Origin of the sequence: Mesobacillus jeotgali, from assembly GCF_900166585.1 — a bacterium.
Lineage (GTDB): Bacteria > Bacillota > Bacilli > Bacillales > Cytobacillaceae > Mesobacillus > Mesobacillus jeotgali_A.
The window spans coordinates 1,090,467-1,147,594 of the sequence record NZ_FVZC01000009.1 but is presented as its reverse complement, the minus strand read 5'-3'; the positions used below and the strand labels follow the sequence as shown (position 1 = coordinate 1,147,594).

Here is a 57,128-nt window from a genome sequence, read left to right as displayed (position 1 = left end):
CTTAAATTGCCATCACTATTCTGGATTTTATCTAATAGCTCTTCTTTTGACAGTTTCAAATTCGTCATAATTATCACCCCTTTAAAGGATTATATGTTTTATACCCGATTATTTTAAAAATGAATCATACTAAAAATAATAATGATAGGAAAGACCATATAATTAGCAATTACAAATCATCAGGACATTGCCATCTGGATCTTGGAAATTAAAATAAGCAAAATCCCCAATACGCTCAATTTCTTTCACTATCGGAATTCCCTTTAGTTTTATAAAATCATAGGCTTTATCTACATCGTCGACCAGGAAGTTAAATAACACGTGGCCAGAAGGATTTAACATAAATCCCGGGTCGAAGGTGTGGTCATCAAGGGTTAGTCCTGTTTCAGATGCTACCGGAATGTTATGGACTGGAGATTCAACCTTTTCATTGTCGAATGGAATTCCCAGCAAAGCGTAATACCATTCGGTGGATTTTTTTAAATTGCTAACATGGATGAATACATTATTTACTCTATTGAAAAGTGGTGACTTCAAAGATTTTCTCCCCTTAAATTCATTTTAATACTCCAACGGTTGATCCCCGTATCTTGACCACAAAGCAGGGAACTTTTGTTTCAAGCCTTCTTCATCATCTTCCTCCCAGTCAAATTCAATCTCAGGAGGGATATGCTGATCTCCGGTAAGTTGTACATAAAGATCGTAATAATCATCGTAATCCAAGCCTGTTTTCTCTTCGTATGCGATACTGGCAACACTTAACAGGTCTTCAAGCTGTGGTACTTCCTCCTCTTCCTCGAGCATTTTTAAATGAGGAATGATTCTTTCAGGATCCTGGATGGCTGATTCATATGCGTCCTTCCCCTGGTAAAGCAGCCAGGCCCTAAAATAGTCAAAGGAATCATCAGAAGCACCGCCCATGATGATATACGCAGCTGCCCAAAGATCCGATGTGTAGGACTTATAATAATTCTGATTGAAATAATAATCGAACAAGACAATTTCTTTTACAGGTCTCTTTGATAAGTGATTGACCAGCCACTCCACCTGTTCGTCAGGGTCTTCGCCCTTTTGTTTTGCAGTTTCAAGAAGTTCCCAAAATACTGATTCGGACATCGTGTTTTCCTTTATGACCTGATCAGAAGGATTTGCTGGGGTATAACCCTTTTTCATCTTAGATTTAATAAGTTTATCAGCATCTTTTTTGCATGCTTCTTCAGTATCAAAGGTCTTAACTTTGACCGCTCCCACAGTTCCAACCTTTCCGTACGTTACCGTATGGCTTTTTCCTCCTACATGGATTTTCCAAAACTTGTTGGAAGAACCATCTCTGTAAATTAGGATTGTTTCCATCACTCATTCTCCTTTATTTCCTTTAGTGCTTTCACGATTTTTCGGAAACTGCTTTAATCCTTTTTGGCGAATAAACTTTCTACTTCGCTATTCAGTTCTTCCAATAACGGAAATTTAGTAGCAAATCCCAGACTTATAATTACATTTCGGTAATACCATTCCTGCTGCTCTTTGCCACGGTTGAATCTGTTCCACACTTGTTCTCCAGAGCGCTCCTTATCACTACGAATCGTGCGGACATTGTGCAGCTTGTCTGCACACGCAATAACTCTGATCTTTTCCTGTGCATTTTTTAAAAAGTCAATCGTATGCTGCTTACGCTCTTCCCAGGATAGTGATTTGTCAGGTTCTGAACAACCTGCTACTAGCTGTGCAACTTCCTTTCCAAATTCCCGTTCCACATCATCCAATGTCAAATCAGTATCTTCGACTGTGTCATGCAGTATGGCAGCAGCTACCATTTCGTCGCTATAGCCTGCTTTTTGGATAATCATCCCCACTGCAACAGGATGAGAGATATAAGGAATGATAGTGTTTTTTCGGTATTGGCCTTCATGGGCCTCTGAAGCAATTTGAAGTGCTTTATCAATAAGATTCATTTTGTTCTGCCTCCAAATTTTTAAGATACCTACATTACTTCTTTGTTAGTAAGATAAATCCTTCTTTTCACGAGAGCTGATTATTCTTTCCATTTTTTTCTGATATATTAAGGATATACACAACTATTGGAGGCGCCCATGAACAAACTCACAGACCATTTAATTGTCATCTCATTTGATTGCCTTTCTGAGCATGATGTGCCACAGCTCAGGGAGCTGCCCAATTTTAAAGCTTTCATAGAAAATAGTTCCTATTGCACGAATGTGGAGACAATCTACCCTTCTGTTACCTATCCATGCCATGCGACAATCGTAACGGGAAATTTCCCAAATCGCCATGGAATTGTTAATAATACATTTACCCAGCCAGGGAGAAATTCACCGGATTGGTATTGGCATCGTCATCACATTAAAGGGACAACACTGTACGATGAGGCCAAAAAAGCTGGCATGAAAACAGCGGCTTTACTTTGGCCTGTCACCGCCAAAGCTGATATCGATTACAACATGCCTGAAATATTCGCCAACAGGCCCTGGCATCATCAAATTCCTGTTTCCCTGCTTAATGGCAGTCCAAGGTATCAGCTTGAAATGAATTCTAAATTTGGCCATGTACGAAATGGACTTAACCAGCCGGAGCTCGATGATTTCGTGCTTGAATCAACGGTTGAAACGATTAAAACGAGAAAGCCTGATTTAATGCTGATCCATTTTGTCGATCTTGATTCCCAGCGCCATATGTATGGCTTTTCATCAAATGAATCAAAAGCTGCTCTGCAGCGCCATGATGCGAGATTGGGCAGAATCATTGAAGCAATCAAAGAAGCCGGTATCCTGGATGACTCTACTATTATCCTTCTTGGTGACCACAGTGCTCTCGACGAGTCTAAAGTAGTGAAATTAAACGTATTATTTAAAGAACGAGGACTTATTCAGGTGAATGCTTCCGGCAAAGTTACAGACTGGAAAGCCTATTGTAAAAGCTGCGACGGATCAGCGTACGTATATGTGAAAGAAGGAGAGGATTTCCAAACAAAGAATATTGTCACAGAGCTTTTAGCAGAGCTGCTTCACCACCCCTCCAACGGAATCGAAAAAATCATCACAGGTAAAGAGGCGAACGCTATTGGTGCAGATGGCAAAGCCTTTAGAATGCTGGAAGCAGCCAATGGCTTTTACTTTAGCGAAGCAATCGATGGAGAATTCGTCGAAGAAGTTACCCAACAGGACGCAAAATCCAAAAAATACACCCTTGCCTGCCATGGTTATTCTCCTGAAAAAGAAGGCTACCACACAGTATTCTTTGCAGCAGGAAAAGGGATCTGTCCCGGAATATCGATTCGTTCGATGCATCTGGTTGATGAAGGCCCCACCTTTGCCCGCCTTTTGGGGTTAGATCTTGGCGAAACAGACGGACGTGTCATCGAAGGTATTTTGGATATTTAAACCATGCAATTGAAGGTTTTTCAAGGTTCTGAAGCGAAATGTTAAAAGGCAGGAACTAACTATGCAGATTAAGCAGGATGGTACGGATGGTGATTGATTTAATGAGCCTGTTTAACTGGTTCGGCTGCAAGAGTTAATTTCCGGTAAGGTATTCCTGGGCGTACCATTCATGCCGAATTGGCGCTTTTCAATACCAGTTACAAGAGATTTGGACATTTCTTACACTTATACGATTATTTTGAACACCGGGTTCCTTATATGCAAGCTAATATAAAAATACAAATCTACTGGGGGCAAAAATGATGAAAGGTTTTACGAAGGAAGAGAGCAGCTGGATTCGGTACGACTGGGCTAGCTCGGCATACTCGATTATTATTTCGACGGCTGTTTTTCCGCTCTTTTACAAAGCTTCTGCTACCGAAGCCGGCGTGAGCCTGTCAAATTCGACCGCTTATCTTGGTTACACAATTGCCATCGCCACCTTCATCCTCGCCTTGATTGGACCGATCCTAGGAACAATCGCAGACTACCAGGGAATGAAAAAACGATTTTTCACAATTTTCTTCACCCTAGGTATCACTTTTACCGCGGGACTCGCTTTAGTGCCTAGCGGAAACTGGATGATGCTGCTTGTTATTTACACCCTGGCCGTCCTTGGTTCTACCGGTTCCAATGTTTTTTACGATGCCTTCATCGTTGACGTAACGACTGATGAACGCATGGACAGAGTGTCAGCGCGCGGCTATGGAATGGGGTATATCGGAAGTACGATTCCGTTTATCATCAGCATAGCGATTATCATTCTGGCACAGACCAAGGTATTGCCAGTTTCAATAACACTGGCAAGCCAGGCTGCTTTCATCATCACGGCGCTGTGGTGGGCACTTTTCTCAATTCCTATGTTCAAAAATGTCCACCAGAAGCATTATATTGAGCGTGAACCTCAACTCGTTTTGCAAAGCTTTAGACGGTTAGGGAAAACCTTCAAAGAAATCCGCAAATACAGGGCATTATTTTTATTCTTACTAGCATACTTCTTTTATATTGATGGCGTCGGGACAATCATCACCATGTCCACCGCTTATGGAACAGACCTTGGCATCAGTTCTACGAGTCTATTAATCATTCTTTTTGCAACCCAGGTTGTTGCCTGGCCGTTCGCCATTTTATTTGGAAGATTATCAGAACGCTTTACCGGTAAAAAGATGCTTTATGTTGGAATTATCATTTATATTTTTGTCTGTATATACGCCTACTTCCTCGAGACTACAACAGACTTCTGGATCCTTGCTATGCTTGTAGCGACATCACAGGGTGGTATCCAGGCATTAAGCCGGTCTTATTTTGCCAAATTGGTCCCTAAAGCGAATGCAAATGAATTCTTCGGCTTCTATAATATATTTGGAAAGTTTGCATCAATCATGGGTCCGCTGATGGTCGGACTTACAGCACAGCTAACAGGTAAATCAAGTATGGGTGTTTTCAGCCTGGTCATCCTCTTTATCATTGGCATGGTCATACTTGCTTTCGTACCTGAACCAGAAACACAGCCACAAGCACCTGAAATTGCCTAATTATCAGCCTCTGGGAAACCGGGGGCTTTTTTTAAAACATTGGAGGTGGACTAGTAATCTATGAAAAAGCTTAAGTTACCGTTGATAATTATCGGGGCCTTGTTCCTATTACTGTTGATTCTCACCATGTTTAACACCATTAGCTTGAAATCGAGGCAGCCTCAACCAGTTCCTTTCACTGGAACAATACAAGAAGAACAAGCGATTGATAAGCTGTCAAAGGCCATTCAATTTCAGACAATATCCTTTCAAGACCGCAGCAGGATGAAAATGGCGGAGTTCGATCGCTTCATTTCCTTTTTGGAACAAAGCTTCCCTAAAGTTCATCAAAATCTTGAGCTAGAAAAAGTAAATGGCTATGCTCTTATATTCAGATGGGAAGGCTCTGATCCAGCAAAGTCCCCTATCGGATTGACCAGTCACTATGATGTGGTACCGGTACTTGAAGGGACGGAAAGTAACTGGGATCACCCTCCTTTCAGCGGCACCCTCGCAGACGGTAAGATATGGGGGCGGGGAACTCTGGATGACAAAATCGGGGTAATTGGCATACTCCAAGCTGTCGAGCAGTTACTATCAAAAGGATATCAGCCTAAGCGTGATATGTACTTTATGTTTGGATTTGATGAAGAAATTGGCGGTGCTGAAGGCGCTAATATGATTGTCCGCAAATTAAATGAAAAAGGCATCAAGTTTGATTTTGTTCTGGATGAAGGCGGTGCGATCGTTGAAAACATGGTTCCAGGAGTGGATGTTCCAGTCGGCGTGGTTGGCGTCTCAGAGAAAGGGTCAGCCACAGCTCAACTCACGATTGAAGGCAGCGGCGGGCATTCTTCACAACCGAAAAACAGGACCAATTTAGGCAGGATTGCAAGTGCAATTGCAAAACTGGAAGAAACCCAATTCCCTGAAGATCTCCAGGGACCAGGCGAAGACTTATTTGAATTTGTTGCTCCGGAGATGAGTTTTGGGATGAAATATGTCTTTGCAAATAAGTTTATTTTCGAACCGGTTATTGAAAAAATACTGCTGCAACAGCCAGCCTCTGCAGCTCTGATCAGAACGACCATTTCACCGACGATTTTTCAGGCTGGTGAACAATATAATGCTCTTCCTGAAAAAGCTTCAGCCTTCGTCAATCTCCGTCTAATGCCCGGGGAATCCTTAGATGATGTGAAAAACTTTATAGAAAAGACTATTGACGATGAGCAAATCAAAATATCGATTGAAGGCACTGAAGCTTCTGGTGTATCTTCTGTTGACAGCTGGCATTTCAAAGTCATCCAGCAAGGCGCACGTAATGTATACGGTGACACAGTCATAGCCCCCTATCTAATGTTCGCTGGTTCAGACGCTAAGCATTATGACAGCATCTCGGAAAATACTTATCGATTCCTTCCCGTCCATTTGACATCCGAAGACCTGAACAGGATGCATGGAACAAATGAGCATATCAGTATTGAAAACTATTTAAACGCCGTCCGATTTTATATGGAAATTATCCGCGAGAGTAACGAACAATAAGAGGGTGAAGATGTGATAGCTTATATAATTTTCATTTCTATATTTTTATTATTTTGGATCATAGTCTCTACACTTTATTCTGATCCTGTCTGGTGGTCAATTTTTTCATCAAATCGGATGACACATACTCTCTTACTTGATCATATCTCCATTGTAAAAGTAACTTTTACTATATTGTTCCTATTGTGCCTTAGGGCAGTTATGATGAGGTTCCAGAAAAAATAACAGACAAATCCTATTAAAACATTGAAAAATTTGTCGAAATAATTAAGTGGAGATTGAAAGTTTTGTAGTGCGAAAGGGTTTATTTTTTATGAAAATCAATATTCGAGCCTATATGGCTCTATTTTTTGCGGTCATCATCATCACGCTGACAATGCTCTTGAGTATAACAATCAGCAAGCATTCAGGTGCAACCATTAAAAGAGAGATTGGGAACAGTCTTTCAACTACTGCCTATCATATGGCAAATAAGCTGGATTCTTTTATGTGGTCGAGGATTGGGGAAGTTGAAGTCCTAAGCCAGATAGAGGATATTAAATCTCCTGAAGATTTCAAATCAGCCCAAACTTTACTGGACCAGTTAAAGACCAGTATTCCCGTATTTTCATGGATAGGTCTTACAGACTCTGCTGGGAATGTAGTTGCGGCAACAGACCAAATCCTGTTAGGTGCTGATATATCGAAGCGCCCTGTTTATCAGGAAGGACAAAAAGGAACTTTTATTGGCGATGTCCATAAAGCCGTCCTCCTTGCAAACCTGCTGCCAAACCCGTCTGGAGAGCCTTTGCAATTTGTTGACATCAGCCAGCCTGTAACAGATGCAAATGGAAATTTCACTGGAGTGCTGGCTGCCCACCTCAGTTGGGAATGGTCCAGGCAGGTTAAAGATAACATTGTCGAACCCTTAAAGGATGAATTAAGTGGTGCAGAAGTTTTTGTCGTGAGTGGTATTGACGATACTGTCATCCTTGGACCAAAGGGGTTGACGGGAAAATCTCTGGATCTTGAAAGTGTTCACAATGCGAGAAAAGGTGTTAACAGCTGGCTCGTGGAAAAATGGCCAGATGGTAAAGAGTATCTTACAGGGTTTGCAGTCGGTGATGGCCACCATGATTATTCAGGCCTAGGATGGACAGTCATAGTCCGCATCCCCGCAGAAGATGCTTTTGCCCCTGTTAATGAATTAAAATCCTATATCATCAAACTTGGTACAATCATAGCTGTTGTCTTCGCATTGATAGGCTGGCTTGTTGCCGGATTCATTACTAATCCTTTGCGGAAAATATCAAGAGCTGCTCATAGCTTAAGATTGGGTCATGAAACGACAATTCCTTATATCAAAGGAATTAAAGACCTTGAACTGTTATCCGGTTCACTTAGGGATTTAGTCGATTCTTTAATACAGACTGAATCCAATTTGGGAAAAATGGAAACCCTCGCACATCAGGATCTTTTAACAGGCCTTGGCAATCGAGTAGCATTGGATGAGTTTATGAAACAGGCGAAGAATGCAGGTCACTCCCTATCCTTTCTATATTTGGATTTAGATGGCTTTAAAAGAATAAATGATACTCATGGGCATCATACCGGAGACTTGCTGCTCCAGAAAGTGGCAAGCAGGCTCAAGGAAAGCACCCGTAAGGAGGATGAAATATTCAGGCTCGGCGGTGATGAGTTCCTTGTGGTGCTGGCCACGCCAGAACAATCGGTAGAACCTGTGTTTGAATCTATTGCTGACAAGCTGATCACCAACATAAATTTGCCTTATAAAATCGAGGAGTTACAGCTAAGCGTTGGATGCAGTGTTGGTGGAGCCGTATGGCCACAGCATGATATCGACCCATTTACCGTCATCAGTTACGCTGACGAAGCTCTATACGCTTCAAAACGGGCCGGTAAAAATACATTCACCTTCCATAAAAAATAACACCATAAAACAATTGCCAGGAGAATAAACTCCTGGCAATCTTTGTTTCTAATCCAGTTACCGCTTGTCATAAACCAACAACTTCCCTAGTACCGCACCATAAAGACCATGGCCAGCCATCCAGAAAAGCAAAGAAAAGGAACTGGTGATTTCCGGTGTCTTGTCAGAAAGAAGCGTCGTTGGGTATAGAAGCAACCCAACAACCAGTCCAATTTTAATTACAAAACCAGGGATTTTTTCTTTCTGCAGCTCCTCCTTGAATATGTAAAGGTTTACTCCGAAAGCAAGAATTACTGATATCACAAGATGCAAACCAAACTCAACTATTTCGGGCAAATGCATATCTTTAAGAATTGGCACGTAATCAACATTGAGCAACAAGGTATACACTTTTAGGTTTGTTATAGATTGAATGATTCTTAGAAACATGCCAAGCACGATACCTGATGTCAGGCCACCGATAATTGGTTTTAATGTTGCTTTGATAATCCTTCCTCCTTTTCATAACCGTTCCAAACAGACCTCGCCAACTCAAATATGTGTATGGTCTACAATATTCCCTCCTTACCTATTCGAGAATATTAACTTTATTCCTGTTACGCTAACTATAGGTATTTTCGGTATAAAAAAGCAGATCTGGGTAACAGGGTTACCTGTCACAAAATTACGGTATTTCAGAAAAATTAGTCATCAAAATGCGGATGAAAATGATTGCCCATTTTTATTGATATACAGATATTTATACTAATAAACTCTATTTAGGGTTAAAATAATCTTTTGACATTGCACTCCCGAAAGACTTTTTCAGTTTTTCAATTTGGTTAAGGTGTCCTCGTATATGTTGGATACGGTATTCCAATAATTCTTTGAATGTGAATCGTCCAGCATCTGCATACACTCCACCTCTCTCAAGTTGTTCTGTTGTTAAATTTAGGAGAATAGGAAGCATACTGGTGCGAAGTAATTTAAAAAGGAGGAAGTATTGCTCACGATCCAATTGCTCATAATTCAATGAATTTGCCCAGGCATCCTGATCAGTCGAGGTTAAAAGTGGTTCAGGTTCGGACAAAACTTTTTTAAGTCTATAAGTAGACACCAATTCAGAATCTGTAATATGTATAATTACCTGATGTATACTCCATTTATCCTTTCCTGGTTTGAACCTAATCTCTTCCTCAGATAATCCTTTAATGGATTCCCTTAACATTTCATAGCCTCGACTGTACTCTTCAATCAATAATTGCATTTGATTCCTCCCGAAAATATATCATTGAGTTATAGCTTCTATTTTAATCGTAATATTGCTTCATTATAGGAATGCTGCTTCGCATATAAAATAAGGTTTCAGCAAAATAGGCGGTTAATCCTTCTAAAATCAACGCAAAAGTTAGTAGAAGAAAAAGTATAAAAATGTTCAAAAACCTATACATTAAATCCTACTTTATCTAAATCAAAACAATAGTATTTTAATTAACTATTTTCATACCATCCTTTTTAATTCTCGTTGCCGCCTATCCAGTAGAGAACAAATCCTAAAATGAAAAGGATTGGAAACAGGATGATTAAAACCCCTATCATCGCAAATCCACTTCCTTCAATCACACCATAAAGACTGCCGACTAACCAAGAAAGTATAGGTGCAAATAAGAGCATTGTAGCTGATCCCCATACCCTAAACTTTGTTTCCTTAGATTTATTATAACTTCGCAAAATGGCAATTATGGATCCAATAACTAAAATGATTACTGCATATATCTCATATTTCATTTCTTCCCCCTGTGTAACCGGATATATCCATTATTTATAATATTTAACAATCCCTCATCTTTTTCAAAATGGGTTGATTCTTCCTGAATCAACACACTCCTTAATGTTATTTATCACAAGTTTAATTATTTCCTTCTTATTTTTAATAGACCCCAAGAATGAATGCCTCTATCGTTCAGAATCAAATTCATTCATACTTACAGTAAAAAATTCAGATGTGCTAAAGGTCCAAAAAGACAAATTATCCCTAAACTAACGAGAACAGTTAACTGAAGTAGATTTACTGGGTGAACTTTTTTGAGAGTGCAGCCATCTTTTTGAAATTTTCATCATAATTTTGGCGTTGAAGCAGATGAGCCAGCCAATATTCTGCCTTTTGATGTTCTCCATTTTTGATAAAGGTTTGAATTATCTTCTTAAAGTTTCCGCTGTAATTAAAGTTTTGGTTTTTCACTAATTCTAAAGCTTTATTAAAACAGTCTGATGCCTCTCGATATTCTTTAGACGAGGAATATAAAAGCCCCAGATAAATTAGACCACTTGATATTTCTTCCTTGCTAAAATTTTGCTCTGTGGCAAGCCTCATCACTTGTATAGCTTTTTTCTTTAAAAACCAGCTTTCATATGTTCCAGCTCTATACACATAATCCTCATACTTAGTTAATGGCTTTATTAGAGAGAAGATTCCCATAAACTATCCTCCCATGGTGAGCTTTCTGTATTAAGCTTACCGGCTTCTTTCGTTCCATAAGAAATTCCACAAAAAGTTTCGAAATTCCTTCTATTTATAAATGGTTTGTACATGTACAGGCAAAACAAAAGGACCAATCGCCGACATAGCAAATTGGTCTACCATTAAAAATATAACATTCCACAATGTTTGCTTTTACATTGCCATTTAACCATTTGGGAAAAGTCTTACCTTTTAATAAAAAGAGCTGCTTTTCAATGATACAGTGACTTTACCCGTTCTAGATCTGTAAGCAAGTGATTGATTTCCGCTTGGGTCAGCCTTACAGGCATCTGATCATAAAGTGTGATGATTTGTCCGTCGGGGTCTTTTTCGTGTTTTTTTAAATAATTATAAACGGATTCCATCTGGCATTCTTTAAAAATGGATTGTGTTTCAAAGGTTTTTACACGCTGCAGAGAAAATTCGTTTATAGATTGATCAAAGGTACCGGAGATGATTTTCCCCTCGATAAACATTCTCTCACTCCTTTGTATGTTTTAGATATTCTTCCCCATACGAAGGAACATAACACTTTAATTTAACCGAAATATTTCCTGTATTCCATCTCAACTAAATGTGGATTTAATTCTTCGTATGCCAACTCATCGGATGTAATACACAGTCCTGCACAAATTGTTCCCAGCTTAAGAGACTCCTCTGTTGATTTTCCCTTTAAATATCCAAACAAGAAACCAGAAAAAAAGCTGTCACCTGCTCCATTTGCATCTTTGTACTGATACTGGCCAATAATCGGGGTTTCTATCCATTTTTGATTTTTTTTCAAAGCCGTCGATCCTTTTTTTCCATGAGTGCAAACTACTAATTCTTTGCCCATGGCAATCCACTTTTCCATTGTTCCTTTATAATCCGGCATATTGTCAGAGCTGACAAAAATATAGTCTGCAATGTCGATAAATTCATCGTGATAAGGATTGCCGGGGTTATAGTCGTGTAAATCGGTCCATACAGGTTTATTGTATTTTTTTATCAAAGGAATCAACTGCTTTGTATAAGCGATGATGTTCAGAACAACTAAATCAGCGTCTTTTATTAACTGCTCTAGTCTGTGTAAGTTAAGATGCAAGTCCGCCGAGGATTGAGTCAGAAAGATTGAAATCCGCTCACCTTCTTCACTCATCAAGTTAACGTGCCTTTCCGTTCCTTTCGGGTCGTGGTCGTATACAAAATCTACTTCATTTTCATCTAGTTTCTTTCGAATCTTTGCACCATATTCATCATTTCCGATTATGGAATGAAGCGTCGTTGGTACTTTAAGCTTTGAAAGGTTCAAGGCCTTTCCAGCCCCAGTAGAACCCAAAGTCTCAGTAAAAGCTGCATAGTGAATCGTTTGGGGCTCCGGATTTGGCAGTTTTTCCAGATGGATGACAGTATCGAATGTAGTACCCCCAATTACAAGAACTTTTTTCATGTTATTTTCCTCCTAATTTTTCAGTTCTGAACTGCCTGACCAACGATTTTATTTAGGATTGAAAGAAGCGCAATCGGTTGCGCAATAAAAAAATGACATACAAGTTACCAAATGGAACTTAACATTTGTTTCACTATGAATAGCTAAAAAATATGATTAAAAACGAAAAAATACCTTATAATTTTCTAACCGTACTTTTTAAAATTCAATATCCTCCCTTACTCATGATTTTAACAGTACGGTCCAAAAATTGGTATATTTACAAATGAAAAAAGCAGTTATTTTATGTATATAGCATAGAAAAAGATAGTATTCTATATGACTTTTGACTATTCAGCTTAAAAAAATTTCAGTACTTACTAAATTTTTATTTCGCTTATCGAAAAAGAACGCTACAATACTATTTAAATAATTTAAAAGAATGAAGGGAATTCAATGAACAAAAAATTATGGCTTACATATGGAATGTTGACCTTTGCCACATCAACTTGGGGGAGTGCGTTTATCGCCGGTAAATATGCGGTCCAAAGCTTCGAACCTGCAACTGTTGCTTTTTTTTCGTTTTTTCGGTGCAGCCATCCTCCTATTTCCGTTAATGTACTTAATGGAGAAAAATCTCCAGAAACCAACCATGAAGGATTACGCCTTATTTGCTGTCCTGGGCCTGACAGGAATCGCCTTCTACAATATCTTCTTTTTCCTGGCAAGCAAGCATGCACCAGTTATTAAAAGCTCTCTGTTCATCGCCTCTAATCCGGTGTTGATCGTACTTTTATCAGCGTTATTTTTAAAAGAAACCATTACACGCAACAACTTGATTGGAATGGCGATCGCCCTTTCAGGTGCCTTTTATGTAATAACCGATGGGAACCTGATGAACTTATTCCAATTAGGGTTTGAGCCGATTGATTTCGTCCTGATGGGCGCGGTCGTGAGCTGGGCGCTTTACAGTGTGGTCGGAAAAATCGTCCTGAAAAAGTTCAGTTCTGTTGAGTCGACTACATATGCAGTGGCGTTCGGGACTCTCTTCTTGCTTCCGTTCGCATTTGCAGAAACGTCCTGGCAGGATGTTCAGCACGCACCTGGCACTACATGGCTTGCCATAATCCATATGAGTGTATTGGTAACAGTTGTTTCTTTCGTAATGTATTATAACGGGATTAAAGAAGTCGGTGCCGCGAAAGCTTCTATCTTCATCAATGTGATGCCGGTATCTGCAGTATTTATGGCCACATTGTTTTTAGGTGAGACATTCACGGCCGGACATGCAATCGGTGCCACCCTTGTTTTAACTGGAGTATATATCGGAACGAATCCGAAGCTATTTAAAAGAAAGCCAAAACTCGCAAAAAATAAAATTGCTTAAGGAGTTTTAAACATGATCCACACACTCGAATTAAAAACGGAAAACCTTCATGGTTCTTTTAACAATGAATATAAGCCAGTACTCACAGTCAGTTCCGGTGACTCAATCCGATTGCAGACACCAGATATTGAATGGGGTTATTCACCATCCAAAGGAATTGATAGAGAGTTTTTTAAGTCTGCTGTTAATGAAGATACTCCCCTTCATCCGATGATTGGACCGATTGAAGTTAAAGGGGCGAAGCCGGGGACGGTGCTTGAGGTAAAACTGAATGATGTTGTCCCAGGCTGGTATGGAACGAACTGGGCCGGGGGCAAAAAGAGCTGGCAAAATGACACACTCGGCCTTACGGGATCAGAGAGAATCCGCCTTGACTGGGAGCTTAATCATGATACGATGACCGCTAGAACTGAGGTAGGAAAACGTCCAGTACATGTCCCGCTAAATCCGTTTGTCGGCCTAATGGGTGTCGCTCCTGAAGAACCTGGCGTGCACCACACCTCTCCTCCCCGATATTGTGGAGGCAACATTGATTGCAAAGAGTTAAAAAGAGGCAGCACATTATATCTGCCGATTTCTGTAGAGGGAGCTTTATTCTCAATCGGAGACGGTCATGCAGCACAGGGTGACGGTGAAGTTTCCGGCACAGCAATTGAGTGCCCGATGGATTTGATCGATATTACGTTAACTGTAAGAGAAGATATGCAGCTGACTATGCCCAGGGCTAAGACACCGGATGGATGGATTACATTCGGTTTTAATGAAGATTTAAATCAAGCAGCTGCTCAAGCACTTGACGAAATGGTTGAATTAATCAGCGTGCTTCATCAAACCAAACGAACGGAAGCCCTCGCATTGGCCAGTGTCACAGTGGATCTCAGAGTGACACAAGTAGTAAACGGTATTAAAGGTGTTCACGCTGTATTACCGCATGGCTGCATAGCCTTCTGAGTCACAATTATTATCTGTTACCTCTTAAAAAAATCAGCGGACTGCCCGCTGATTTTTTTACTTATTCTTATAAAATCGATCCCTTACCCTTTTCAGGCGGGCATGATAATTCAAAATATCCAGCCTTGCTTTTTCTGCTTCGGGCGCGATCGGCCTTAAATTTTCAATATCCCAGTAATCGATGATCACATCCAGTACCTGATCGAAATATTCAAGTGGTCCATAGTTTGCCTCTTTTGCGATAATGGACATTCGATTTTCGAAATCGGGCATTACGGCTCCCGGCATCTGGAAATTCATGATGACATTCCCCAGATAGTAGCAATAATTAGGCTCAAGCTCAAGATGATATTTAATTACTTCGCGGTAGAAAGCATAGTGCAGGGTTTCATCCTTGGCAAGTCTCCTCAGCAATGTTGCTAATTCCTTGTCATGTGCTCCCGCCACTTTTGCGACGTTATTATAAAACACCATAGTCGCCAGCTCCTGCATCGATGTATAAACCATCGTTTCAAAGGGAGTATGAAAATCAGGATCCCAGCCATTCTCAAGAGTCATTTTATGTAACTGATGCAGCCTCATCGGCTCAACATTCCTGGTAATCAATAGATAGGTCTCCAGCAAATTTGAATGCTGATCCTCTTCCGCCGTCCAGGTATGCACAAAATCCTTGATGACAGATAATGAGCCTTTAAAAGTCTGATCAAGATACGATGTAAACCATGGCAAATTGACCTCGGTCAATAGAGCAGTCTCAATCGCTGTAATAACCGGTGCCGGGAGCGTAACCTGGCTTTCATCCCACGGGACGCGTTTAAAGTCCATAGCCTTGTCCCACGGTAAAAATTCATGATACCCCCAATCTATTTTTTCCGCCCTCATTTTGTGCTCTTCATAGAGTTCCCTAATCCTTGGTTCGAGTCTAAAATCCAAATGATTTGTTAACATTTAGCCCCTCCGTTATTCTTCGAAAACTATTTAGTTAATTACTAGATATTATGACCTGTTACTAATTTAAATCTTAACATAGATTTCTGAATTTTACCCAAATAGAAGTTTTATATATTAATAAATAGTTCCTTTGCAGTATAAGTACCATTATTTTTTAAAAACTTCCACCAATATGGGTCTTGTTTTTTACTTTCTAGAACTCTGGCAATATAGAAATTTAAATTAACTCAAGCCTCTCTTTCATTTCTCATTATGCTTTCAAGTTCTTTCCTGGTATCAGGATGAAGGATGATCTTTTGACCAGGGTCAATGACTCCTGGCCTAACTTTCCTTCCCCACTTTCTTGAAAAAGAACGCCAATCACACACCATCTCAATCAAGTATTTCCGCGGCATTGGCAATGCTAGTTTTTTATTCGGATCCACAACCCAATACTCCCAATGGTGCTTATTCTTATGTTGGTGATTCAACCAAGCATATTTCCACCATAATTCATCTTCTTCACTAAGTTCTTTTCTCAAGAAAAACTTTCTGGCATAGGGAGTAAACTCTTTAGGAGAAAATTTCGAAAGGTCATGGGTAAGCCCCTGTATGTATAAGCCCTCCTTCCAACATTCAACGAGGACATTAATTTTATGTTCTAAAATGTATAGACCGTAATTGTAATAGGCTTTCAGCATATAACTTCCTTCCAATCAAATATTCTAAATAATATTGTTTTGACTTGCCATACGGCTGTCTATGCAGAATGAAAGTCAGTACATACAAAGAAGCAACCCCTTTATTTTTAACAAGGTTGCTGAAAAACAATTTATGTATTTTTATTTCTGCGTGTTATTTTTTAAGATTCCTAAATAACTTTTCCAAGGACCTACTGCCATTTCATATCTCTTTGCCATCACTCTGGTAATTTGTGAAATATGAGTTAAATCATGAACCATCCAGGTAGAAATCAGTTCTCTTGCTTTCACTTCCCCATACACAGGATGGATTCCCGACAATTCAAGCTGACTTTCATGCTTAATCAACTGTTTCATTTTTTCAATACTATCCGTCCTTAAAGAACCAAATTCACTGATCATTTCACTGATAGAATATTCCTTGTACAGTTGCAAGTGTGAAAATCGGTCAAAGACTAAGAATCTCTTATCCTTTTTATCGCTCAGGATTAACTCCAATCTTGGTATCCAATTATACTTCTCGCCATAAATAAGATGGCCAATCACCTGAGATGGATTCCAGGTTCCTTCCCCTTCATCGGCTTTAAGCCAGTCATCGGAAAGGCCTACTAGGTATTGTTCTAATACTTTAGGTGTCCGTTCCAACATTTCAATTACTTCCTCCATATGGAATGCCAATTCATCTCCAACTCCTTTTCGAGAATATCTATATGTAACACATTGTCATACTCCTGTTCTTTTTCTGAAAAATATCAATGGTATGATGGATTTGTCTGATTATTTTTAAGATAAGAGAAGTGAAATAGATGCTGACAATCAAAGAAGCTGCTGAACAATTTTCCTTATTGGGAATAGAAACTACCGATGATGATATTTTAATATTGATTCGGGAAGGACAGTTAAATGCCGAGAAGTCCCACAGAAGAAATAAATCATATTTAATCCACCAAAAAGACGTGATTAAATATATTGTCAAGAAACAACAGCATGAATTTAATGAGAAACTGGAAAAAACCAAACAAAAGAACCAAAAGCTTAAGGAAGAACTTGAAATGTTAACTACTCGTCTGCATATTGAAAAGTCAAAGGTACGGACATTGAAAAAAATGCTTAATTTACAGATTGAAGCATCCGCTGCTCCACCTTCTGAATTGGAAGAATTTCTGGGATTAAAAAGGAATAGCAGCAATCAGGTGATTAAAAAAGAATTCAAAAAAATACTCAAGGCTCTCCATCCTGACCGTGGCGGTGATGAAAGGCTTTTTAAAGTGTTCAGGCAGCATTATGAGAAATTGTAATCAGTTGAATTAGTTCATCGTTGCTAAATAATATGTACTGACTCCCATCATGAGACCACCGAATACACCAAGAACCGCTCCTCGAGCAACATATATAGTTGATAAGTAAATACCAGCCAGATAAAAGAACAGCCCGATCATAAACAGAAATTTACCCTTTTCCATGGTTTCTCCTTTTGGTTTTTTTTTACATAATGAATTCTATAAATAAAAGCTGATTCCTTTTATTTTAGAGACTGGCTTTCTGTTAACCCCCAATCTTAAAGTAAGAACGAACAAAAAATGGCCCTCTAAATCAAATTGATTTAGAGGGTTGATGTACAATTATTCTTTCGGCTCAATCGGTCCTTCAAATACTTGGGCTTGTTTGGCAAAGCTGAATTCATTCTTGGCTAGGCCACCGAGTGAGAGGTCGAAATACATGTTTACATGGTCGCCTGTTTTGTGTGCTTTCTTATTTTCAATCTCTTTTGCACGCATGATTGCTTCTTCAAATAGAGTCGCATGGGCAGCTTCTCTGTCAATCAGGAATTGGAACATTTCTCTTGCACCTGGGTCGTCTACATGTCGGTAAAGTTCTTCATATACCTTCTTGGCACGAAGTTCTGCCGCGAGATCTGATTGCAGGTTAGCAACAAGATCGCCCACATTATTAATGAAATTTCCTGTAAAAGGTGTACCTGATGAATCTACAAAATCAAGTCCGTGTCCATCTAGTATCATGCTCTTCTGCACAGTGGAATTAAAATTGAACTGCATCATGCTGTTAATCTGGTTCTTGGCATCCGATAGAATGTTTCCTTCCCCGGACATTTTTCTTTCATCTACACCCATCTCTTCCATCTTCTGCTCTTTATCAGGACCACCCATCAACTGTGTAATACATTCACCCACCATTTCCAGATGGGATATTTCTTCTGTCGAAATATCCATCAGCAAATCTCGAATCGCAGGGTCAGGGGTGCTAAAACTCTGGGCGAAATATTGGAGACAGGCTTTCAATTCACCATTTGCACCGCCAAACTGCTCTAATACTGCGGCGGCATGGGCTGGATTGGGGCTTTTGACTTGGACTGGAAACAATAGTTCTTTTTTGTGGATATACATTTTTCAGCCTCCATCAACTTATTTTTACATTTAGACTCATTCCCGAGTCAATAAAGGCTAAACATACTATCCTGATTTTTCACCCAATTGAAACAATTGCAGACTTCTAAATTTTAATTGTTATTACTAGTCATCCGCAGAAAACGATATACTTTATAAGGTACTTAAGGAGGTGCATCATGCGAAAATCAATTTACATAATAATGTTGTTAATAATTGCTGCTGCTATCATTAGTGGATGTTCGGGAGATAAATCGGAGTCTAAATCTTTTTCCCTCCCAGACGAAAAAGGCAAAAATGTCTCTTTTGAAAATATGGAAAAGCCTGCACTAGTATTCTTTTTTACAGGGATTGGCTGAGACTTCTGTAAATCGCAGCTGGTCGAGCTGCAGAACCGAAAAGCTTCATTCAGCCAGTTCCCTGGCAATGTATACGCCGTAAGTGCATCTTCCGTTGAAGAGCATAAATCAATGAAGGAAGAACTGGGTCTTGAATATCCAATCATTTCTGATAAAAATCTGAAATTGATCAAAAAGGCTAATCTTCTGGATCCAGAGAGTCCGATTGCCGTTCGAGGCTTCGCTGTTCTTGATAAAGACGGCACTGTCCTCCACTCCCAGCAAATAGATACTTTCGGTATCGAAGCAGATGGCATTATCCCATATGCTGCGGATATAGCAAAAGGTGAGAAACCATCAGAATAAGCAATCAGAACCACCCGTGAGAACGGGTGGTTCTTCTTTTACACACTATTTAGGATGGCAGCCTGTTTCCAATGCATTTTCAAGACTTTTAAGAACCCGTGACCAGTTAACTCATGCCACTGAATCCCTTCTTTCCAGGCATCTCCTTACTGTAGCCTTTATGGTTTACCGTTACTTTTGTTTCATTCATTTTTACCTTCTCGAAACTAACCGATACGGGTGAACTGATCTTCTTAATTCATCAGTGTGCTGAATTGATCAGGTCCCTTCCACTCAAAAATGAGCTCCTTGAAAGGTGCCGCCATGATTACCTTGCATCCTCTAGTATTCATTTCTGTTTTATTGCCTGGCTGAAAATAACCTTCATATGCTACGCCGACAGGGACTTCAATATTTGTTTGGGGTGCAAACCACTGTGCTGCACGATCGGATATCGTCCAGGCAAGACAGACTATCTCAATTGGGACATTAACTATTATTTCTTCTTTTCCAAAAACCTATATATGCTCCTTCTAACTCATTAATCACATGAAATTAGAAAACTCTATAAGTTCAAGTTGATTGCCGAATGGATCCTCTATCACGTTATACTTGCCTGGCGGACATGGCCTTGACTCATTAAATAATACTTTAGCGCCCTTCTGGCGAAGCCGAAGGACATCTGCTTCGATATCTTCCGATAAAATGCCAAGCAGCACCTTTTGGGCTGTTATCGTTCCTTCTTGATCACACTTCTCTAAAACAATCGGAACTTCATTATGCACCAGAGAAACAATATTTTCCCCGTAATGTTTTGAGACTTCGAAATCAAGGACCTCAGTATAAAACTCAAGAGCTTCTTCGTCAACCTTAATCGTTAAAACACATACTTTGTTTAACAAATTTATCACTCCTTTATTTAATAAAACTATCACAAGATAAGAGATTATTTTTCTTCTAGATTGCTTTCTTTTTCAAATAGCAGTTTCGGTAAGCTGATGAGAATAGGGGGATCATAAGGCAACGGTTCCCTGAGTTTAATAAGTATGTCTCTCGTGGTGTCAGATAAAATTTCAATTGGACATTCAACCTTTCCCCTGAGATTTTTTGAGAGCAGAAAATAATCCCGGGGATTCAGGCTCCATGGAATCGCAGCAGCAAGAGCGTAATAGGTACCAGATGGAACCCTTTTTAAAGTAACCTCACAGACTGAATGCCTTAATGCAGTACCTATAATAGGCCTCTGATCAGGAATCGGCCGGGGAAACAACCCTACAAAAATCAGTCCTTTGAAATTTTCCGGAGCTTCTATTTTGCAACGGACAGAGGGAAAATCTGTGTCGGTGGGAAGCACATCCTCGTGCTCCTCCAGATTATTCATAAATTGATGGAGCTTATCGGCATTCTTCTGAAATTGCCTGGGTGATTGACCAACATACTGTTTGAATTTTGAACTGAATGTCCCCAGACTCTGAAAACCAATTTTTAGCAGGGTTTTAAGAATGGAATGAGTGGATGATCTTATTAGCAACTCCTTCCCAGCCTCGATTCTTAGTGCGGATAGATAATGTCTTGGAGATACACCTGTTACCTCTTTGAATAAACGCGAAAAGTGAAAAGGGCTGTATCCCGCGATTGATGCCAGGTTTTCCGAGGTCAGTTCTTCGTGGATGTGTTCTTTCATATATTCTATTGTTTTGATAATGGCTTTATAATGTTCAGGTTGCTGGTCCATTATTAACACCCTAATTCGTACTTAAAAATGATAACCTTTTTATTCAATTCGCTTATAAAACGTAAAATCCTTTTATTCACCCACTAAAAAATCCCAACTCTTTTTCAGTAGTAATTATCTAATCTTCTTCCTTTCTTACCCAGTCACCTTGCTCATTTTTTTCATAATCATTTTTCACTGCACTCCATGCCACTTTAAAGGCAGTCTCTTCATCTTTATATTGTTCAGATGCTGAATTGAATGCCTCTTTGAAAATTTCCTGGGCATGATGGGGCAGGTTATCTTTTACTGCGTCTGGTAAGTCTTTTAAAGTATCGTAAGGCATGTTGGAAACCTCCTTAAGTTAATAGATCTATCTATCTTTTCCCCCACTGTAAAAAATGAAACAAACCAAACTAAGTACCCAACATAAACATAAAGCAGGTAAACCATTCCACACTCTTGCTGGTTTCCTTTTTGCCCAAAGCGGGAACATTTTAATAGGTCAGAGAATAATAGAGGAAGTGTTTGATATGAATTCACCTTCAACAGCAGAAGTTAGAAATAAAATGAGAGACATGAAACCGTGGGTTCGCCGTTTTGGCCGCTTTGGCTATGTTGCCAAAGGACTGGTCTATGGAATGGTGGGAGTGCTTGCTGCTTTAGCCGCATTCGGGCCTAAAGGCGATACTACTGGGACGTCAGGGGCGCTTCAATCAATAGCCAACTTGCCCTTTGGTGAAGTTGCTTTATGGTTTATTGGGATTGGCCTAATTGGGTACATTTTATGGGATTTTATCAAAGCAATAAAGGATCCTGAAAATGAAGGAACTGATGCAAAAGGTTTGGTAAAAAGGACTGGTTATTTTATTAGCGGGCTGATATATGCGAATTTAGCTTTTGGGGCAATTAAATTGGCCAGCAACACCGGTTCTGCAGGTGGCGGGAATTCGGAAAAAACGATATCCGCCAAGTTAATGGAACAGCCGTTTGGCGTCTGGCTGGTTGGCATAGTAGGAGCAATTATTATTGGATATGGTCTATACGAGCTTTATAGTGGCGCAAAAGAAAAGTTCATGTCAAAATTTAAAACCTATGAAATGAATGCTAAAGAGCGTAAAATCGCCCGTCTTTCTGGCAAGGCAGGTTTGATTGCCAGGGGGATTGTCCTGAGCATGGTTGGTTTTTTCTTCATCCGAACAGCATATACCCATAATCCAGATGAATCTAAAGGGCTTGGCGGCGCTTTGACAGAATTGGCAAATCAGCCGTTCGGACAAGTTCTGCTAGCTATCGTCGCAGGTGGACTGATTTTATATGGTATCTATCAAATCATTCGCGGGCGCTATCAGCATATGAATTACGGGTAAGAAAGTATTCTTAATAAGAACACACAATTTGGATGACATGGAGAAAACGCTTAAACAAAAGGTGAATTAACTTACTAAATAAATGTATGGCAGTACGATAAGCAATAGGAATAGCAAGCAGAGAACGCCTGGATTTTAACCAGGCGTTCTCTTATTCAGGAAATGTTCACTGGGATTTTTCTGATCTTTTAACAGAGTGTGTTTGTTAAATTTCGCAAAGTCAGAGATTCCTATAATTCTTCGGCAATAGCCCTGCCTGCTACACGTCCTGTAAAAAGGCAGCCCCCCACAAAAGTCCCCTCAAGTGAGCGATATCCATGAATTCCTCCGCCGCCAAAACCGGAAACTTCACCGGCAGCATATAATCCAGGAATAGGATTCCCTGACGAATTCAATACTTTTCCTGATAAATCAGTTTGTAGCCCCCCAAGGGTTTTCCTGCTAAGGATATTCAACCGAACTGCGATTAAAGGACCATTTTTGGGGTCCAGGATTTTATGCGGTGTTGCAGCACGAATTAATTTATCACCAAGATAATTGCGTGCTCCGCGCATAGCAGTAATTTGCAGGTCTTTCGTAAAATTATTATCAATTTCCCGGTCTCTTGCTTCTATTTGTCGTTTAATATTTTCCATGTTCAATAAGTTTTCGCCTGTTAGTTTATTCATGCCGGAAACAAGGTCTGATAAGTTATCAGCAACTATAAAATCCTCACCTTTTTCCATAAAGGCCCTTACAGGATCCGGAACACTTTGTAGTGCCCTTCCAATTACTTTTCGAATACTTTTTCCAGTTAGATCTGGATTTTGTTCTGAACCGGAAAGAGCAAATTCTTTTTCAATAATCTTGTGTGTCAAAATAAACCATGAATAATCAAATCCCGTCTTTTTAATTGCATCAAGGGTTCCCAGTGTGTCAAAGCCAGGAAAATTCGGAGCCTGAAATCTCTTTCCTGTCGCATCCAGCCAGATGGACGATGGACCAGGAAGGATTCGAATCCCGTGATTTGTCCATATAGGATTCCAATTCTTAAGACCCTCTGTGTAGTGCCACATACGATCTCGATTTACGATGCGTCCTCCTGCCTCCTCAGTTATGGCAAGCATCCTGCCGTCCACGTGGGCAGGCACACCCGTAACCATCTCTTTAGGAGGCTGGCCAAGACGGCTTGGCCAATTTTTTCGAACCAGATCAAGGTTCCCGCCAATCCCGCCGCTCGATATCAGTACCGCCTGTGAACGAAATTCGAAGCTGCCGACGACTTCACGGCTGCTATCCTCCCCGCGAGCTGCTGTACTTGGCACCAGAACAGATCCGCTAACCCCAACAACAGCACCATTATCAGTTATAAGTTGATCAACACGATGCCTGGGAAGAAACTTAACCAAACCGTTTTTCATGTGTTCGCGAACACGATGTTCGAATGGGGCAACCAGGCCGGGACCAGTTCCCCAGACAATATGGAAGCGAGGCACGGAATTTCCATGCCCATCGGCAAGATACCCTCCTCGTTCCGCCCATCCAACAACCGGGAAGAAGCGGACACCCATATCTTGTAACCATGCTCGTTTCTCTCCTGCCGCAAAATCAACGTAGGCTTCGGCCCATTTTTTACCCCAATAATCCTCATTTTCTTCCCTGTCAAAACCGGCAGTCCCCAGCCAATCCTGCCATGCCAGTTCCTTAGAATCCTTGATCCCCATCCGTCTCTGTTCGGGTGAATCAACCAGGAACAAACCGCCGAACGACCAAAATGCCTGCCCGCCCATTGAGGCTTCTGGCTCCTGGTCCAAAAGTAAAACCTTTTTACCTTTATCAGCTATTTCTGCTGTTGCTACTAAGCCGGCGAGCCCTGCTCCGACAACAATAACATCGAAATCCACCATACATTTCCCCAATCTATCACTTTGAATTTTCAGATAATTGAAATATACCATATTTATTTAGAAATAGTATAAAAAAAGAAAGTTCTATTTGCACAAGATGGTTTTTTTCAAATTATCGTGGAGAATTGGAATTTCTATTTAATAACCAAAATACCTTTTTAATATATCCTTTTAGTGACTCCAACTATATAAGCCCTTGGAAAAAACGATATCAACAATTTTCTCATTTAGGCTTCTCCATGTTTTTAGCAATCTGTAAAATTTTCTCTATGACAGTTTGTGTTTCACTGCTTTCATTAATGACAAATAAAAAGTCCGCTTCCTCCTCAGCAGGAGCAACCACATCCTCTAGTAAAGAATCTGCTTGCTGCTTACGTAGGACCTCCATGAAATTAGAATAAGCACCACGAAATATATTCGTATTACGCTTGGTTGACACTATACGATTTTCAAGAATATGATCCGGTATATCAAAGTGAATCAGGATCCGGATGAAAAAACTGCTCGGAAACAATTCCTCAAGCAAGTATGTACGCCCTTTTCGGCTTCGATTTGAATTGCATATAATAAGATGACAATCTGTATTTTCGGCTGTATATCGAACTAACAGCTTTGAAATAGCATGTTTTAGGGTATTGGGACCCTCTGCAGGCTGAAGTTTTTTGTAATAGGTATTGAGGAATTCAGCGTGAAGATCCTGATCCATAACAATAGAGTTGTCCAGTTGTTTCTCCAACTCCCGGGCAAAGGTTGTTTTTCCGCTATGTGTTTTTCCAATCGTCATAATAGCTAATCTTTCCATCGAATCATCCTCTTTTTCAAAATTATGAAACTTTTCATCTGGTAAAACGTACCCTAAATAAAGGGGGAAATGACAATCGGTAAATTGATAAGTTTTATAGTAACTTTATCATTCATTGGATTATTGAATTATGGGCTGACGTTATTAAGTGATTTTAGTTTTATTGAAATCTCTTTATTCGTGGCTTTGGTGTGTGTTTTCATCATCTATTTTTTCAGTTCATCGGGTGGATACACAAGTCGGAGTCTGGATATGCAAGTTCAAGCTGCTACCGGTATGAAACTAAATGAGACACAGGGAAAATTCTCTCCATCATATGCATTTTACGCTTCTGTTTTTTATTTAATCCTTTCGTTAATCGCAACTTTTTTTACTTATCGGGAATATTTCTCTATATAAATGGGCCTGGTCATCCAGGCGTTTTTATTTTTCCATAATAAGTATAGTTATTACCCCTCCTGTAGTATCACAGCCCTCGATAAAATACTCCATTTCTTGTCCAAGCTCCTTTTCTGCCAGCCTTTCACATGTGGTACTTTCAATAGTTCCCTGTCCATATTCATCCCTGGTAGTATCATAGATTGATTGGATTTTTTCGCCATCAAAAACTACATCATGCAGTAAAGGGTCTCCCTCTTTGGTATAAGTTACAACCTTGATTTTATGTTTCTGACCTCGTCTGACACTTTCCAAAAACGAATAAAATGTTTCCCGATTAGTAATCACACCTTGATGATCCACTACAGCATAAGCTGGTGGAATATAATCAGGCTTTTCAGTTTCTGCAGGATGAGTTTGTTCCACCGAATGGCAGCCTGAACCGACTAAAAGAATAAAAGCCATTGCAATCACATTTCTCATTGGTTCCCCTTTTTAATATTTCAAAGAAATTTATAGTTAAATTTTACCACCACAATTCCATCGTGAACATCTTAACCTAAAAGATATGTGTTCATATGCTGGCGATTGGGTAATCTGAATGTATGATTATTTAGCGAAGGTGTGTTAAATGATGAAAAAAATATATTATTCAGAAATCGCGGTCCCAATTGAACCTCCTTTTGGTTTCATGCCAGGGAAAGAATCAGCACGGGACTATACTTTTGATAAGGAAGATCGATTTAGGGATTACCTTCTAAAAAAAGACGGACAAATTTGTGATGTCAGCCTGGATGACAAGGGACAATGGTACTTTTTCGCATCCATGGAGTGTGAATCCATGGATGACTTGAAGCTTTCAAGGCAGATATTCCGGCCAGCATACTTAAAAGGGAAAAATCTCAGACTTGTTGATTTAATGGACAACCTCGAGATAAAGCCATTTTATGAGGGCCATGACAAAGCCTATGGCCATGTCCTTTCCCTTGTAAAAGACCTTGATGCTGTATCTGCTTTTAACCAGGCTCGACTGGCTAATTACGATGGAACCGACGATCCGACGATCATCAAAAAGATCCATTTTATCGAGAACGAATATAAAGGGGAACGAACACGTTTCATCTCGGGTTTTGAAACACGCTCATTCGCTACAGTTACAGAAAACGAATATTACGGAAAAGAAATTCATCTTCCAGGCAATGCACGGAACTATTTGAAACTATTCATTTATTTCACAAGATATGGCGTACTGCCATCACAGCAAATGATGCCAAGGTTCCTCGGCAATCTTTGGGCTTCAACCCAAAGCTTAAATACGTCTGCAAACCCGGCATTATATAAGGATGAAGGGATTGAATAAAAAGTTACTTATGTCTCTTCATTTCTAACGTTCACTCTTGTGTGCAGTAACTCAAGGACCTGCCCCGTTCATCTCTATGTTTTTCTGTACTTAGAAATCGGTCACTGATTAGTCAGCATGACCGTTTTTCTTTTTTCTCTAGTACAACTGATTCTCCATTCGCCAAAGAGCTGATCACTCATTTTACTCTCGATAAATTGAACACGGTAACATTATGACAGGCTGTTTCTAATACAATTCTTGTAGAGGTGATAAAAATGCCAAGAGTAAAATACACGGACAGTGATGTTGCATTGGTGGCGAGAATGATAAGGGCGGAAGCTGAGGGTGAAGGTCCTACTGGGATGTTGATGGTTGGCAATGTTATTGTCAATCGGCTGACTGCCAATTGTCTTGATTTTAAGGATTTACGGACAATACGGGATGTGATTTTTCAGGTGCAAGGTGGGAATTACTCGTTCGAGGCTGTTCAAAAGGGAAATGTCTTTTATAACCGGGCGAGGGGTGTAGAAAAAAGACTGGCAAAGCAGACGCTGGATTATTGGAGACAGCACCCCTCCAAGTTTGCTCTCTGGTATTTTAATCCGTATGCACCGTGTCCGCCTACATGGTATGACCAGCCACATTCAGGACAATTTAAGCAACATTGTTATTATGAACCTAAAGCAAACACTTGTGAAGGCGTTTATACGGGATAAGAATGCCCCCACATTTTTGTGGGGGGTATCTAAAATATCTATCAATACCTTAAAGTCTACATAAAAAAACCAGGGACGTTAATTTTGCCCTGGCTTTACATTGATTTATGATTACTTCGTATTCGTAAATCCTCCATCAATCCGGACAACTTCCCCATTGATGTACTCTGCCTTTGAGGTCAGAAGGAATGTGACTAATTCAGCCACTTCTTCCGGTTTCCCAAGCCGTCGTTGAGGGATTCCCTTTGTTGCGTTTTCCTTCATTTCTGGATTTGCTTCGTAAAATGATTTCACCATTGGTGTTTCCGTAGGCCCCGGAGCGATGGCATTCACACGCAATCCATCTTTTCCGTACTCCGCGACCATGCTTTTGGTCAAACCAACAATTCCATGCTTAGTTGCAGAATAGGTGACAACAGAGTCCTGGCCGATCACACCTGCACTTGAAGCAGTATTAACGATGGAACCTCCGCCATTTTTCAGCATAACCTCTCCAACATAACGAACACCATAAAGTGCTCCCAAAAGGTTGATCCCGACTATCTTCTCGATTTCTTCAATAGAAGAATCCAGGAAGTACGAACCGCTTCCTGATATCCCAGCATTATTGAAGAAGTAATCGATTTTGCCAAAATGCTTAACGGTTTGATCGACATAATTTTGTACATCTTCTTTTTTTGAGACATCAGCTTTAATGAAAATAGCCTCTACCCCGATATTTTTCAGCTTTTCGACGGTTTCGTTTCCGCCTTTTTCACTAATGTCAACAACTGCGATATTCACTTTTTCTTCCGCTAACCGAAGCGCCGTTGCTTGTCCCAAACCACTGCCGCCACCAGTAATGATAGCCACTTTATTTTCGTTTGCCATATACAAAACCACTCCTCAATAAATGAATCCTTGGACTTGTTTATTTTTTTCCTTATGACTACAAATAACTCTGTTATTGGCTTTTCTTTTTTAGTGCCTTTACCAGCTCTTCTCCCATCAATTCCGATGAGAATGGGTCCCGGCTAGTGACCAGCTGCTCGTCAGCCCAAACAGCATGCCCTGTTTTTTCGAGGTCACCCTGATCATATTCACTGATTTTTCTCATCTCCTGCTCGAGGCTGAATGGCAGAATATCCAACAGGCCTTCTGGCTCCATTTCATCCGGATAACCGGTCACTTTCTTGCCAGCAATAAAGCTATCGCCATTTGGACGCTTTGCATACACAAGCGGTGCTGGACCATGGCATTCTGCTGCAACAATCCCGCCTCCGTCATAAACTTTGTTCATGATTGTATGAAGATCCTCATTTTTGGCGAGATCATACATCGCTCCATGGCCACCCACTATAAGAACGACATCATAGTCCTCGGGATCAACTTCCGAAAGTTTCATTGTCTCATCCGCTTTGCCAGACTCATAAAGCTCTTTATAAGTACCCTTTGGGTCGTATTCTTTACTAATACTCATTTGATCTATATCCGGCTTGCCTCCCAGCGGTGACGCAAGGTCAACCTGATGCCCCGCTTCTTCAAGCATCTGCATTGGAGCGAATAATTCTTCTCCCCACCAGCCAGTTTCATATTCGTTTTTCTCGTCCTTGTATCCACTTGATAGAACTGCCAATACTTTTGCCATAGTAAAACCTCCTATATATGTTTCCAGAGTTTATTTTCCCTAAAAGACCCACCTTTACTCTTTTAAAAATTTCCAAACATACGAGAAAACGCCCGGTAGCCCGAGCGCTTCATTTATACTAATCCATTTTAAAGAATGAGTTCGGTAAAAGTTTCTCTAACTCGGGGGTCATAGAATAATCAGTACTTTGCTTTACTGAGGAAATAAATAATTTCGTTATTTTTTCCGAAGATGATCGGATATTTTCAATAGTAGGTTCACTAGTGAAGGTAGATAGATAACGCTCGACAAAAGAAGGATTCAAGCTTCCGTATGCTTTAAACTGATGAAGTTTCTTTTCCTCATTCAGTGCCTGAACGATTAAAGTATAGTCTCTCATTTCCTCAAGCATTTTTAATGCATAAATTAAATTTTTCCGTTTAAGCTCTTTTTCTAATGAACGAGCGCAATAAACGAATTCAAAAGCAAGATCAATTCCGACATTATATTTCAACGGCCTGCTCAAAAAACGTTCATTTTCGGTATGCATTGTTTCGGAAACCAACCCTGTTTTATCCACTATCACTTTCCACAATGGAGATTTCACTGATAGAAAGTCTGTTGGAACAATAGAGATGTTAAATTCCAATCCATTCTGTAAAAAGGCGATCACCAGGAAAATATCTTTGGTAAATTGCTTTTCTTTTATATAACTAGGATTAAAACCGCGAATTATTTCGACAACATAGTTTCTGGTTATTTCCGCATTTTTAATATTAAACACAGCAACCATTAGATCTATATCAGAGTATTCATCGTTATAGCCATTAACCCCTGAACCGATTTGGACAATCCCTTCAACAAGTTTGAAATGCTCTACTTCTTTGATAGTACGGGAAAAATAATCTCTTCTATCTTTGATACTAAACAAACTAACATACCTCATTTCTTTTGGAAAGTTTATACAATATTAACATATTTCTGAGAACTACAATTAAAATTCAGATATACAAAAAAGAAGCACAGGGTACGTCCCTGTACTTCCACCTAATCCGCTAATACCTTTATCTCGACAAATTGATCAAAAAATTCAAGGATTGTCTGGTTAACCAGAATCTCATTTTCTTTTTTCGAGAACCCATGTCCTTCATCTTCAAGAACGAGATATTTAACATCCCGGCCTTTTTCTTGCAGAGCTTTGACAATCTGGTCAGATTCCTGTTTTACCACTCGTGGATCGTTTGCGCCTTGTATGATCAGCATCGGCTTTGTCATTGTATCCAGATAAGTAATCGGGGAATACTCTGTCAGTTTATCAAAGTCCTTGATTGGATCGCCCACCCACTGGTTCATGATGGGTTTCCAGTGTTCAGGAACAGACTCAATGAACGAAAACAGGTTGGATGGCCCGAAGATATCAACGACTGCTTTGAAATATTCCGGATGGCGTCCGTGCAGAAGTAGGGCCATATATCCGCCGAAACTTCCACCCATCAACAACGTCTTATTTCTGTCAGCCAATCCTTTTTCATAGAGGAATTCAAGACCGGCGATATTATCCAGGCGAGGCCCTTCTCCCCAATTCCCTTCGACCATTTTAGTGAACGCAAGTCCATAGCCGGTTGATCCACGGAAATTAGGTGCAAAGATGCTGTAGCCACGGTTGGCGAGGAACTGGAACATCCCCCTGAAAAATTTCCGTTCCGCAGCCTGGGGCCCGCCATGAGGCCATAGGATGACATGTCCATTGCTGACGTCTTCCTTAGCTCTGAAAAATAATGCTTCCATTGCGAGTCCGTCATAGGAAGGGTAGGTAATGACATCCGGGTTCACAAGCTCTTGTTCGTTTACACCCGGAACGGCCAGGTTGGTGAGCTGCATCCACTCACCACTATGGGCATCCATTTTAAAAATATTATTCGGTTTTGTCGCGGAACCGGCTAAAACGTATACATTGCCGCTCTTTGCAACCGTCCCGCCCTGGATAATAGAAGCAGGAAGATTCAAATTATTGTATGATCCACTAGTAAGATTGTATTTGTATAGGTGATCTTCCACACCCCTGGACGTTACAAAATAGAGGCAATTTGAACTTTTATCAAATCTGATTGCGCTAAATTCTTCTTTATCAATCGAAAGTACCTTCGTAAATTCATGAGTATCAAGATTGTATTTTGCAAGATAATCAAAGTCTTCCCCAAATGTTGTCACAAAGTAGTACTCGTTCCCTACGAATACACCCTCCCCCACTGTAAATTGCTCATTCGTTTCGGGAGTCAGTGAATAGGATCGGCCGTTTTGAAAAATAAAGCCTGGAGCATATGTATTTGCATATTGCTTGATATAAGCAAAATGATTCTCATCTTCATCAACAGCCACCAGGAAACAGGCCGCACCTTCCCCTTCGACCACGATATTTTCCACATCATTTTCAATATCATAACGGTAAATATTAAGGAAGGTAGGATTGCCTTTCGTGGAAGTATAATAAAGTCGCTTGTCATCCTTTGACAGTAACGGATGCATATGGCGCTCCTTCTCAGCGAAGCGAAGTGGTTCGAGCTTGCCGCCCTTAGGCAGGAGCGCATATAACTGGCCGTTTTCATCTCCATCTTGATCAAAACCGACAACCAAAAACTTGCCTTCATTGGAATAGCGTAAAGCCTGGCATGTCTGATCAATGAACGTCAGAGGATATGGATACTGGTTAGGCAGGTCCATTGCCCACAGATTATACTTACCTGATAAATTCGTACTAAACACCAATTGATTTTCATCAGGGCTTACTGTAAAAGTTTGAATATTAAAAGTACGGTAAAAATTCTCGACATCTGGCTTTTTAAATTGAATCAAGTCTCAAACCCCTATTCTTTTCGGAAATATCTTTCTATACTGAAAATTTAATCAGTAATTCTGCCTTCTGTCTAGGAAAATACTCATATTTCAATCGACATAAACAGCCAAATTCCTAACTTTCGAGAGAGTAAATCAGCTCCCAGTAGTCCTTCGTTATTCTTTTATTTATGATAAAGGCACTTGTTCCCTTGTTTTAAACCTGAACCAGTTCAATATAGCACTTGCTTCGTTATAATTCATATGTAAATGAACTAAGAGATTTCATTGACATTAAACTTAAAAACACCAAAACTCGACAAAGGCAGAAAATAAAGTCAAATCCTGCGCTTTCCCGAGAAATAATTCTGTTCTTATTTCAGCAAATATTTTAAGATGCCTTCACTTTTTATCATGTTTTAAACAAAATGGATTATCGAATTGAGATAAATGACCACGTTAATAATTCACAACTGTTCTGATCAAGCATTAAACAGTTATTTTAAATACATAAACTTTTCTTATACTGAAAAAAATACACATATAACTGTTAGAGGAGTATAAGAAATGTCCATTCATTCAGGAACCGCACAGACTGAAAAAGTTTACAACCAATTAACTGATATTAGTTCTGTATTAGCAAAAATCGTGAAAGAAGAATTTTTATTCACTTGGCAGTGGTGGTTTGGTATTGCTCTCTTTGTACTCCCCTGGATCATATGGTTTATTTTTAGAAATAAAGAAAGCACAGGTCGACTGCTCCTGGGAGGATTATTAACAATTATACTATCCCTGACGATTGACCTTGCTGCTTTAACCACAGGCCATTGGTCCTACCCTTTCGTCATCATTCCATTAGCTCCCTTTTTATTTTTACCATATCACTTTTCACTAGCACCAGTAGGGATAATGTTTATATTACAATTTAAACCTGAAGCGAATCCTTTATTAAAAGGTGTCCTTTTCTCTGCAATTTCCGCCTTTGTAGGGATGAACTTCTTTAAGGCAATTCACTTTTATAATCCAAAAAATTGGTCTTCATTTAATGATTTCTTTATTTTCCTCTTCCTTTACTATTCCGCATATACCATAGTGAAGATGGAAAGCTTTAAAAGTTTAAAAAACTAATTCGATTGAAAGGAAGCTAGTATTTTCTCCATCCCTTTCGTTTCAAGCCATAAGATAAAGATCTAATTAAGAAGGTCTTATTTTTTGGATTATTAATCCGTGCCGGTAATTAAATGAAAAAGGAGCCTCCTTTAATAAGAAGGCTCCCATTGTATTAATGTACACGGATGATCTCATATATATCTACATCGTGATGAACTCTAGTATGCTTAGATTCGACTCTGTCAAATTCTTCATGCCCGACCTTTGGTATTTCCCCCACCCACCAGTTCTTGAATTCATAAATAAGGTCAGCTAACATCGTAATTCCTCCCGGAAATTGAATAATGTTTTATTTACACTCTGATTATAATTGTGAATAGTTTCACATGTAAAGCCCTTTCACTATATCCGGAATAGCAAAATAATAGCGAATTATGAGAAATTTCCATAACCATTCTAAAGCCCATGGGAAGGAAATACAGAATAATCCGCCAAGTATTGAACAAAATACTGATGTTTAAAGGAGGTGCTGGCATGCCGAATCAAAATGATAACAAGTTCCGTAAGATCCAGTCAGAAAGTTTTAAGCAAGGCAAAACTCAAGAGGAATATGCTGCAGAGCTTGAAATGAACAAATTGAAAGCCCAAAAAAGGAAGTAAAACCTAAACAAAAAATTCCTTGGCGTAAACCACGGCTTTTGATAATTTTTTATTCACCATCTAATAATGGAATCTCAATCTCAACACCTAACCTGGTAAGGATCTTACCAAGTGTCTCTAGCCCGGACTTTGGATTGATTTTCGTCTCCAAATAATAGACCTCTCCTGTTAAAGTTGAAACATAAGTATGCTGCTGTGTAAACGGGCGCTTGTCAGGATGAATAGGCTCCAATGCTACTGCATAGCGCTTGCCGTTATCTGTCGAACCTAGAATGATTCCCTGTTTAACCATGTCATGCAGTGGAAGATGGTTGTTTTCCATCCAATTTAAAGCATCCTTCCAAATAGACGGTACACTATTACCCTCAATCCTGGACGCCTTGCCGCCAAGCATCACATTCACAAATAATGTCTCCCACTTCTTATATGCCTTCCGCTCAGGGTAAAAGTCATCTTCATGTTGTTGCCCGGCTGTTTCCACCGCTTTTGTTTTTAACTGCTCAAACAGTTTCTCTACAGTGCCAGTCCCGACATTAGCATATTTAGCCAAAATGACTAGTTCCATTGGAAGCTGGCCGACGTTATATATCTGATCTTCATTTAACTGCCTTATCAAACTTGGGATTCCGGTGAATTCTTCTGCAATCAACGGGACTTTTTTTAATTCATTAGTAACGACAATATGATTTGCCTTGTAAAAGAAAAACAGTTCACCCGGGCGCTTTATTGTCAAATTCCTCCGCGCTTTTTCTTCTTCGATAAATATCGCAAGCTCTTCAAAAAACTGCTCATCATTTTTTTCGCTGTATCGCTTTACATTTTTATGAAGACCTTCAAGATTGCTTGGCAGCTCGCTCATGATGCGAGCTTCCTGCTCTGCGCCCAGCCGAATCAAAAAAGTTTCGGATTTATCGAAACGCTGAGGCAACAGGAACGCATCTCGCAGAAAATAAGGAATATCAAGCGATCGTCCTTTATAAGCGATCGTCCTTATTGGAGTAAAGCCCGGTGTCTCTTGTGCCTCGACAGTGACTGGCGCGGCAATAGCAGCTGCTGATTCCTCTCTTGCTTGATTGACAACTTGTTGTGCTGGTGGATTTTTCAACAACTCCTCTAATCCTTTTAACCTGATTTCAAGCTCTGTCATATCATAAACCTTTTCTGACTGTGGGGTTGGATCCTGATATTCAGGCACCGCCGCTTCAACAGGACCGTAAACCTCAACATACCATTTGACGATGCTATACAATGACTCCCAGGATAAAAGAGCCTCAGAGTAGCGGAACATCCTCGCATCATGCGCAGCCTGGTTTCCCAATCTGCGAACTAAATGCAGCGCATCACGTGTCTCAGGAATCAAATAACCTTGATCATTAAGCAAGTCGAGTCTTTCTTTAAGTCCTGTTCGAGAATCCTCCGGCATTCCCTCATGTTTAGCGACCTGCTGCAAAATGTTTTCAATGAACACTCTCGAATGAGTAAGCATCGTTCTTGGGCTCGAAAAAATACTATGCTCCAATTCCTTGGCAAGCAATGCAAGCTCCCTCGAAAAAGGCTCTAAAAATTGATAGAAATATGTATTGTGATTCATTTCATGGTCCCCCGATTTTAGTCTCATTTGATTCTATCATATTCAGCATTTTTTAATAGACTTGACCTTAAATTTCAAACCGGCTGATTGCCATACAAAATGAGAAAATACGTCGTAAAATTTCATTTCTTTGCGAATCCTATAAATAATAATTTAACTACGGAGGTTCAACATGAAAAAAGTCATTTGCATCAACAACGAAGGATTAGAGCTAGAGTTCAACAAAGGAGAGGAATATGAGGTTGATAAAGAACTTGAAACAACCTATATCATAACCAACAGGCTCGGAAAAAAGCATACTGTTTTTAAAACAAACTTTGAACCTGCAGAAAATGCGGAGGACAAAAATTAAATACTTTGACCTTTACGGAAGGATGGTATATCGATATCATATCTATCGTTAAGCAATTACTTACATAACAATATCCGTGCCTTCCTAAATGAAAAAAATCCCTCGACATGTCGAGAGATTTTCCTGTTATGCATAATGGATTCCTGCAGCCTTAACCTTGTTGATGTCACCTGAACTGCAGGGCGTAACTCCATAGGTCATTCCACAGCTTGGGCAGTTTGTGATCACGGTTTCCATCGTGAACATTACCCCGCACTCGCATGCTATCTGGTGTGCTACACGCGGCTTGATTTTTTCTTTCCCTTTGCTTTTCACATGATCGACAATGGCCTTGCCATCTTCCAATCTAGAACATCCACAACTCATATTAGATAACTCCTTTATGCTTGATTAACACTATAACCGTAGCACAAAGGATTCTCTAGGTGGTATAGCAAAAGTCACACCTGGCGATCCACTTTCGCAAGAAAATCACCATTCACCTGCAAATATTCTGCCGGCTCTTCCATGTACGGCATATGGGCACTTTTTTCAAAAACATGAAACTCTGATGATGGCGTCAACTGCGCATAATACTCGGTTGATTCCGGAGTCGCCTCGTCAAAACGGCCGCATGTATAAAGAGTAGGACAATCGATTTCTCCCAATTGCCGTGTGCAATCAAACGTCTTAAGGTTTCCCTTTACCGTAAACTCAGAGGGTCCCCACATCGTTTCATACACAACCGGATTTTTCATGCCTGTGCCAGCCTTAAGCCACTCCAAGTCAGGCTCACCCCGAAAAACGAATTCTTTGTTGAACTCCTTGATCGCTGCCTTAAACTCTTCCGAATCGGTCTCACCACTTTCTTCGCAGCGCAAAATGGTTTCCTGCACCTCAGCTGGCAGCTTGGCGATATTTCGCTTTTGATCCTCTTCCCACATCGGGGCACTCAAGCACGGACTAGAGAAAATAACGCTTTTCACTCCGCTTGGCTTTGTAAGAACATAAGCAGCGGCTAGAGTTGTTCCCCAAGAATGACCAAGTATCTGTAATTCAACGAGTTCCAATGCCTTTCGAACCTGCCCCAACTCTTCAACGAACCGTTCAATCGTCCATAACGAAACATCATCTGGCCGGTCAGATTTTCCGCAGCCAAGCTGATCATACATGACAACCGGGCGGCCATTGGCAAGAGCCTTCAAACCCTTCAATGAATATGTCGAAGACCCCGGCCCTCCATGTAAAATTACAACTGGTGTGCCTTTCGCATCCTTATTATAAATCTCATACCAGACTCTCCCGCCGGTAACTTCAATAAAACCTTCTTGATACATATCGTTTGCCCCCTCTATGCTTCCTCTGCTATCTGCACTGATTTCTTTTTCGAAAAAGAAGTGATGAATACCCCGATAAATACAAGGCATCCACCAATAACCTGAGGAACTGTAATGACCTCACCCAGAATAAAGAAAGCAAAAACTGTCCCGAAAACTGGTATCAGATTCAGGGATATCGACGCCTTTGATGGCCCAATCATCGCAACCCCGCGATTCCATAATAAAAAAGAACAGATGGAGGGGAAGATCCCTATGTAAAATAACGCACTCCACTCAGCAAGATTCACTGAACCCACGGAAAACACCGATAGCTCTATGGCGGCCGCTGGAATCATCAAAAGAAAACCAAGCGCCAGTGTAAAACCGAATATCGCCAGAGAAGGCAGTTTCCCAGAAATTTTTTTAATATAAATAGAGTATAAAGCCCATGAAATCACTGCTAGCACCATAATAAGGTCGCCAATATTAAAGTGCAAGCCCAGCATTCTTTCAAAAGAACCATGAGTGATTACAACAAGCACCCCAAGCAATGAAATCGCCATCGACACCCAATATTTCAACTCCATTTTCTCACCAAGCAAAAGTGCAGAAAGCAGAAAAATGAACAATGGGCTCGTGCTATTCAACAAAGTTGCATTAATTGCAGTCGTATAATTGACTGCCCAGTAGATTAAAAGATTAAAACTAATAACTCCTGTTATCGCCAGGAATAGAAGCAACCGAAAATGCTCTCGCAAAGCATCTCTTTCATGCTTGAAAAGCCTGATGATTACCGGAGACATAATCAGAACACCAATCGCCAAACGTGTAAACGAAATGGTCACCGGCGGGAGCGAACCAGCAAGAAATTTGCCAGCGACCGCATTGCCGCCCCAGAAAAAAGCAGCTCCAGCCAAAAGTAAGTACGGTGCATTCCCCAGTCTTTGGAGCATCTCTTTCTCCCTCCTTTATTTCATTTTCATTGATATTCTTTATTAATTCTACAAAGTCCATAGATTACCTTCCTACACAAAAAGGAAATGCTAGAGACCTGCATTTCCTTTTTTTCTATATTGAAAATTAGAAGTAAATGGAAGGAAAGTTAATACCATGCTTTTTTCTATAATATGTTGAATAGATTCGAAGGTATTTATCACATTAGAATTCACTACTATTTTTCAAATGATAGCATAACTGAATTACACCTGAGGAAAACCTTTTCGTATCAACCAGTTCTAATTCCACCCTATTTTTGATATCAATAAAAAGAGGTTTCCCTGCTCCCAAAACAATAGGATGGACAGACAATCTAAATTCATCAACAAGCCCCAAATTTACAAAGGTTGTAATGAGACTTGCCCCACCGTATAGCCAAATATCTTTTCCAGGCTTATTTTTTAGTCTGTTTATTTCATCCTCGATATTTTCATTTATAAAAATAACATGATTTTCTGACCTTTTATGTGTTCTGGAAAACACATATTTCTCTTTGGAATGGACCAAATCCCAAATTTCTTTTTCTGTATCAGAAACTTCAATGTCCGGATGATACTGACCCCACATATCATAACTTACTCTTCCATATAAAATGGTATCGATGTCGTTTAAAAATTTCTTGAAGTCCATATCGGGATCCATAATGCACCAGTCGGTTTCCCCATTTGGACCTTCGATATAACCATCTAAAGTTACGGCTAAATCTAATAGGATTCTTCTTGATTTTTTTTGCTGGATCACTGTTCATCCTCCTTAAACTACTTTTTATAATTTATAACTTATTTACTGATGAAGTAAAGCCTTGTCCTTAAACCTTCTCGCTGACTGAATAAATAAAAGTCCCCCTGCCATCCAAAATGGTTCCCAGAAAAAAAGCCTCCACTTAAGAGAATATCCATCGAGTTCCAGATTCAATATATTGAATGTATTCAGTACAAGTGTGCTGAAGTTTGCAAAACCATATAAAAACAAAAAAACACCACCAATGAGGGCAAGGAAGTATAATATTCGTTTCATCGGTTCTTGCCAGTCCCTGAGAAGAAGTAAAATGAACAAGCCGGCGGCAAATTTTAAAAAACCTGTTATTCTAACTAACAAAAGGAACTCTTCATCTCCCTCAAGTGCCTTTCGATATATAATGCCGCCCAACGTTCTCACACCAAGCATGCCTCCGTTTGACCAGTAGAAAGTCAGCACCGAAAATGCAATACACCAGGCAAATCCAGCATACACATACAAGTTTTTCTTAAGCATAAATTCACCAGACCCTTCACTAAGAATGATAAAGGTTTTAACTTCGTTCAATTCTAACTTGGTATGCTGGCATTTATAAAAATATGAATCATCATTATATTATACCAAGGTTAATCCTCCCTCATATTTTTAAAGTGGTGGGTTTTCCAGTTTTCTTTTGGCTGGCCATATACTGCGTTATGATTAAACAACCATAATTTATTAAACAGATAAGAATCAGTTATTTCTTTAAAGAATATATCTATGTAAAACTGCAAATGAGGGATGAATTTGGCTTTTGTGGCTATTTATACTGTGGGCATGCTAAAACATTCGAATGAACACCCTGCATCACGTGAGTTTTTTGAAGTTGGTACAGAAATTATTCGGGAGGCTGCCAGAACTGGTAATCTTATAAAAGAATTTTTACCTAATAGAGTGAAATTGCCTAAAGAAGAAAACACAAGCAATGGGACACCTATCCTCACACTGACAATATGGAAAAGTCTTTCATCTTTATATGATTTCTCCTATTCAGGGCTCCACAAAAAAGCTTTACAAGACAGAAAAAAATGGTTTGGACCTCTCAAGGAGAGAAAGCCAAATTATGTGGTGTGGTGGACGGATAAGGTGACGGATGTATCGTGGGAAGAGGCCTTCAAGAGGTACGACAATTACATTCAACATGGACCAGGTCCTTTCGCCTTTGATTTTAAACATGCATTTGATGTAACTGGAGACAAAATTGTGCTATAAATAGCAGCGGTAATTCACCGGCTACGCATTTGTGCATTGTTATCTATAAATGTATGAATGGCAGAACGGAGAAAAGTCAATTAAGGATTACGCATTGTTATTCAAATTGACCAAAATCAAGTTGCTGAAGTTCAGTAAATATGTATAAAAAAGTGCCTTTCATAGTAGAAAGGCACTTTTTATGGTTATTAACAAACTGAATCGTTTGGTTTAGGATTTTTTAATCCAAACAGTGGACGGATAAACAAGGCGACCAGAGTTCCAAGCATTGCCATAACAGCCCACACCCATCCGTGAAGACTAAAGCTTGCAATTCCGCCAAAATAGGCACCGATGTTGCAGCCAAAAGCAAGTCTTGAGCCGTAGCCCATCAGGATTCCGCCTATAATCGAAGCTCCGGCAACACCTGGCTTGATTTTACGTGGCTTGAAATTACCCTGAGAAGCTGCTGAGATGAAGGCTCCAAGGATGATCCCAAAGTTCATTACACTAGTAGAGTCTGCTAACACAGTGTTATTTAGAGCTGCCAAATTCACATCTGTTGAGAAATATCCCCACGACGTAACATCAATACCTAAGGCCATCAATGCTTTTCCTCCCCAAAGAGCAAAGGCAGATGTTATGCCCCATGGCGTTCCGCGTACAGTAAGAGTCAGGGCATTCAACAATGCGAGGACAATCGCTGCTGCAAATAAAGGCCATGATCCGCGCAATATCTTTTTCCATCCAGTAGTGGTTGGAAGAGCCTTCATCGCAGGTGCCTTACGTCTTTTAGCAATTTGCAATGTACCCCAATAGATAAGCGCAAAGAGAACAAGCTGAAGTACTAATGCACCTCCGTATCCTAGACCTGTTGAGGTTGCTAGTGAAATCGGCGGAAGTGCTGGTGTATCTTCCATCCAGAATGAGAAATGGTAAGCACCTAATGTGGAACCTGCCACAAAGGAAATCAGAGTAAGAATCATGGAAGAGGAACCACCACCAAGGGAATAAAGTGTTCCAGATGCACAGCCATTACCAAGCTGCATCCCGATTCCAAAAATGAATGCTCCAAAGATGACGCTAACACCTACAGGTGATACGTAACCTTTTGGTTCGATGCCAGTAAAACTAAAACCAGTGCTCAAAATGATGGCAAACAGTGTGGAAGCCACCGCAAGCATCAGCATATGAGCCTGAAGACCTTGACCGTTTCCTACAGATGCAAATCTCCTAAAAGCAGAAGTAAAACCGAAACGGGCATGCAGGAGTGTGGCTCCAAGGGCAAGACCAATAATGAAGAGTACCCCCTGGGTTCCGGATGCCACAGTTAAAATAGCGATCAAAAGTATAACAGCAGCCATAATGCCAAGCATGACAAAAGGCTTCTGGACAGGGTTAAGCTTTGTTACTACAGTAGTTGGGACTAGAGTAGAATATATAGATTGTTTAGCTGCATTGTTGTTAATATCTGTTTGAGCCAAACTAAACACTCCTTTTCTTATTAGTTTAGTCGGAATTACAAAAAGTAATTATAATTGATTTTTAAGCAAATGTAAATAACTTTAACTCCGAAAAAGAAATAAGTACTTGGACAAGGACATGGATGTACATTTGTAAAAGTACTAAAAGAAACCATTGATTAAAAAGGTAGTTTTAAAAATGAACTCACTGATTTATTCAACCCGCTATTTCTCTTACATTAAGTCCCCCACCTTTTCAATGAACTTTCTGACCTGAATGACCCCAAAACTTTAGTCCTGTTATAAGAAAGTCAGTATTTGTATTATAGTTCTTTTGCAAGTGTAAAAATTTCAGAAAATTATTAATTTTATAACTTGTACCCACTCTTTCAAGTCAACTACGATAAAGATGTAAGATTCTGGGTTTAAATCCCTGGAATAAAATTGATAGGAGGGAAACTATGATTTTACGGAAACGAGGTTTAAAAGTAGCTGTTTCACTTTTGGCATTGTCTATGACATTTGGCACGGTCAGTTTTGCAAATGATGTCACCAGCAAATGCAAGTCAGACTATTCACAGGATCAGAAAGTCGTAGCCAGAGCAGACGCTGAGCGTGCAATTGAACATGTTCGTTATTTATCAGAGGAAATTGGACCTCGGCCTGGGGGATTACAAGCAGAAAAAGAGTCGGCTGAGTACATTGCCAATGTCCTGAAGGGCTATGGGTACGAAGTAGAATATCAGTATTTCCCGGTAGCAGACCAATACATAGCAGATGTAGCCTTTGCTGACGGAACTTCGTGGCAGATGGCTGCCGCTCCAAATGGAAAGGTCAGCAAGGAAGCTGTCACTGGAGAGGTTCTTTTTGTAGATGGCGGAACCAACCTCGCAGATTTCCCTGATGATACAGCAGGCAAGATTGTGGTCATGCCAAGAGCCTCCACCACTGCTGCCTATCGTACCCAAATTGACAATGCAGTAAAATCCGGAGCTGCCGGCGTCATCCTTCAAAGTCTTGTCGGAAGCCGCGGCAACTACGGACAGACATTTAATCCAAGTTTGACAACTCCTGTCGATATCCCAGTTTATGGAGCAGCTTTCATTCAAGGAGAATGGCTCAAAGAACGTCTAGCGAAAGGCCCGGTTGAACTAAGCCTGACTGCCGAACGATTCTCCAATCTAGAATCAGTAAATGTAATCGCTACAAAGGCTCCTAAAGGAAAGAACAAAGATACAAAAGAAGTAATTTTAGGCGCACACCATGACAGCGTGGTGGGTGCACCTGGTGCAAATGATAATGCTTCGGGTGTTGGCTTAATGCTAGAGCTGGCTCGTGTTTACCAGGGTTACAATACGGATAAGGAACTCAAATTCATTGCCTTTGGTTCCGAGGAGCGGGGCCTTCTTGGAGCAAGATACTATGTAGAGCAATTAACTCAGGAACAACGTGATAATATCGAAGCGGTCTTCGTTCCTGACATGGTAGCAACAAACTATGGACCAGCGAAGAACCTTTATGCGATGACACCGAACGGCTCAACAAATATTGTCACTGATTCTACTGCCGCAGCCGGAGCCCGCCTTGGAAATTCCGATATCCTGCCAGGTAAATTTAGTTCCAGTGATCATGTTCCTTTCCATAATGCAGGTATTCCTGCAACACTGTTCATCTGGATGGGAATCGACAGCTGGGACCCGCTTGTCTATCATATCGAAAAAGTTTACCATACACCACAGGACACTATTGAAGATAACATCTCGGCTGAAAGGATGAAATCCGCTCTTGATATAATTGGTGCCGGGTTGTTCGATGTTGTAAGGAAGGATGTACCTTCGCTGAATAAATGATCGTTTTAACAGGAAATGCCGCGATGCACGCGGCATTTCTTTACTTAGCATTAAGCCAAAGTCTTAGTCATAATAAAATCTGTTTGTTCTTCATCCCCCATATAAAAAGAGTGTTCTCCAGTTTGGATAAAACCCATCCTCTTATAAAAAGCAATTGCATTTTCATTTTTTTCCCAGACACCCAGCCAGATTTTCTTATAATTATTCTCCCTGGCTATCTCAAATGCTTTATTAAGCAGATATTTTCCTAGCCCTTGCTTTTTAAACGCGTTCTTTACATATATTCTTTCGACTTCCAGTGTATCTTCACCCATCTGCTCTGTCTGGGCATCCTTGGTGTTAATCTTTAAATATCCAGCGACCTCATTATTAAAATAAACAAAAAAGAATTCCGAAGAAGGTGTACATAATTCATTTTCTAATTGTTGTAAATTGAATGCTCTATCTAGATAAACTTTCATATTTTCGGGTGAATTCTGAGCCTTAAATGTCTCATTAAAAGTTTCGTAACTAATTTCCTGAAGTGTATGTAAATCATCAAGATTGCACTTTTTTATATTCATTATCATTAAACCCGCCCCTTGTAAATGAAATATCTCCCCTTGAATTTACATAAGTTTTCATTCTCTTTGCAAAATTTTATAAATGTTCTCATACTGCACAATCTTTGCCCTATCCTACCGGAACATTTTTCATGGTATACGGCAATAAAAATCGCGCTAATGAATCAGCGCGACTAATCTGCAAGAAAACTTACTCCTGAATAGGTCTTTCAAAGATAATCTCATATGACGTGGGTTTTCCATGGCCATTATATTCTAAAGGCAAAACTTGGACCAGTCTCCACCCTTGAGCAGCATACTCACTAATGGTTTCCCTATGTGTTGGCGAAGAAAAAAATCCACCCAGTGAAGTTTCTACAAATTGATACTCATACATTTAATACACCTCCAAGCTTGATATCTTTAGTACGATGTCAGGGTAAAAATGTTTCAAGCTAAATTAATTTTCTATTTACTGAAAAATTCACTTTTAAGAATGCTCATCCTTAATCGATCTACAAACTCACCATTTCTTAATCTGTCTTCTCTTAAGATTCCCTCTTCTATGTAGCCAATTTTCTTATAAGATTTAATTGCTTTCTGATTATCACTCTCTACTCTGAGCCATATTTTATTTAACTCTAGTTCTTTAAATCCCCAAATAAGCATTTGTTTCATCGCAGATAACCCATAACCTTTACCCCAGTATCTTTTATCCCCAATGGCAATACCTAATTCTGCATGCCTGTTTAATCTGTCGATATTCTTCAAGTCAACCCAACCGATGTGTACCCCATCTTCAGTCATGATTGCTTTTTGTTCATATCCATTTGACTTGGCAATACACATCTCAATCCACTTTTGTGTCTCATCCCTGCTGAAAGGGGGATATTTATCTGGCATATTTAGATGTTTCGTTACTTCTTTATCCAGTGACCATATGAAACGGTCTTCTGCATCATTTGGAGTTAATTCCCTTAATTGAACTTTTGGCAATAAAGCTGTTTCCACTGCAATTCCCCCAAATATCTAAATGAACAACTTCAAGAATTTCCCTGACACTATTATAATTGTTTTCTGAATTTTATATATAATATATTATAAATTTTATTATGACATTACCCTAATTTGTTCATAAAAAACTATCATGATTCCTTTGACTCCCAACCCATGCATGAAAATAAATCTCATATGTCTATAATGTTGAGGACACAAACGGTTTAGAGGACGTGGCTCTTTATGGTGGCTAAGACCCTGTAACAAAAACTGTTTGAGTGGATTTGGTGATCAACCCTTTGTTGGCTCATTCCCTATGGGAAGGATGACCACGTACAGAAAAATGCCTATTTTCAAATCCACTCGCTGTTTGTGATCTAACACGCGGAGGATTGGTATTATGGATGTATTTATTGAACGTTGTGCTGGTCTTGACGTTCATTCGGAGACAATCGTTGCCTGTGTTCTGACGGGCAAACAGGACGAAGATTTGATTAGGGTAACTGAAACCTTTCCAACCTTGACGAAAGATCTCTTCCGTCTCTTAAAATGGCTGGAAGACCATGGGGTTACCCATATTGCGATGGAAAGCACGGGAGTATATTGGAAGCCTGTGTTTAATATCCTTGAAGACTTTTTTGATATTACTCTTGCGAATGCCCAAAGGATCAAGAACGTCCCTGGAAGAAAAACAGATGTTTCCGATGCCGAGTGGATTGCCAAATTATTGCGACACGGACTCATCGAAAAGAGTTTCGTGCCTCCGTCCGATATCCGGGAGCTACGGGACCTTACACGTCTTCGAAAAAAGTGGATAGGTCATTTAACTTCCGAGAAGAACCGGATTCAGAAGGTTCTGGAGTGCTCAAATGTAAAGCTGAGTTCGGTTATATCCGATGTCTTTGGGGTTTCAGGGAGAAAGCTGCTTGAGAGACTGGTGGAACAGGGATATGTAGATGCCGTTGATGTCGAAAGCCGGATACACGGAAAGATGTCATCTAAAAAACAATTAATTACTGACTCGCTCTTCGGCACGATCAATGACCACCAAAGATTTCTAATCAAACAGTCTTGGCTTCATATTCAACAGCTGGAGGGACATATTGTAGAGGTGGAAAAAAGAATTGACCATCTTCTAGAGGAATATAAAGAAGAACTTCATTTACTTCTGACCATTCCTGGAATAAAGAAAGATACTGCAGCCATCATTATTGCCGAGATTGGAGTGGATATGAACCAATTCCCAACCTCTCAACACTTAGCTTCGTGGGCAGGTGTATCTCCTGGCAATCATGAAAGTGCAGGAAAACGAAAGAGTACTCGGACAACAAAAGGAAATCCGCACATTAAATCAGCCATGTGTGAAGCAGCCTGGGCCGTTTCAAGAAGTCGAAATAGGTGGTTAGCCACGAAATACTGGTCTACTGCCGCTAGGAGAGGAAAGAAAAAAGCACTCGTTGCGACATCGCATCGAATGCTTCGAATCATCTACTCCATGCTTATAAACAAGGAGCCATTTAAAGAAAGACAAGTTATTTAGTATAACCAAAACCAAATAGATGTATACACGGTTACCCTCCGACAGGTAGCCCCGCTTTCTTATTGGCTTTTTTAGGTTACTTTAAGGATTGCCGAATAGGATCACTATTATTCCAAGCAGCCAGAATTATTTATTTTCACAGAAAAGAGAGCGTCAGTTACGACACTCTCTTAAAATCATATTAATAGCCACTGTCTGATCCGACTGGTACAATCCCATTATAATCAGTAAAGTACCCTGCTAGTGGATAATAAGGGATGTTGTACCAGTTATCAGGGTTTACATTATCGACCTCTCCAGTTACATATCCGTATACCAGCGACTTCAATGCAAGGTAATTCTGCTTTGTCAGGTATCCGTTTGACTTTTGGCCAAGGCTTCCATCAGAGGTATTCCCTTTTGTTTCAAAGAATACTGCTGGGTGGCTATGTCCTTCCGGATTCAAGTTGTTGTAGTTCAGTCCCAACATCATTGCTGAAACCACCCCACCCTTGATATCGATATCATAGCCAGTCCCTGCTTCTCGATTAACACCAACTTGATAACGGTCAATATGAGTGTAACCATAATCTTTCAACTCGTCATAGACATATGACATCATTTGTTTGGTAACGTCATTATAACGTGTACCAGACAGAGTTGGTCCATCTGGAGAAAGCGATACTCCCAGAGAGAAAGAAGTAGATTCATTCGTTCCATAGATTTGCTTCAGCCCTTGATGGTGAAGATCGATGGCAAAATCAGGGTTAACGTCTGCCCAGTAAGCATAAACAACTTTAGATTCTACTGCTTCAAAACCATTTGCGGTCCAGTCACGATTTAAATCGATTAATTTACCGCTATTTGCTAGCTTAGTATGGCGGATATTCATTTCAGCACCATCTGGATTGTACATTGGGATGAAGTAAAGAGTCGCCTCTTCCAGAACCCGCTCGACATCCTTCCCACCGCTGTTAGCGTAGGTCTTTAAAAGCTGAAGTGCTGCCTCCGTCACCAATTTCTCATTTCCATGAATCTGTGCCTGAATCCAGATTTTTTGCGGGCCTGTCCCAATTTTTGCGACATAGATGCTTCGGCCCTGTTCCGACTTACCATACTGATCAAGAGTAGACACTTCAACTTTTCCTTTGCTGGTTCTCTCAATGTCCTGAAGGATTTTTACTACATCCTGGTAAGATAGAGTACTGTTAATGTTCGTATTGCCGCTCGTAGATGGACCCCCAGGCTGGAGCGCTGCAAAGGATGCTGAGCTGAAGGAAAGCATGATGATAAGAGCAGCCACCGTAATTTTCATGAATCTTTTTAATGATTTCAATTATGTATCCCCTTTCTATTTTGTCGTCGCCCCATTATTCAAACTTTTCGGGACGCTAAATAAATGATAAATTAAGTTATCCACTAATTAATAGTGTAAAAAGAATGAATATTTTGACAACAAAGACAAAATAAAGTATGGGCTTAAGTCCTAGATAGGATAATTAAATGATATATCAATGTCAATTTTATATATTTAAACTCAGTGAACAAAAACTCATTGAGTTACGCTAAAGCAGTTAAAGATGGACACTGTCCCTTCAGCATTAGTCCAAACGGGCTGATGATCTCTTGAATATGTTGTTAAAAACACTATTTTGAGAGAAGGTAATTTAATGAAAAGTTTCATCCAATGCTGTATTGGAGCTGGATTGGCTTTAATGGGTTTTATAGGGATAGGCTATGGCCTTGGGGTTGCAGGCGCGGCTGCTCTGGAGGGTATAGCAAGACAGCCAGAGGCATTTGACAGAATCGCTAATGTTCTTTTGTTTTTAGTGGTAATTCCGGAATTGATCTTGGCTTTTTTATTAGTTAATGTTGCATTACGGATCCTTAATTGTGGAAATTATAAGGATAGAGTTGGGGAGTAGTGGTTTTTCCACTACTCTTTATATTTGAATGAGACTGACCAGAAGAACCAGGTATTCTTCAAAAAATCTCACATCAGGGAAGACTGCGATGGAATATGATAAAAAGCATTTTAACAAAAGCTATACGAGTTTTATGTTCAGATTCATGCAAGCTAGTAAATATAATCGATAATTTTATGATAACCAAAGGGTAATGAGATGGCTATTAATATCCCAATAACAATCGAAGAACATGAAAAAATAATCAATTTCCTAAATGAAATTTCTTTTTTTTTAAAGGCGATAATGAATGCCTTTACCATAAAAAAGACAGTAATAAATATGATGATTGCAGAGAAGATACTTGTTAAAATGATCTCCATGGTTAACTCCCTTTACTTATAGTTAAAAAGCCCTTTTCCTGTCTCTATATTGATCGGTAAGGATGAATGTTCGTGGATTATGGTCCAAAATTCATTTACTTTTTTTAAACAGAAGGTAAATCTATTACTCGTCTGGCGAAGTTTGTCATCCGATTGGTTATGAGCCGAAAACTTAACAGCACAATGAACAAAAGCAAGATTTGAACTTTCCTCGATTACTAAATTATAAAAATCCACTTTAAGTAATACATCTTCTTCAGATAAACCTTTAAACCATTCTTCGACCATTATCTGCCATTGGTTAATCCCGATGCATTCCCAAGAATTCCAACAATCAAAAACATGTATATCAGAATGGTATGTAGATATAAATTTCCTTACATCTTTCTCATAAATGGCCGTTTTGTAATTATCCAGAATATCATATACACTCGTAAACCGACCTTTCATGTCAATCACTCCTCTTTTGTTCTAAGATTTAATTCAAATCCATCTTACCCCTAAACCATCCTCGATTCATCATAATAAATAGGGTCGTTCTCCTCAAATAAATTGAGATCGAACGGAGAAAATTAGGGTTCAACTTTTCTCCTTAGTTAGCTAAAGGAAAACAAGCTTTCAAGGTTTGCTATGTAATAAATAGAACAGAAATGCAAGAGTAGAGATTTGCATAACCGTTCCCCAGTTCGTTTCCCAGCTTAAACCCTTCCATTCGTAAAGAACCAAATAGTAAATTCTATAAAAAAGTATGATCAAGAGGTACCATTTAATATGTTTTTGAAAGTGTTCCTTCATTACATTCCCTCTACTTTCCCATCGCGTAATTGCTTCTCCTGCTATTCTGCAATTTTATTTGGCGATCCGATCAATTAAAATTAAGAGCATTGGAATTGCAAAATAACCTATCAAAATACCAATGAATAAGACACATAAGTATCTCCATTTTTGTCCTTTCCCCATTATCAATCACAGCCTTTTTCAAATTTCTGTAATATCTTATTCACCAAAAAAGCCGATAATCCTTCCTGACATGTATTACACCAATTACTTCAATTCTTTGCACCCATCACTGTTATTTAATAAAAGTTTCCATTTAAACACAAAATAAAGGTAAATACACCTTAGGAGAAAAATCGAAATGCTCATATATTCAGCAAAAAGTAAAACCGTTTCTAAGAAAGAGAATATTTCCCTTCCAACTTTCAATGACGAAATTGCATGGATTCACTTTCCTCCAACTGATTCAGGGGAATTTGAACACTTTATAAATAATCTGAACATCCACCCCTTGGCGCTGAAAGGGCTGCAGGAATTTAGTGATATTCCAAAGATTGATGTCTTTAAAAATGAAGCAATCATTTCCTTAATTGCGATTCAACAGGATTACAGTCGTGTTAAAGTCACGATATTGATTGGCCACAATTATGTAGTATCAAAGGTTGAAAAAGATCTTTCTCTTGCTAAAAATTTAGAAAAACCATTTATTGAAAATCCGGTAAGAATGTCCCATGTAGGCATGATCCTGTTTCACCTCCTTGATCAAATCATATCTCAGGATTTAGAAATGATTGATCAAATTTCAGATGAAATACAAAGTCTGGAGAAGAAGGTTTTTAAAGATCCATTCGAAAATAAAATTGCCAGGAATGTATATCGGTGGAAAGCAACCCTGCATGAATTAAGGCAGACCATTGAGGCACAAGAAGATGTAATGGAGACTATCAGTTCTGATACTTTCCCTTTCACTAATGAAGAATCAGGTTATTTTATAAAAAGCCTTAACAACAATTATGCCCGGGTTATCAATGCACTCGATACATTTAAAGAAAGCTTAAACAGTATTTTCAATCTACAGATGACACTCAAAGCCGATCATTCCAATACGATCATGAAAACTTTGACTCTCGTAAGTGTCATTTTTCTGCCAATGACTTTTTTAGCTGGTTTATATGGAATGAACTTTGAATTCATCCCGGAATTAAAGTGGGATTTTGGCTATTTTTATGCATTGAGCCTGATGCTTATCATCGGAATATCCATTGCCTTGTATTTTCGTAAAAAGGGATGGTGGGGCACCAAGAATGATGAGTAAGGTTCAACTGATGCCTTATGGCTAACCTTTGTTAGAGTTAGAAACCATCCTTTTTAAATAAAATCCATGATCACCCGGAATGTCCGAAGTCCCCCCAACTTCGGACAAAAGAACAGTCGCGAATGCCTGAAATATCCGAAGCAACCCTTACTTCGGACAAAAGATCAGTCGCGATCGCCTGAAATGTTCGAAGTAACCCTAACTTCTGATAAGACAAAAGCTTTTTGTCTGTTGGAGAAGCAAGTTCGGACAAGACATAGGCTGGTGGTGATCCTCAGCTAACCACATAATAGTACCGAATAAATAAAAAAACTTACTCAAATGCTCATTTCATTGGCATTGAGTAAGTTTTTTTAATTGATCAATCCTTATGCAATAAATTCGTCAATAAGCTTTTGCCAAGACTGTTTTTCCCGGTTGACTTTAATTCATCATGCCACCAGAAGGCTTTTTGCGGATTTTTAAGGACTTCGTTTACTTCACTTGCATGCTCAACGACTGGAGCGGATCCGCGAAGTGATCTACCTGCAGTCTCTCTTACAAACAAGGTGACAATGATAATTCCGAATGCGCACATCGCCATTAGATAATAGGCTGGGACCATTTTATTATTCGTTACACTCACCAGCCATGCAACAAGAAGTGGTGTTGTTCCGCCAAATAGTGAGGTCGCTGTATTATAAGTAATCGCGAGTGCTCCATAACGAACTTTTGTAAAAAATAATGATGGAAGAGTTGCTGGCAGGGAGCCCTGGAATGTCGACAGCAGTGCGCCAAGTATCAGCAATCCAAAAAATGCAGAATAGATATTCCCTGAACGGACCAGCATAAATGCAGGTATGGTAAGAATAATTGCTCCAATTAAACCTGCTTTCAATATACGATTTCTTCCAAAGCGATCACTTAAATGCCCCATTGCCAAAACTAGCGGGATCATAGCAATCATGACCAGGACAAGAAGCAACAAACCCTTCTCTTCACTGTACCCGAGTTCTTCTGACATATAAGATGGCATATAGGTCAGAACGGTATAGCTCATAACATTATAAAAAATTACGATTGCTGTACAAATCAAAAGAGCTTTCCAATGCTCGGAAAAGATCTCTCTTAAGGAAGAAATTTCTTTTCTTTCTTCGATCGTTTGATTCATCGCCTCAAATGCTGGCGTTTCGTCCAAATGATTACGGAAATAGAACCCGATTATGCCTAGAGGAGCAGCAATGAAGAATGGAATCCTCCATCCCCAGGCAGTCATCGTTTCACTACCAAGGATGTATGTCAGAGCAGTAACAAGACCAGCACCTGCGATAAATCCTACAAGCGTTCCTACTTCCAGACCACTTGCCATAAAGCTTCTTTTTTTATCGGGAGTTGTTTCGGCAATGTATGTCATTGCACCCGCATACTCACCACCGGTAGAAAAACCTTGAACGAGTCTTGCTAATAATAATAAGACTTGTGCAGTAATTCCAATTGTTGCGAACCCAGGTATTAACCCTATACTCAGAGTAGCTACCGACATCAGGATCATTGTGATCGCCAAGACATTCTTTCGGCCAATTCGGTCACCCATCATGCCAAAGAACATGCCGCCTATTGGACGCGCTATAAAGGCGACGGCAAATGTGGCAAAAGCATAAATCAACTGGAAAGATGGGTCAATTTCAGGAAAAAACACTTTTCCGATTGTAACGGCCAAGAAGGAATAAATACCAAAATCAAACCACTCCATGGCATTCCCTATCGATGTACCCATCATTGATTTTTTTGCTTCAGCGCTGTCTACTACTGAAATATCTTTTTTTGCAATTTCTCTTGGTTGCTTATTCACATTTTCCCTCCTGAACTTTATTTAGTATTTCTAAATAATAAATTGATAAGTAGCTTTTCCCTGACTAACACCTATAAAAAACATGAAATTTATGGAAGTAACTATTTTTTTAGAATAGCAAAGGGTTGAAATCCTCTCATTCTGAAATTAATCGGGACCTTACCTAAACTTTATTAAGCCCTTAGTAATCTTGATGTAATGGATTGAACCACTCAACCACTCCATCCTACCCCTCCTTTTTTCCTAGCGGGATTTCTGCTTTATTCATCATAATCACTAATGAGACTAGTATAATAGATGTAAAATTAGGAAAATTCAGCAAATAGTTTGCTATTATACTCTCTTTTCCCCTACCATAATATTGAAAATAATTTTGACAGGAGGTATTAATTTGAAAAATATCCTACGTATGAGTTTCATGGCTATACTAAGTCTCTTGTTGCTGGCCGGTACCATTCCTGCAGCTGGATTCGCAAAAAAACCGGAATTCAGCTACGACCAGTACAGCCAGGTCGATGTAGGCAAGGATGGAATGGTTGCAACAGCTCATCCTCTTGCATCCGAGATTGGCGCCGAAGTCCTGCGAAAAGGCGGTAATGCAATTGATGCTGCTGTTGCTATCCAGTTTGCACTAACCGTAGTTGAGCCAATGATGTCCGGAATTGGCGGCGGCGGATTCATGATGGTCTATGACGGAAAAACAAAGGAAACCAAAATTATAAACAGTCGAGAGCGGGCTCCTCAAGGGGCGACTCCGGACATGTTCCTTGATGAAAATGGAAAACCTATTCCTTTTTCTGTTCGGTCAACTGGGGGTACTGCAGTGGGTGTACCTGGCACGCTGAAAGGACTTGAAACTGCTCTTGACATGTGGGGAACGCGCCCGCTTGAGCAGCTGATCGGCCCGGCCGTTAAACTGGCTGATAAGGGATTTCCTATAGATTCTGTACTGGCAGATGCCATTGCCGAAAGTCAAGACAAATTATCAAAATCAGCAGCAGGTGAAGTTTTCCTCCCTGATGGAAAGCCTCTTCAGGAGGGAGACATCCTCGTTCAGGATGATTTGGCCAATACCTTTAAGCTAATCCGATCAAAAGGTACTGATGCCTTTTATAAAGGAGAAATTGCAGAAGCGGTTGCTGGAGTTGTCCAGGACTTTGGAGGATCAATGACTTCCGATGACTTGGCAAAATATGATGTAACTGTTGATCAGCCAGTTTGGGGAGACTATCAGGGTTACGAAATTGCCAGTATGCCCCCACCAAGCTCTGGAGGTGTCTTCCTGCTGCAAATGTTAAAAATACTAGATGGTTTCAATTTATCCCAATATGATGTCAGATCCACAGAAAAATATCACCTCCTTGCAGAAGCTATGCATCTTGCCTATGCGGACCGGGCTGTATACGCTGGGGATCCTGAATTTGTCAATGTTCCAGTTATAGGTCTTCTTCATCCAGAATACATCAAGGAACGTCAGGAGCTGATCAAAATGGATTCAGCAAATCAGAATCCAACAGCCGGTGATCCTTGGAAATATGAGAATTCCGAAGCTAACTATTCACCTACAAGCCAGCCGAATGACAAAAAATATGGAGAAACAACCCATTTTTCCGTCACAGACAGATGGGGAAATGTTGTCTCCTACACTACTACTATCGAACAAGTTTTTGGCACAGGCATCATGGTTCCTGGTTATGGTTTCATGCTGAATAATGAATTGACCGACTTTGACGCAGTACCTGGCGGTGCGAATGAAGTTCAGCCAAACAAACGTCCTTTAAGCAGCATGACTCCTACCATTGTTTTCGATAATGGCGAACCAGTCTTGACTGTCGGCTCTCCTGGGGGCCCAACGATAATAACTTCGGTGCTGCAAACCATTTTACATGCAATTGAGTACGATATGGAATTAAAGAAAGCCGTCGAAGAACCAAGAATCTATACCAACAATCCGAATTCCTACCGTTATGAAGATGGTATTAGCGCTGATACATTAACCCAACTGAATGCCATGGGTCATAAATTTTGGGACAGCCCGACTACCATCGGCAATGTCCAAAGCATTCTGATCGATCGTGAAAACGGAACTTTTAAGGGTGTAGCCGACTCAAGCCGGAACGGAGCAGCGATTGGGATTAACCTGAAGGGCAATCGAAAATAAATTGAGAGACAGTTACGATTTTTCTTTAAGACACAAACTTAAATAACGAAAAGCAAATAGACCATTGGGATATAATAACCAATGGTCTATTTTTTTTATTAGTCTTATATATAGTTATAGATTTTGCATATAATTTACCGACGGTTTGAACATCTTCGTCTTCTCCATACAACGATTTCAAAGATAAGAATAATCTCCTTTATAATTGACTCTTTCTCCTAATCAATTCATCTCTATCGCTAGCCATTGGAGGCTGCTCCAACCATCCATTTTTTATCATAATATTAGCTCCATCTTCAGAATACAACTGAACTTCCAATGATAGCCTGTTATACATTGAACTAATATCACCTCTAGGACTTTGACTAACGGCTGTACCATAATAACCAATGCTCAAAGAAATCAAACCTGAGGTGAAAAACATCATAAGTTTATCTGAAAATGTTTTCGATGTACTATTTGTAATCTCGGAATCCCACCCCATTGGTGCAGGTAGTTTACTTTCCTCTAACTTAGCTCTAAATAATTTTACATGCTTATTACCAATTTCCAATCCTTTTAAAAAGAATTGTTTTACATCCTTATTTTGTGCAACCTGACTAAATCCGGTTAGCGTAGCAACCCCCAAAGCATTCCGTTGGAGATTAGAAAATAAATTATCTACTTCAGCAGCTATTAGTGGTCTTTTCTCGCCAAAAACATCTAGCATAAACCATTGCTTTTTCACAAATTCAACCTTTTCCAAATTAGGCAAACTGGGTGATCTTATAAACAATCCTTTTGACAATAATAAATCAGTTGATTTTTTATATAAATTCATTGTTTCGGAAAGACAGTCCATATAATAGGTTTTTATGTCGTCTCTTACAGATGCTGACACACTGCTCGCATAAGATGTAAGTCCCACCTTAGACATTTGGTTTATAAAATTTAGGACAAAACCGTCTGAATAAAGCCTGGGAGCAGTTAAATCAACATCCTCTTCTATACTAAAACCGTGTGGAGTAACATTTTTTTCTTCTTTTAAAATCGCTGTAATTGTTTGAATGTGTGATTGAGATAGCTCTAAAGCAAATTTAATTAGAGGCCTAATTTCTTCATCCTCAGCTTTTTCTAAAAAAAACGAAAGAACGCAGACACTTGCACTATCGTTTAAATATTGAACCCAAAGTTGAGCAATCTCACCTGCTGTCAGCCTGATCTGGCTTCCCTTTCCCTCCATAAGCAACCTCCAAAAAAGATATACTAAAAATACCTTCCCCATAAATTACCTATGGTATGTATTAAAAAAATTAAAGACCAACCGGTCGAGATATGAGCCGAACTACTGCTAACACTCTTAATTTTAATAATATTTTAAAGGCTGCACTGTACCCACACATATTTACAATTCTTTTCTGAATGAATAACACCATTTTTCATAATTAAATTTTTCCTCATAAAAACGATGAGCATTTGATCGGTGAATTCCTGATTCTAATGCAACATATTCTGCCCCATTCTCTTTTGCCCAGTTATGTATATAACTTAATAACTTTTCTCCAAATCCATATGAACGGTACGCATGATCTGTTACCAAATCATAAATGAAAACGTGTCGTTTATTATAAAAATTAACTCTCCAACTTAAACCCGCTACTGATACGAGTTGGTTATCCTTATATAAAGCAAACAGCGAATACCCGTCTTCCCTCATCTCTTCAAGCAAAGCTAGATATGTCTCTTCTGTCAGATCTGTTCGTAACTGATTCATAATCGGAAATGCTTCTAACAACTGATCTTTATGTATTAATTCTTGTACTGTTTCCCCTGTTGAATTGTCCACATTAACCCTCCAAATATTAAAGATAAGACATCCTAAACTAACGCTCTCTCATTTGTATCTTGAATCTAAGAAAGAAATAGATAAAAAACAAAAATGGAAACATATATCGTATCCAAACCAGCGAGATAAAATTTAAGGTTTGATTTTTTCAATTTAGCCAGACTGTAATTAAATAAGACATCATACAAACTTATTGAAAATAAAATGACGGAAACAATAACAACAAACACGCTTTCTGTGATTAAAACTGCAAGAATGTATAATAACCATCTTCGAAAAAAATTATATACCAAATCAATAAAAACCATGGAAATACCTGGACTAACCTAATCATATGAGACAATATAAAACACCTCCTAAATGTTAAACTGTAAACAGAACATTTATCGAAGGTGTTTTTGCGTGGGCAAAAACGTATATTCAGGAGAAACCAAATGGGCGGTAGTTAAGGCAAAGATAGAAGGAAAATTAACGAACAAAGAGATTATGGAGAAGTATGGAATTAAGAATACCACTCAGATCAAAACTTGGATGAAATGGTATCGAGATG

At 39.6% G+C, this 57,128-nt stretch carries 62 protein-coding genes and 2 pseudogenes (2 of these 64 cut by a window edge); 22 read left to right on the top strand and 42 right to left on the bottom strand.

Features of this window, described 5'->3' with window-relative positions; translation table 11 throughout:
- From B5X77_RS15845 to B5X77_RS15830, 4 genes are all read right to left on the bottom strand, one after another.
- Positions 1-68 carry the 5' portion of a hypothetical protein gene (locus tag B5X77_RS15845; protein ID WP_079508926.1) on the bottom strand. 148 nt of this gene lie to the left of the window's left edge, so 68 of the gene's 216 nt are visible here — the first part of the coding sequence; it begins with the start codon at positions 66-68; the stop codon falls past the left edge of the window.
- A gap of 94 nt (positions 69-162) precedes the next feature.
- Positions 163-537, bottom strand: a complete 375-nt coding sequence (locus tag B5X77_RS15840) for a VOC family protein (RefSeq protein WP_079508925.1) — start codon at positions 535-537, stop codon at positions 163-165.
- A gap of 24 nt (positions 538-561) precedes the next feature.
- Positions 562-1,353, bottom strand: coding sequence for a DUF4240 domain-containing protein (locus B5X77_RS15835; RefSeq protein WP_079508924.1), 792 nt, complete (start codon positions 1,351-1,353; stop codon positions 562-564).
- A 53-nt stretch (positions 1,354-1,406) separates the two neighbouring features.
- Positions 1,407-1,952 carry an HD domain-containing protein gene (locus B5X77_RS15830; RefSeq protein WP_079508923.1) on the bottom strand — a complete coding sequence of 182 codons (546 nt, stop codon included), beginning with the start codon at positions 1,950-1,952 and terminating at the stop codon, positions 1,407-1,409.
- 138 nt (positions 1,953-2,090) lie between these two features.
- On the opposite strand from B5X77_RS15830, the gene B5X77_RS15825 reads away from it, so the two are divergent.
- From B5X77_RS15825 to B5X77_RS15810, 4 genes are all read left to right on the top strand, one after another.
- A complete protein-coding gene (locus B5X77_RS15825) occupies positions 2,091-3,398 on the top strand; it encodes an alkaline phosphatase family protein (RefSeq protein ID WP_079508922.1) in 1,308 nt (435 codons plus the stop codon).
- Between the two features lie 299 nt (positions 3,399-3,697).
- A complete protein-coding gene (locus tag B5X77_RS15820) occupies positions 3,698-4,972 on the top strand; it encodes an MFS transporter (RefSeq protein WP_257391831.1) in 1,275 nt (424 codons plus the stop codon).
- A gap of 60 nt (positions 4,973-5,032) precedes the next feature.
- Entirely contained in the window at positions 5,033-6,496 is a 1,464-nt protein-coding gene (locus tag B5X77_RS15815; protein WP_079508920.1) for a M20 family peptidase, read from the top strand.
- Between the two features lie 313 nt (positions 6,497-6,809).
- Complete coding sequence (locus B5X77_RS15810) at positions 6,810-8,426, top strand: sensor domain-containing diguanylate cyclase (protein WP_079508919.1); 1,617 nt, start codon at positions 6,810-6,812, stop codon at positions 8,424-8,426.
- 57 nt (positions 8,427-8,483) lie between these two features.
- On the opposite strand, the gene B5X77_RS15805 is transcribed toward B5X77_RS15810, so the two are convergent.
- The 6 genes from B5X77_RS15805 to B5X77_RS15780 all read right to left on the bottom strand — a co-directional run bounded on the left by B5X77_RS15805 (position 8,484) and on the right by B5X77_RS15780 (position 12,355).
- Positions 8,484-8,804: a hypothetical protein gene (locus tag B5X77_RS15805; protein ID WP_257391830.1), complete on the bottom strand. Its 321-nt coding sequence runs from the start codon at positions 8,802-8,804 to the stop codon at positions 8,484-8,486.
- Between the two features lie 376 nt (positions 8,805-9,180).
- A complete protein-coding gene (locus B5X77_RS15800) occupies positions 9,181-9,672 on the bottom strand; it encodes a DinB family protein (RefSeq protein ID WP_079508917.1) in 492 nt (163 codons plus the stop codon).
- Between the two features lie 248 nt (positions 9,673-9,920).
- On the bottom strand, positions 9,921-10,193 hold the full coding sequence (locus B5X77_RS15795) for a hypothetical protein (protein ID WP_079508916.1): 273 nt from the start codon (positions 10,191-10,193) through the stop codon (positions 9,921-9,923).
- Positions 10,194-10,473: 280 nt separating this feature from the next.
- Positions 10,474-10,884 (bottom strand): tetratricopeptide repeat protein, encoded by a 411-nt coding sequence (locus tag B5X77_RS15790; RefSeq protein WP_079508915.1) that lies wholly within the window; start codon positions 10,882-10,884, stop codon positions 10,474-10,476.
- A 254-nt stretch (positions 10,885-11,138) separates the two neighbouring features.
- Complete coding sequence (locus B5X77_RS15785; RefSeq protein WP_079508914.1) at positions 11,139-11,402, bottom strand: hypothetical protein; 264 nt, start codon at positions 11,400-11,402, stop codon at positions 11,139-11,141.
- A gap of 62 nt (positions 11,403-11,464) precedes the next feature.
- Complete coding sequence (locus B5X77_RS15780; RefSeq protein WP_079508913.1) at positions 11,465-12,355, bottom strand: carbohydrate kinase family protein; 891 nt, start codon at positions 12,353-12,355, stop codon at positions 11,465-11,467.
- 475 nt (positions 12,356-12,830) lie between these two features.
- On the opposite strand from B5X77_RS15780, the gene B5X77_RS15775 reads away from it, so the two are divergent.
- Both B5X77_RS15775 and B5X77_RS15770 read left to right on the top strand, forming a co-directional pair.
- Complete coding sequence (locus B5X77_RS15775; RefSeq protein WP_257391829.1) at positions 12,831-13,721, top strand: DMT family transporter; 891 nt, start codon at positions 12,831-12,833, stop codon at positions 13,719-13,721.
- A 12-nt stretch (positions 13,722-13,733) separates the two neighbouring features.
- The gene (locus B5X77_RS15770) at positions 13,734-14,672 is read left to right on the top strand and encodes an acetamidase/formamidase family protein (RefSeq protein ID WP_079508912.1); all 939 of its coding nucleotides are present in this window, start codon (positions 13,734-13,736) and stop codon (positions 14,670-14,672) included.
- Positions 14,673-14,729: 57 nt separating this feature from the next.
- Here the strand turns inward: B5X77_RS15770 and B5X77_RS15765 are convergent, their stop codons facing one another.
- The 3 genes from B5X77_RS15765 to B5X77_RS15755 form a co-directional block, all read right to left on the bottom strand.
- Positions 14,730-15,620: an acyl-ACP desaturase gene (locus tag B5X77_RS15765; protein WP_079508911.1), complete on the bottom strand. Its 891-nt coding sequence runs from the start codon at positions 15,618-15,620 to the stop codon at positions 14,730-14,732.
- A 230-nt stretch (positions 15,621-15,850) separates the two neighbouring features.
- A complete protein-coding gene (locus tag B5X77_RS15760; protein WP_079508910.1) occupies positions 15,851-16,303 on the bottom strand; it encodes a DUF5662 family protein in 453 nt (150 codons plus the stop codon).
- A gap of 141 nt (positions 16,304-16,444) precedes the next feature.
- Complete coding sequence (locus B5X77_RS15755) at positions 16,445-16,981, bottom strand: DinB family protein (RefSeq protein WP_079508909.1); 537 nt, start codon at positions 16,979-16,981, stop codon at positions 16,445-16,447.
- A gap of 128 nt (positions 16,982-17,109) precedes the next feature.
- Between B5X77_RS15755 and B5X77_RS15750 the strand changes: the two genes are divergently transcribed.
- Positions 17,110-17,601, top strand: a complete 492-nt coding sequence (locus tag B5X77_RS15750; protein WP_079508908.1) for a hypothetical protein — start codon at positions 17,110-17,112, stop codon at positions 17,599-17,601.
- A 9-nt stretch (positions 17,602-17,610) separates the two neighbouring features.
- On the opposite strand, the gene B5X77_RS23385 is transcribed toward B5X77_RS15750, so the two are convergent.
- On the bottom strand, positions 17,611-17,766 hold the full coding sequence (locus tag B5X77_RS23385; RefSeq protein WP_176167343.1) for a hypothetical protein: 156 nt from the start codon (positions 17,764-17,766) through the stop codon (positions 17,611-17,613).
- Positions 17,767-17,925: 159 nt separating this feature from the next.
- Entirely contained in the window at positions 17,926-18,708 is a 783-nt protein-coding gene (locus tag B5X77_RS15745; RefSeq protein WP_079508907.1) for a manganese catalase family protein, read from the bottom strand.
- A 179-nt stretch (positions 18,709-18,887) separates the two neighbouring features.
- Between B5X77_RS15745 and B5X77_RS15740 the strand changes: the two genes are divergently transcribed.
- Entirely contained in the window at positions 18,888-19,067 is a 180-nt protein-coding gene (locus B5X77_RS15740; RefSeq protein WP_079508906.1) for a hypothetical protein, read from the top strand.
- A gap of 15 nt (positions 19,068-19,082) precedes the next feature.
- A pseudogene (locus tag B5X77_RS15735) lies at positions 19,083-19,412 on the top strand (redoxin domain-containing protein); the annotation flags it as partial.
- Between the two features lie 233 nt (positions 19,413-19,645).
- Here the strand turns inward: B5X77_RS15735 and B5X77_RS23805 are convergent.
- The 4 genes from B5X77_RS23805 to B5X77_RS15720 all read right to left on the bottom strand — a co-directional run bounded on the left by B5X77_RS23805 (position 19,646) and on the right by B5X77_RS15720 (position 21,451).
- Positions 19,646-19,846, bottom strand: coding sequence for an SRPBCC family protein (locus B5X77_RS23805; RefSeq protein WP_257391891.1), 201 nt, complete (start codon positions 19,844-19,846; stop codon positions 19,646-19,648).
- A gap of 90 nt (positions 19,847-19,936) precedes the next feature.
- A complete protein-coding gene (locus tag B5X77_RS15730; RefSeq protein ID WP_176167342.1) occupies positions 19,937-20,293 on the bottom strand; it encodes a VOC family protein in 357 nt (118 codons plus the stop codon).
- A 44-nt stretch (positions 20,294-20,337) separates the two neighbouring features.
- Complete coding sequence (locus B5X77_RS15725; protein WP_079508903.1) at positions 20,338-21,126, bottom strand: helix-turn-helix domain-containing protein; 789 nt, start codon at positions 21,124-21,126, stop codon at positions 20,338-20,340.
- A gap of 118 nt (positions 21,127-21,244) precedes the next feature.
- Entirely contained in the window at positions 21,245-21,451 is a 207-nt protein-coding gene (locus tag B5X77_RS15720; RefSeq protein ID WP_079508902.1) for a ChaB family protein, read from the bottom strand.
- A gap of 187 nt (positions 21,452-21,638) precedes the next feature.
- Between B5X77_RS15720 and B5X77_RS15715 the strand changes: the two genes are divergently transcribed.
- Positions 21,639-22,475 (top strand): DUF1206 domain-containing protein, encoded by an 837-nt coding sequence (locus tag B5X77_RS15715; protein ID WP_079508901.1) that lies wholly within the window; start codon positions 21,639-21,641, stop codon positions 22,473-22,475.
- A gap of 230 nt (positions 22,476-22,705) precedes the next feature.
- Here B5X77_RS15715 and B5X77_RS15710 read toward each other — a convergent pair whose 3' ends face one another.
- The 3 genes from B5X77_RS15710 to B5X77_RS15695 form a co-directional block, all read right to left on the bottom strand.
- A complete protein-coding gene (locus tag B5X77_RS15710; protein ID WP_079510261.1) occupies positions 22,706-24,358 on the bottom strand; it encodes an FAD-binding dehydrogenase in 1,653 nt (550 codons plus the stop codon).
- Between the two features lie 226 nt (positions 24,359-24,584).
- Positions 24,585-25,163: an ATP-binding protein gene (locus B5X77_RS15705; protein WP_079508900.1), complete on the bottom strand. Its 579-nt coding sequence runs from the start codon at positions 25,161-25,163 to the stop codon at positions 24,585-24,587.
- A 423-nt stretch (positions 25,164-25,586) separates the two neighbouring features.
- Positions 25,587-26,024 carry a DUF4362 domain-containing protein gene (locus B5X77_RS15695; protein ID WP_079508898.1) on the bottom strand — a complete coding sequence of 146 codons (438 nt, stop codon included), beginning with the start codon at positions 26,022-26,024 and terminating at the stop codon, positions 25,587-25,589.
- 148 nt (positions 26,025-26,172) lie between these two features.
- Between B5X77_RS15695 and B5X77_RS23380 the strand changes: the two genes are divergently transcribed.
- On the top strand, positions 26,173-26,901 hold the full coding sequence (locus B5X77_RS23380) for a hypothetical protein (protein WP_176167341.1): 729 nt from the start codon (positions 26,173-26,175) through the stop codon (positions 26,899-26,901).
- 257 nt (positions 26,902-27,158) lie between these two features.
- Entirely contained in the window at positions 27,159-27,599 is a 441-nt protein-coding gene (locus tag B5X77_RS15685; protein WP_079508897.1) for a cell wall hydrolase, read from the top strand.
- A 111-nt stretch (positions 27,600-27,710) separates the two neighbouring features.
- Here the strand turns inward: B5X77_RS15685 and B5X77_RS15680 are convergent, their stop codons facing one another.
- The 4 genes from B5X77_RS15680 to B5X77_RS15665 form a co-directional block, all read right to left on the bottom strand.
- Entirely contained in the window at positions 27,711-28,469 is a 759-nt protein-coding gene (locus B5X77_RS15680) for an SDR family NAD(P)-dependent oxidoreductase (RefSeq protein WP_079508896.1), read from the bottom strand.
- Positions 28,470-28,542: 73 nt separating this feature from the next.
- On the bottom strand, positions 28,543-29,226 hold the full coding sequence (locus tag B5X77_RS15675) for a type 1 glutamine amidotransferase domain-containing protein (protein WP_079508895.1): 684 nt from the start codon (positions 29,224-29,226) through the stop codon (positions 28,543-28,545).
- A gap of 118 nt (positions 29,227-29,344) precedes the next feature.
- On the bottom strand, positions 29,345-30,136 hold the full coding sequence (locus B5X77_RS15670) for an aminoglycoside 6-adenylyltransferase (protein ID WP_176167340.1): 792 nt from the start codon (positions 30,134-30,136) through the stop codon (positions 29,345-29,347).
- A 116-nt stretch (positions 30,137-30,252) separates the two neighbouring features.
- Positions 30,253-32,058: a S9 family peptidase gene (locus tag B5X77_RS15665; RefSeq protein ID WP_079508893.1), complete on the bottom strand. Its 1,806-nt coding sequence runs from the start codon at positions 32,056-32,058 to the stop codon at positions 30,253-30,255.
- 546 nt (positions 32,059-32,604) lie between these two features.
- On the opposite strand from B5X77_RS15665, the gene B5X77_RS15660 reads away from it, so the two are divergent.
- Positions 32,605-33,165 carry a CBO0543 family protein gene (locus B5X77_RS15660; protein WP_079508892.1) on the top strand — a complete coding sequence of 187 codons (561 nt, stop codon included), beginning with the start codon at positions 32,605-32,607 and terminating at the stop codon, positions 33,163-33,165.
- A gap of 154 nt (positions 33,166-33,319) precedes the next feature.
- Here B5X77_RS15660 and B5X77_RS23375 read toward each other — a convergent pair whose 3' ends face one another.
- The gene (locus B5X77_RS23375) at positions 33,320-33,466 is read right to left on the bottom strand and encodes a hypothetical protein (protein WP_176167339.1); all 147 of its coding nucleotides are present in this window, start codon (positions 33,464-33,466) and stop codon (positions 33,320-33,322) included.
- 215 nt (positions 33,467-33,681) lie between these two features.
- Between B5X77_RS23375 and B5X77_RS23800 the strand changes: the two genes are divergently transcribed.
- Positions 33,682-33,807, top strand: a complete 126-nt coding sequence (locus tag B5X77_RS23800; protein ID WP_257391828.1) for a hypothetical protein — start codon at positions 33,682-33,684, stop codon at positions 33,805-33,807.
- 49 nt (positions 33,808-33,856) lie between these two features.
- On the opposite strand, the gene B5X77_RS15655 is transcribed toward B5X77_RS23800, so the two are convergent.
- Entirely contained in the window at positions 33,857-35,398 is a 1,542-nt protein-coding gene (locus B5X77_RS15655) for a DUF4145 domain-containing protein (RefSeq protein WP_257391827.1), read from the bottom strand.
- Between the two features lie 172 nt (positions 35,399-35,570).
- Between B5X77_RS15655 and B5X77_RS15650 the strand changes: the two genes are divergently transcribed.
- On the top strand, positions 35,571-35,750 hold the full coding sequence (locus B5X77_RS15650) for a hypothetical protein (protein WP_079508891.1): 180 nt from the start codon (positions 35,571-35,573) through the stop codon (positions 35,748-35,750).
- 126 nt (positions 35,751-35,876) lie between these two features.
- On the opposite strand, the gene B5X77_RS15645 is transcribed toward B5X77_RS15650, so the two are convergent.
- The 5 genes from B5X77_RS15645 to B5X77_RS15625 form a co-directional block, all read right to left on the bottom strand.
- Positions 35,877-36,116, bottom strand: coding sequence for a hypothetical protein (locus B5X77_RS15645; protein WP_079508890.1), 240 nt, complete (start codon positions 36,114-36,116; stop codon positions 35,877-35,879).
- 74 nt (positions 36,117-36,190) lie between these two features.
- Entirely contained in the window at positions 36,191-37,066 is an 876-nt protein-coding gene (locus tag B5X77_RS15640; protein WP_079508889.1) for a proline iminopeptidase-family hydrolase, read from the bottom strand.
- Positions 37,067-37,080: 14 nt separating this feature from the next.
- Positions 37,081-38,001: a DMT family transporter gene (locus B5X77_RS15635; RefSeq protein ID WP_079508888.1), complete on the bottom strand. Its 921-nt coding sequence runs from the start codon at positions 37,999-38,001 to the stop codon at positions 37,081-37,083.
- A gap of 205 nt (positions 38,002-38,206) precedes the next feature.
- A complete protein-coding gene (locus B5X77_RS15630; RefSeq protein ID WP_079508887.1) occupies positions 38,207-38,785 on the bottom strand; it encodes a dihydrofolate reductase family protein in 579 nt (192 codons plus the stop codon).
- A gap of 42 nt (positions 38,786-38,827) precedes the next feature.
- Positions 38,828-39,298, bottom strand: a complete 471-nt coding sequence (locus B5X77_RS15625; RefSeq protein WP_079508886.1) for a DUF3995 domain-containing protein — start codon at positions 39,296-39,298, stop codon at positions 38,828-38,830.
- Between the two features lie 264 nt (positions 39,299-39,562).
- Between B5X77_RS15625 and B5X77_RS15620 the strand changes: the two genes are divergently transcribed.
- The gene (locus tag B5X77_RS15620; RefSeq protein ID WP_257391826.1) at positions 39,563-40,033 is read left to right on the top strand and encodes a DUF3291 domain-containing protein; all 471 of its coding nucleotides are present in this window, start codon (positions 39,563-39,565) and stop codon (positions 40,031-40,033) included.
- Positions 40,034-40,221: 188 nt separating this feature from the next.
- Here the strand turns inward: B5X77_RS15620 and B5X77_RS15615 are convergent, their stop codons facing one another.
- Positions 40,222-41,388: a YeeE/YedE family protein gene (locus B5X77_RS15615; RefSeq protein ID WP_139378431.1), complete on the bottom strand. Its 1,167-nt coding sequence runs from the start codon at positions 41,386-41,388 to the stop codon at positions 40,222-40,224.
- 548 nt (positions 41,389-41,936) lie between these two features.
- Between B5X77_RS15615 and B5X77_RS15610 the strand changes: the two genes are divergently transcribed.
- Positions 41,937-43,325, top strand: coding sequence for a M28 family metallopeptidase (locus tag B5X77_RS15610; RefSeq protein ID WP_139378374.1), 1,389 nt, complete (start codon positions 41,937-41,939; stop codon positions 43,323-43,325).
- Positions 43,326-43,375: 50 nt separating this feature from the next.
- Here B5X77_RS15610 and B5X77_RS15605 read toward each other — a convergent pair whose 3' ends face one another.
- The 3 genes from B5X77_RS15605 to B5X77_RS15595 form a co-directional block, all read right to left on the bottom strand.
- The gene (locus tag B5X77_RS15605) at positions 43,376-43,894 is read right to left on the bottom strand and encodes a spermidine/spermine N(1)-acetyltransferase (RefSeq protein ID WP_079508883.1); all 519 of its coding nucleotides are present in this window, start codon (positions 43,892-43,894) and stop codon (positions 43,376-43,378) included.
- A 184-nt stretch (positions 43,895-44,078) separates the two neighbouring features.
- Positions 44,079-44,264, bottom strand: a complete 186-nt coding sequence (locus tag B5X77_RS15600; RefSeq protein ID WP_079508882.1) for a DUF4177 domain-containing protein — start codon at positions 44,262-44,264, stop codon at positions 44,079-44,081.
- 71 nt (positions 44,265-44,335) lie between these two features.
- Entirely contained in the window at positions 44,336-44,878 is a 543-nt protein-coding gene (locus B5X77_RS15595) for a GNAT family N-acetyltransferase (protein ID WP_079508881.1), read from the bottom strand.
- 385 nt (positions 44,879-45,263) lie between these two features.
- Here B5X77_RS15595 and B5X77_RS15590 point away from each other — a divergent pair, with 385 nt between their 5' ends.
- Positions 45,264-46,403 carry an IS110 family RNA-guided transposase gene (locus B5X77_RS15590; RefSeq protein ID WP_079508792.1) on the top strand — a complete coding sequence of 380 codons (1,140 nt, stop codon included), beginning with the start codon at positions 45,264-45,266 and terminating at the stop codon, positions 46,401-46,403.
- Positions 46,404-46,584: 181 nt separating this feature from the next.
- On the opposite strand, the gene B5X77_RS15585 is transcribed toward B5X77_RS15590, so the two are convergent.
- The gene (locus tag B5X77_RS15585) at positions 46,585-47,718 is read right to left on the bottom strand and encodes a M14 family zinc carboxypeptidase (protein ID WP_257391825.1); all 1,134 of its coding nucleotides are present in this window, start codon (positions 47,716-47,718) and stop codon (positions 46,585-46,587) included.
- A 334-nt stretch (positions 47,719-48,052) separates the two neighbouring features.
- Between B5X77_RS15585 and B5X77_RS15580 the strand changes: the two genes are divergently transcribed.
- The gene (locus tag B5X77_RS15580; RefSeq protein ID WP_079508880.1) at positions 48,053-48,307 is read left to right on the top strand and encodes an ATP synthase subunit c family protein; all 255 of its coding nucleotides are present in this window, start codon (positions 48,053-48,055) and stop codon (positions 48,305-48,307) included.
- 374 nt (positions 48,308-48,681) lie between these two features.
- On the opposite strand, the gene B5X77_RS15570 is transcribed toward B5X77_RS15580, so the two are convergent.
- On the bottom strand, positions 48,682-49,119 hold the full coding sequence (locus B5X77_RS15570) for a YybH family protein (RefSeq protein WP_079508878.1): 438 nt from the start codon (positions 49,117-49,119) through the stop codon (positions 48,682-48,684).
- Between the two features lie 688 nt (positions 49,120-49,807).
- Between B5X77_RS15570 and B5X77_RS15565 the strand changes: the two genes are divergently transcribed.
- On the top strand, positions 49,808-50,761 hold the full coding sequence (locus B5X77_RS15565) for a magnesium transporter CorA family protein (protein ID WP_079508877.1): 954 nt from the start codon (positions 49,808-49,810) through the stop codon (positions 50,759-50,761).
- A 361-nt stretch (positions 50,762-51,122) separates the two neighbouring features.
- Here the strand turns inward: B5X77_RS15565 and B5X77_RS15560 are convergent, their stop codons facing one another.
- Entirely contained in the window at positions 51,123-52,613 is a 1,491-nt protein-coding gene (locus B5X77_RS15560; RefSeq protein WP_079508876.1) for an MFS transporter, read from the bottom strand.
- Between the two features lie 388 nt (positions 52,614-53,001).
- On the opposite strand from B5X77_RS15560, the gene ggt reads away from it, so the two are divergent.
- On the top strand, positions 53,002-54,753 hold the full coding sequence (ggt, locus tag B5X77_RS15555) for a gamma-glutamyltransferase (RefSeq protein WP_079510258.1): 1,752 nt from the start codon (positions 53,002-53,004) through the stop codon (positions 54,751-54,753).
- Between the two features lie 199 nt (positions 54,754-54,952).
- On the opposite strand, the gene B5X77_RS15550 is transcribed toward ggt, so the two are convergent.
- Entirely contained in the window at positions 54,953-55,975 is a 1,023-nt protein-coding gene (locus B5X77_RS15550) for a DUF3231 family protein (protein WP_079508875.1), read from the bottom strand.
- A 162-nt stretch (positions 55,976-56,137) separates the two neighbouring features.
- The gene (locus tag B5X77_RS15545) at positions 56,138-56,578 is read right to left on the bottom strand and encodes a GNAT family N-acetyltransferase (RefSeq protein WP_257391824.1); all 441 of its coding nucleotides are present in this window, start codon (positions 56,576-56,578) and stop codon (positions 56,138-56,140) included.
- Between the two features lie 402 nt (positions 56,579-56,980).
- Here B5X77_RS15545 and B5X77_RS15535 point away from each other — a divergent pair.
- Positions 56,981-57,128, top strand: a pseudogene (locus B5X77_RS15535) (IS3 family transposase); it runs 1,015 nt beyond the window's last position.

Excerpts from the sequence above, each read along its gene's own strand:
- B5X77_RS15790 (WP_079508915.1), bottom strand. The coding sequence starts at position 10,884 with ATGGGAATCTTCTCTCTAATAAAGCCATTAACTAAGTATGAGGATTAT.
- B5X77_RS15590 (WP_079508792.1), top strand. The coding sequence starts at position 45,264 with ATGGATGTATTTATTGAACGTTGTGCTGGTCTTGACGTTCATTCGGAG.
- B5X77_RS15815 (WP_079508920.1), top strand. The coding sequence starts at position 5,033 with ATGAAAAAGCTTAAGTTACCGTTGATAATTATCGGGGCCTTGTTCCTA.
- B5X77_RS15600 (WP_079508882.1), bottom strand. The coding sequence starts at position 44,264 with ATGTATGAGTATCAATTTGTAGAAACTTCACTGGGTGGATTTTTTTCT.
- B5X77_RS15695 (WP_079508898.1), bottom strand. The coding sequence starts at position 26,024 with ATGAGAAATGTGATTGCAATGGCTTTTATTCTTTTAGTCGGTTCAGGC.
- B5X77_RS15705 (WP_079508900.1), bottom strand. The coding sequence starts at position 25,163 with ATGGAAAGATTAGCTATTATGACGATTGGAAAAACACATAGCGGAAAA.
- B5X77_RS15680 (WP_079508896.1), bottom strand. The coding sequence starts at position 28,469 with ATGGCAAACGAAAATAAAGTGGCTATCATTACTGGTGGCGGCAGTGGT.
- B5X77_RS15795 (WP_079508916.1), bottom strand. The coding sequence starts at position 10,193 with ATGAAATATGAGATATATGCAGTAATCATTTTAGTTATTGGATCCATA.
- B5X77_RS23380 (WP_176167341.1), top strand. The coding sequence starts at position 26,173 with ATGATGAAAAAAATATATTATTCAGAAATCGCGGTCCCAATTGAACCT.
- B5X77_RS23385 (WP_176167343.1), bottom strand. The coding sequence starts at position 17,766 with ATGGAAAAGGGTAAATTTCTGTTTATGATCGGGCTGTTCTTTTATCTG.
- B5X77_RS15830 (WP_079508923.1), bottom strand. The coding sequence starts at position 1,952 with ATGAATCTTATTGATAAAGCACTTCAAATTGCTTCAGAGGCCCATGAA.
- B5X77_RS15740 (WP_079508906.1), top strand. The coding sequence starts at position 18,888 with ATGCGAAAATCAATTTACATAATAATGTTGTTAATAATTGCTGCTGCT.
- B5X77_RS15745 (WP_079508907.1), bottom strand. The coding sequence starts at position 18,708 with ATGTATATCCACAAAAAAGAACTATTGTTTCCAGTCCAAGTCAAAAGC.
- B5X77_RS15675 (WP_079508895.1), bottom strand. The coding sequence starts at position 29,226 with ATGGCAAAAGTATTGGCAGTTCTATCAAGTGGATACAAGGACGAGAAA.
- B5X77_RS15660 (WP_079508892.1), top strand. The coding sequence starts at position 32,605 with ATGTCCATTCATTCAGGAACCGCACAGACTGAAAAAGTTTACAACCAA.
- B5X77_RS15820 (WP_257391831.1), top strand. The coding sequence starts at position 3,698 with ATGATGAAAGGTTTTACGAAGGAAGAGAGCAGCTGGATTCGGTACGAC.
- B5X77_RS15765 (WP_079508911.1), bottom strand. The coding sequence starts at position 15,620 with ATGTTAACAAATCATTTGGATTTTAGACTCGAACCAAGGATTAGGGAA.
- B5X77_RS23800 (WP_257391828.1), top strand. The coding sequence starts at position 33,682 with ATGCCGAATCAAAATGATAACAAGTTCCGTAAGATCCAGTCAGAAAGT.
- B5X77_RS15650 (WP_079508891.1), top strand. The coding sequence starts at position 35,571 with ATGAAAAAAGTCATTTGCATCAACAACGAAGGATTAGAGCTAGAGTTC.
- B5X77_RS15725 (WP_079508903.1), bottom strand. The coding sequence starts at position 21,126 with ATGGACCAGCAACCTGAACATTATAAAGCCATTATCAAAACAATAGAA.
- B5X77_RS15640 (WP_079508889.1), bottom strand. The coding sequence starts at position 37,066 with ATGTATCAAGAAGGTTTTATTGAAGTTACCGGCGGGAGAGTCTGGTAT.
- B5X77_RS15715 (WP_079508901.1), top strand. The coding sequence starts at position 21,639 with ATGAATTCACCTTCAACAGCAGAAGTTAGAAATAAAATGAGAGACATG.
- B5X77_RS15565 (WP_079508877.1), top strand. The coding sequence starts at position 49,808 with ATGCTCATATATTCAGCAAAAAGTAAAACCGTTTCTAAGAAAGAGAAT.
- B5X77_RS23375 (WP_176167339.1), bottom strand. The coding sequence starts at position 33,466 with ATGTTAGCTGACCTTATTTATGAATTCAAGAACTGGTGGGTGGGGGAA.
- B5X77_RS15570 (WP_079508878.1), bottom strand. The coding sequence starts at position 49,119 with ATGAAAGGTCGGTTTACGAGTGTATATGATATTCTGGATAATTACAAA.
- B5X77_RS15720 (WP_079508902.1), bottom strand. The coding sequence starts at position 21,451 with ATGCCTTACGATACTTTAAAAGACTTACCAGACGCAGTAAAAGATAAC.
- B5X77_RS15770 (WP_079508912.1), top strand. The coding sequence starts at position 13,734 with ATGATCCACACACTCGAATTAAAAACGGAAAACCTTCATGGTTCTTTT.
- B5X77_RS15605 (WP_079508883.1), bottom strand. The coding sequence starts at position 43,894 with ATGATAATGAATATAAAAAAGTGCAATCTTGATGATTTACATACACTT.
- B5X77_RS15810 (WP_079508919.1), top strand. The coding sequence starts at position 6,810 with ATGAAAATCAATATTCGAGCCTATATGGCTCTATTTTTTGCGGTCATC.
- B5X77_RS15760 (WP_079508910.1), bottom strand. The coding sequence starts at position 16,303 with ATGCTGAAAGCCTATTACAATTACGGTCTATACATTTTAGAACATAAA.
- B5X77_RS15750 (WP_079508908.1), top strand. The coding sequence starts at position 17,110 with ATGCTGACAATCAAAGAAGCTGCTGAACAATTTTCCTTATTGGGAATA.
- B5X77_RS15685 (WP_079508897.1), top strand. The coding sequence starts at position 27,159 with ATGCCAAGAGTAAAATACACGGACAGTGATGTTGCATTGGTGGCGAGA.
- B5X77_RS15800 (WP_079508917.1), bottom strand. The coding sequence starts at position 9,672 with ATGCAATTATTGATTGAAGAGTACAGTCGAGGCTATGAAATGTTAAGG.
- B5X77_RS15635 (WP_079508888.1), bottom strand. The coding sequence starts at position 38,001 with ATGCTCCAAAGACTGGGGAATGCACCGTACTTACTTTTGGCTGGAGCT.
- B5X77_RS15615 (WP_139378431.1), bottom strand. The coding sequence starts at position 41,388 with ATGCTTGGCATTATGGCTGCTGTTATACTTTTGATCGCTATTTTAACT.
- B5X77_RS15780 (WP_079508913.1), bottom strand. The coding sequence starts at position 12,355 with ATGAAAAAAGTTCTTGTAATTGGGGGTACTACATTCGATACTGTCATC.
- B5X77_RS15550 (WP_079508875.1), bottom strand. The coding sequence starts at position 55,975 with ATGGAGGGAAAGGGAAGCCAGATCAGGCTGACAGCAGGTGAGATTGCT.
- B5X77_RS15580 (WP_079508880.1), top strand. The coding sequence starts at position 48,053 with ATGAAAAGTTTCATCCAATGCTGTATTGGAGCTGGATTGGCTTTAATG.
- B5X77_RS15645 (WP_079508890.1), bottom strand. The coding sequence starts at position 36,116 with ATGAGTTGTGGATGTTCTAGATTGGAAGATGGCAAGGCCATTGTCGAT.
- B5X77_RS15620 (WP_257391826.1), top strand. The coding sequence starts at position 39,563 with ATGAATTTGGCTTTTGTGGCTATTTATACTGTGGGCATGCTAAAACAT.
- B5X77_RS15785 (WP_079508914.1), bottom strand. The coding sequence starts at position 11,402 with ATGTTTATCGAGGGGAAAATCATCTCCGGTACCTTTGATCAATCTATA.
- B5X77_RS15625 (WP_079508886.1), bottom strand. The coding sequence starts at position 39,298 with ATGCTTAAGAAAAACTTGTATGTGTATGCTGGATTTGCCTGGTGTATT.
- B5X77_RS15610 (WP_139378374.1), top strand. The coding sequence starts at position 41,937 with ATGATTTTACGGAAACGAGGTTTAAAAGTAGCTGTTTCACTTTTGGCA.
- ggt (WP_079510258.1), top strand. The coding sequence starts at position 53,002 with ATGAGTTTCATGGCTATACTAAGTCTCTTGTTGCTGGCCGGTACCATT.
- B5X77_RS15835 (WP_079508924.1), bottom strand. The coding sequence starts at position 1,353 with ATGGAAACAATCCTAATTTACAGAGATGGTTCTTCCAACAAGTTTTGG.
- B5X77_RS15825 (WP_079508922.1), top strand. The coding sequence starts at position 2,091 with ATGAACAAACTCACAGACCATTTAATTGTCATCTCATTTGATTGCCTT.
- B5X77_RS15655 (WP_257391827.1), bottom strand. The coding sequence starts at position 35,398 with ATGAATCACAATACATATTTCTATCAATTTTTAGAGCCTTTTTCGAGG.